The 57,671-nt window shown below is 43.2% G+C and carries 55 protein-coding genes and 1 pseudogene (2 of these 56 cut by a window edge); 25 read left to right on the forward strand and 31 right to left on the reverse strand.

Features of this window, described 5'->3' with window-relative positions:
• The 3 genes from LN995_RS08215 to mazG form a co-directional block, all read right to left on the reverse strand.
• Positions 1 to 398, reverse strand: partial view of an ExbD/TolR family protein gene (locus LN995_RS08215; protein WP_229960220.1) — the 5' portion only. 196 nt of this gene lie to the left of the window's left edge; 398 of the gene's 594 nt are visible here — the first part of the coding sequence; the start codon lies at positions 396 to 398; its stop codon lies off the left edge, out of view.
• A gap of 17 nt (positions 399 to 415) precedes the next feature.
• Positions 416 to 1,300: a MotA/TolQ/ExbB proton channel family protein gene (locus LN995_RS08220; protein ID WP_229960221.1), complete on the reverse strand. Its 885-nt coding sequence runs from the start codon at positions 1,298 to 1,300 to the stop codon at positions 416 to 418.
• 517 nt (positions 1,301 to 1,817) lie between these two features.
• Entirely contained in the window at positions 1,818 to 2,627 is an 810-nt protein-coding gene (gene mazG / locus LN995_RS08225; RefSeq protein WP_229960222.1) for a nucleoside triphosphate pyrophosphohydrolase, read from the reverse strand.
• A 194-nt stretch (positions 2,628 to 2,821) separates the two neighbouring features.
• Between mazG and glmM the strand changes: the two genes are divergently transcribed.
• From glmM to LN995_RS08240, 3 genes are all read left to right on the forward strand, one after another.
• The gene (glmM, locus tag LN995_RS08230; protein WP_229960223.1) at positions 2,822 to 4,213 is read left to right on the forward strand and encodes a phosphoglucosamine mutase; all 1,392 of its coding nucleotides are present in this window, start codon (positions 2,822 to 2,824) and stop codon (positions 4,211 to 4,213) included.
• Positions 4,214 to 4,350: 137 nt separating this feature from the next.
• Entirely contained in the window at positions 4,351 to 5,493 is a 1,143-nt protein-coding gene (locus tag LN995_RS08235; RefSeq protein ID WP_229960224.1) for a cysteine desulfurase family protein, read from the forward strand.
• A gap of 86 nt (positions 5,494 to 5,579) precedes the next feature.
• Positions 5,580 to 6,161: an LOG family protein gene (locus LN995_RS08240; RefSeq protein ID WP_229960225.1), complete on the forward strand. Its 582-nt coding sequence runs from the start codon at positions 5,580 to 5,582 to the stop codon at positions 6,159 to 6,161.
• A 92-nt stretch (positions 6,162 to 6,253) separates the two neighbouring features.
• Here LN995_RS08240 and hemH read toward each other — a convergent pair whose 3' ends face one another.
• On the reverse strand, positions 6,254 to 7,282 hold the full coding sequence (gene hemH, locus LN995_RS08245) for a ferrochelatase (RefSeq protein WP_229960226.1): 1,029 nt from the start codon (positions 7,280 to 7,282) through the stop codon (positions 6,254 to 6,256).
• A gap of 240 nt (positions 7,283 to 7,522) precedes the next feature.
• Here hemH and era point away from each other — a divergent pair, with 240 nt between their 5' ends.
• The 5 genes from era (at position 7,523) to LN995_RS08270 (ending at position 10,782) form a co-directional block, all read left to right on the forward strand.
• The gene (era, locus tag LN995_RS08250) at positions 7,523 to 8,410 is read left to right on the forward strand and encodes a GTPase Era (protein ID WP_229960227.1); all 888 of its coding nucleotides are present in this window, start codon (positions 7,523 to 7,525) and stop codon (positions 8,408 to 8,410) included.
• A gap of 69 nt (positions 8,411 to 8,479) precedes the next feature.
• Positions 8,480 to 9,793 (forward strand): ribosome biogenesis GTPase Der, encoded by a 1,314-nt coding sequence (gene der, locus LN995_RS08255; protein ID WP_229960228.1) that lies wholly within the window; start codon positions 8,480 to 8,482, stop codon positions 9,791 to 9,793.
• A gap of 71 nt (positions 9,794 to 9,864) precedes the next feature.
• Positions 9,865 to 10,062 (forward strand): hypothetical protein, encoded by a 198-nt coding sequence (locus tag LN995_RS08260; RefSeq protein ID WP_229960229.1) that lies wholly within the window; start codon positions 9,865 to 9,867, stop codon positions 10,060 to 10,062.
• A gap of 182 nt (positions 10,063 to 10,244) precedes the next feature.
• Positions 10,245 to 10,430: a hypothetical protein gene (locus tag LN995_RS08265; protein ID WP_229960231.1), complete on the forward strand. Its 186-nt coding sequence runs from the start codon at positions 10,245 to 10,247 to the stop codon at positions 10,428 to 10,430.
• 142 nt (positions 10,431 to 10,572) lie between these two features.
• Entirely contained in the window at positions 10,573 to 10,782 is a 210-nt protein-coding gene (locus LN995_RS08270) for a hypothetical protein (protein ID WP_229960233.1), read from the forward strand.
• Between the two features lie 72 nt (positions 10,783 to 10,854).
• On the opposite strand, the gene LN995_RS08275 is transcribed toward LN995_RS08270, so the two are convergent.
• A complete protein-coding gene (locus LN995_RS08275) occupies positions 10,855 to 11,424 on the reverse strand; it encodes a hypothetical protein (RefSeq protein ID WP_229960234.1) in 570 nt (189 codons plus the stop codon).
• A 259-nt stretch (positions 11,425 to 11,683) separates the two neighbouring features.
• Here LN995_RS08275 and LN995_RS08280 point away from each other — a divergent pair, with 259 nt between their 5' ends.
• Positions 11,684 to 12,739, forward strand: coding sequence for a hypothetical protein (locus LN995_RS08280; RefSeq protein WP_229960236.1), 1,056 nt, complete (start codon positions 11,684 to 11,686; stop codon positions 12,737 to 12,739).
• A 78-nt stretch (positions 12,740 to 12,817) separates the two neighbouring features.
• Here the strand turns inward: LN995_RS08280 and murQ are convergent, their stop codons facing one another.
• From murQ to LN995_RS08300, 4 genes are all read right to left on the reverse strand, one after another.
• Positions 12,818 to 13,624 (reverse strand): N-acetylmuramic acid 6-phosphate etherase, encoded by an 807-nt coding sequence (gene murQ, locus LN995_RS08285; protein WP_317206935.1) that lies wholly within the window; start codon positions 13,622 to 13,624, stop codon positions 12,818 to 12,820.
• 118 nt (positions 13,625 to 13,742) lie between these two features.
• Positions 13,743 to 14,606 carry a hypothetical protein gene (locus LN995_RS08290; protein WP_229960237.1) on the reverse strand — a complete coding sequence of 288 codons (864 nt, stop codon included), beginning with the start codon at positions 14,604 to 14,606 and terminating at the stop codon, positions 13,743 to 13,745.
• A 64-nt stretch (positions 14,607 to 14,670) separates the two neighbouring features.
• The gene (locus LN995_RS08295; protein WP_229960239.1) at positions 14,671 to 14,922 is read right to left on the reverse strand and encodes a cytochrome b5 domain-containing protein; all 252 of its coding nucleotides are present in this window, start codon (positions 14,920 to 14,922) and stop codon (positions 14,671 to 14,673) included.
• 11 nt (positions 14,923 to 14,933) lie between these two features.
• The gene (locus tag LN995_RS08300) at positions 14,934 to 16,097 is read right to left on the reverse strand and encodes a formimidoylglutamase (protein ID WP_229960241.1); all 1,164 of its coding nucleotides are present in this window, start codon (positions 16,095 to 16,097) and stop codon (positions 14,934 to 14,936) included.
• 227 nt (positions 16,098 to 16,324) lie between these two features.
• On the opposite strand from LN995_RS08300, the gene LN995_RS08305 reads away from it, so the two are divergent.
• From LN995_RS08305 to LN995_RS08330, 7 genes are all read left to right on the forward strand, one after another.
• Positions 16,325 to 18,088 (forward strand): AMP-dependent synthetase/ligase, encoded by a 1,764-nt coding sequence (locus tag LN995_RS08305; protein ID WP_229960243.1) that lies wholly within the window; start codon positions 16,325 to 16,327, stop codon positions 18,086 to 18,088.
• 299 nt (positions 18,089 to 18,387) lie between these two features.
• On the forward strand, positions 18,388 to 18,822 hold the full coding sequence (locus LN995_RS08310; RefSeq protein ID WP_229960245.1) for a MarR family winged helix-turn-helix transcriptional regulator: 435 nt from the start codon (positions 18,388 to 18,390) through the stop codon (positions 18,820 to 18,822).
• Positions 18,823 to 18,846: 24 nt separating this feature from the next.
• Positions 18,847 to 21,249: a 3-hydroxyacyl-CoA dehydrogenase/enoyl-CoA hydratase family protein gene (locus LN995_RS08315; RefSeq protein ID WP_229960247.1), complete on the forward strand. Its 2,403-nt coding sequence runs from the start codon at positions 18,847 to 18,849 to the stop codon at positions 21,247 to 21,249.
• 32 nt (positions 21,250 to 21,281) lie between these two features.
• A complete protein-coding gene (locus LN995_RS08320; RefSeq protein ID WP_229960249.1) occupies positions 21,282 to 22,460 on the forward strand; it encodes a thiolase family protein in 1,179 nt (392 codons plus the stop codon).
• A gap of 107 nt (positions 22,461 to 22,567) precedes the next feature.
• On the forward strand, positions 22,568 to 22,729 hold the full coding sequence (locus LN995_RS22155; protein WP_377469406.1) for a four helix bundle protein: 162 nt from the start codon (positions 22,568 to 22,570) through the stop codon (positions 22,727 to 22,729).
• A gap of 157 nt (positions 22,730 to 22,886) precedes the next feature.
• Positions 22,887 to 24,677: an acyl-CoA dehydrogenase family protein gene (locus LN995_RS08325; protein ID WP_229960251.1), complete on the forward strand. Its 1,791-nt coding sequence runs from the start codon at positions 22,887 to 22,889 to the stop codon at positions 24,675 to 24,677.
• A 193-nt stretch (positions 24,678 to 24,870) separates the two neighbouring features.
• Positions 24,871 to 25,572 carry a glycosyltransferase family 2 protein gene (locus tag LN995_RS08330; RefSeq protein WP_229960252.1) on the forward strand — a complete coding sequence of 234 codons (702 nt, stop codon included), beginning with the start codon at positions 24,871 to 24,873 and terminating at the stop codon, positions 25,570 to 25,572.
• 21 nt (positions 25,573 to 25,593) lie between these two features.
• On the opposite strand, the gene LN995_RS08335 is transcribed toward LN995_RS08330, so the two are convergent.
• On the reverse strand, positions 25,594 to 27,060 hold the full coding sequence (locus LN995_RS08335) for a hypothetical protein (RefSeq protein ID WP_229960254.1): 1,467 nt from the start codon (positions 27,058 to 27,060) through the stop codon (positions 25,594 to 25,596).
• Positions 27,061 to 27,388: 328 nt separating this feature from the next.
• Between LN995_RS08335 and LN995_RS08340 the strand changes: the two genes are divergently transcribed.
• Positions 27,389 to 27,586: a hypothetical protein gene (locus LN995_RS08340; protein ID WP_229960256.1), complete on the forward strand. Its 198-nt coding sequence runs from the start codon at positions 27,389 to 27,391 to the stop codon at positions 27,584 to 27,586.
• 121 nt (positions 27,587 to 27,707) lie between these two features.
• Here the strand turns inward: LN995_RS08340 and LN995_RS08345 are convergent, their stop codons facing one another.
• From LN995_RS08345 to mutY, 6 genes are all read right to left on the reverse strand, one after another.
• Positions 27,708 to 28,094 (reverse strand): acyl-CoA thioesterase, encoded by a 387-nt coding sequence (locus LN995_RS08345; RefSeq protein ID WP_229960258.1) that lies wholly within the window; start codon positions 28,092 to 28,094, stop codon positions 27,708 to 27,710.
• 68 nt (positions 28,095 to 28,162) lie between these two features.
• Entirely contained in the window at positions 28,163 to 30,262 is a 2,100-nt protein-coding gene (gene recG, locus LN995_RS08350; protein ID WP_229960260.1) for an ATP-dependent DNA helicase RecG, read from the reverse strand.
• Positions 30,263 to 30,374: 112 nt separating this feature from the next.
• On the reverse strand, positions 30,375 to 30,911 hold the full coding sequence (gldD, locus tag LN995_RS08355; RefSeq protein WP_449581091.1) for a gliding motility lipoprotein GldD: 537 nt from the start codon (positions 30,909 to 30,911) through the stop codon (positions 30,375 to 30,377).
• A 37-nt stretch (positions 30,912 to 30,948) separates the two neighbouring features.
• On the reverse strand, positions 30,949 to 32,322 hold the full coding sequence (gene gldE / locus LN995_RS08360; RefSeq protein ID WP_229960263.1) for a gliding motility-associated protein GldE: 1,374 nt from the start codon (positions 32,320 to 32,322) through the stop codon (positions 30,949 to 30,951).
• 27 nt (positions 32,323 to 32,349) lie between these two features.
• Entirely contained in the window at positions 32,350 to 32,817 is a 468-nt protein-coding gene (locus LN995_RS08365; protein WP_229960265.1) for a single-stranded DNA-binding protein, read from the reverse strand.
• A 118-nt stretch (positions 32,818 to 32,935) separates the two neighbouring features.
• Entirely contained in the window at positions 32,936 to 34,030 is a 1,095-nt protein-coding gene (mutY, locus tag LN995_RS08370) for an A/G-specific adenine glycosylase (RefSeq protein ID WP_229960267.1), read from the reverse strand.
• A 337-nt stretch (positions 34,031 to 34,367) separates the two neighbouring features.
• Between mutY and LN995_RS08375 the strand changes: the two genes are divergently transcribed.
• From LN995_RS08375 to LN995_RS08385, 3 genes are all read left to right on the forward strand, one after another.
• The gene (locus tag LN995_RS08375) at positions 34,368 to 34,673 is read left to right on the forward strand and encodes an HU family DNA-binding protein (RefSeq protein WP_229960268.1); all 306 of its coding nucleotides are present in this window, start codon (positions 34,368 to 34,370) and stop codon (positions 34,671 to 34,673) included.
• 61 nt (positions 34,674 to 34,734) lie between these two features.
• Complete coding sequence (locus LN995_RS08380; RefSeq protein WP_229960270.1) at positions 34,735 to 35,601, forward strand: tetratricopeptide repeat protein; 867 nt, start codon at positions 34,735 to 34,737, stop codon at positions 35,599 to 35,601.
• Between the two features lie 209 nt (positions 35,602 to 35,810).
• The gene (locus tag LN995_RS08385; protein ID WP_229960272.1) at positions 35,811 to 37,409 is read left to right on the forward strand and encodes an Rne/Rng family ribonuclease; all 1,599 of its coding nucleotides are present in this window, start codon (positions 35,811 to 35,813) and stop codon (positions 37,407 to 37,409) included.
• 75 nt (positions 37,410 to 37,484) lie between these two features.
• Here the strand turns inward: LN995_RS08385 and LN995_RS08390 are convergent, their stop codons facing one another.
• The gene (locus LN995_RS08390) at positions 37,485 to 38,153 is read right to left on the reverse strand and encodes a porin family protein (RefSeq protein WP_229960274.1); all 669 of its coding nucleotides are present in this window, start codon (positions 38,151 to 38,153) and stop codon (positions 37,485 to 37,487) included.
• Positions 38,154 to 38,226: 73 nt separating this feature from the next.
• On the opposite strand from LN995_RS08390, the gene gldB reads away from it, so the two are divergent.
• Together gldB and LN995_RS08400 are read left to right on the forward strand one after the other, a co-directional pair.
• On the forward strand, positions 38,227 to 39,219 hold the full coding sequence (gldB, locus tag LN995_RS08395; protein WP_229960276.1) for a gliding motility lipoprotein GldB: 993 nt from the start codon (positions 38,227 to 38,229) through the stop codon (positions 39,217 to 39,219).
• A gap of 35 nt (positions 39,220 to 39,254) precedes the next feature.
• Positions 39,255 to 40,457 carry a glycosyltransferase family 4 protein gene (locus tag LN995_RS08400; RefSeq protein ID WP_229960278.1) on the forward strand — a complete coding sequence of 401 codons (1,203 nt, stop codon included), beginning with the start codon at positions 39,255 to 39,257 and terminating at the stop codon, positions 40,455 to 40,457.
• Between the two features lie 144 nt (positions 40,458 to 40,601).
• On the opposite strand, the gene LN995_RS08405 is transcribed toward LN995_RS08400, so the two are convergent.
• From LN995_RS08405 to LN995_RS08420, 4 genes are all read right to left on the reverse strand, one after another.
• Positions 40,602 to 41,864 carry a right-handed parallel beta-helix repeat-containing protein gene (locus LN995_RS08405; RefSeq protein WP_317206936.1) on the reverse strand — a complete coding sequence of 421 codons (1,263 nt, stop codon included), beginning with the start codon at positions 41,862 to 41,864 and terminating at the stop codon, positions 40,602 to 40,604.
• 53 nt (positions 41,865 to 41,917) lie between these two features.
• Complete coding sequence (locus tag LN995_RS08410) at positions 41,918 to 44,698, reverse strand: TonB-dependent receptor (protein ID WP_229960280.1); 2,781 nt, start codon at positions 44,696 to 44,698, stop codon at positions 41,918 to 41,920.
• A gap of 31 nt (positions 44,699 to 44,729) precedes the next feature.
• Positions 44,730 to 45,869 carry a phytase gene (locus tag LN995_RS08415; RefSeq protein ID WP_229960282.1) on the reverse strand — a complete coding sequence of 380 codons (1,140 nt, stop codon included), beginning with the start codon at positions 45,867 to 45,869 and terminating at the stop codon, positions 44,730 to 44,732.
• Between the two features lie 227 nt (positions 45,870 to 46,096).
• On the reverse strand, positions 46,097 to 47,782 hold the full coding sequence (locus tag LN995_RS08420) for a tetratricopeptide repeat protein (protein ID WP_229960284.1): 1,686 nt from the start codon (positions 47,780 to 47,782) through the stop codon (positions 46,097 to 46,099).
• Between the two features lie 380 nt (positions 47,783 to 48,162).
• Here LN995_RS08420 and LN995_RS08425 point away from each other — a divergent pair, with 380 nt between their 5' ends.
• Together LN995_RS08425 and budA are read left to right on the forward strand one after the other, a co-directional pair.
• Positions 48,163 to 48,645 (forward strand): DUF4890 domain-containing protein, encoded by a 483-nt coding sequence (locus LN995_RS08425; RefSeq protein ID WP_229960286.1) that lies wholly within the window; start codon positions 48,163 to 48,165, stop codon positions 48,643 to 48,645.
• 239 nt (positions 48,646 to 48,884) lie between these two features.
• Entirely contained in the window at positions 48,885 to 49,676 is a 792-nt protein-coding gene (gene budA / locus LN995_RS08430) for an acetolactate decarboxylase (RefSeq protein ID WP_229960288.1), read from the forward strand.
• 25 nt (positions 49,677 to 49,701) lie between these two features.
• Here the strand turns inward: budA and LN995_RS08435 are convergent, their stop codons facing one another.
• The 9 genes from LN995_RS08435 to nth all read right to left on the reverse strand — a co-directional run bounded on the left by LN995_RS08435 (position 49,702) and on the right by nth (position 56,863).
• Positions 49,702 to 49,983 carry a hypothetical protein gene (locus LN995_RS08435; RefSeq protein WP_229960290.1) on the reverse strand — a complete coding sequence of 94 codons (282 nt, stop codon included), beginning with the start codon at positions 49,981 to 49,983 and terminating at the stop codon, positions 49,702 to 49,704.
• Positions 49,984 to 50,118: 135 nt separating this feature from the next.
• Positions 50,119 to 51,588 carry an MBOAT family O-acyltransferase gene (locus tag LN995_RS08440; protein WP_229960292.1) on the reverse strand — a complete coding sequence of 490 codons (1,470 nt, stop codon included), beginning with the start codon at positions 51,586 to 51,588 and terminating at the stop codon, positions 50,119 to 50,121.
• Between the two features lie 94 nt (positions 51,589 to 51,682).
• Positions 51,683 to 52,789 (reverse strand): alginate O-acetyltransferase AlgX-related protein, encoded by a 1,107-nt coding sequence (locus LN995_RS08445; RefSeq protein ID WP_229960294.1) that lies wholly within the window; start codon positions 52,787 to 52,789, stop codon positions 51,683 to 51,685.
• A gap of 129 nt (positions 52,790 to 52,918) precedes the next feature.
• Positions 52,919 to 53,743, reverse strand: a complete 825-nt coding sequence (locus tag LN995_RS08450) for a Cof-type HAD-IIB family hydrolase (RefSeq protein ID WP_229960296.1) — start codon at positions 53,741 to 53,743, stop codon at positions 52,919 to 52,921.
• 145 nt (positions 53,744 to 53,888) lie between these two features.
• The gene (locus tag LN995_RS08455; protein ID WP_229960299.1) at positions 53,889 to 54,173 is read right to left on the reverse strand and encodes a hypothetical protein; all 285 of its coding nucleotides are present in this window, start codon (positions 54,171 to 54,173) and stop codon (positions 53,889 to 53,891) included.
• 65 nt (positions 54,174 to 54,238) lie between these two features.
• The gene (locus LN995_RS08460; RefSeq protein ID WP_229960301.1) at positions 54,239 to 54,646 is read right to left on the reverse strand and encodes a hypothetical protein; all 408 of its coding nucleotides are present in this window, start codon (positions 54,644 to 54,646) and stop codon (positions 54,239 to 54,241) included.
• A gap of 232 nt (positions 54,647 to 54,878) precedes the next feature.
• On the reverse strand, positions 54,879 to 55,475 hold the full coding sequence (locus tag LN995_RS08465) for a hypothetical protein (protein WP_229960303.1): 597 nt from the start codon (positions 55,473 to 55,475) through the stop codon (positions 54,879 to 54,881).
• A 58-nt stretch (positions 55,476 to 55,533) separates the two neighbouring features.
• A complete protein-coding gene (locus LN995_RS08470) occupies positions 55,534 to 55,998 on the reverse strand; it encodes a hypothetical protein (protein WP_229960305.1) in 465 nt (154 codons plus the stop codon).
• 184 nt (positions 55,999 to 56,182) lie between these two features.
• Positions 56,183 to 56,863: an endonuclease III gene (gene nth / locus LN995_RS08475; protein ID WP_229960306.1), complete on the reverse strand. Its 681-nt coding sequence runs from the start codon at positions 56,861 to 56,863 to the stop codon at positions 56,183 to 56,185.
• Between the two features lie 296 nt (positions 56,864 to 57,159).
• Here nth and LN995_RS22160 point away from each other — a divergent pair.
• Positions 57,160 to 57,584, forward strand: a pseudogene (locus LN995_RS22160) (BLUF domain-containing protein).
• Between the two features lie 86 nt (positions 57,585 to 57,670).
• Here the strand turns inward: LN995_RS22160 and LN995_RS08485 are convergent.
• A protein-coding gene (locus LN995_RS08485) for a hypothetical protein (RefSeq protein ID WP_229960310.1) crosses the window boundary here: on the reverse strand, position 57,671 shows a 1-nt sliver of it. 230 nt of this gene lie beyond the right edge of the window; only 1 of the gene's 231 nt is visible here; its start codon lies beyond the right edge, outside the window — the gene reads right to left on this strand; its stop codon straddles the right edge of the window (only 1 of its three bases is visible, at position 57,671).

The raw sequence follows: 57,671 nt of genomic DNA on the forward strand, positions 1-57,671 counted from the left end.
GGCTGTTGCACCTCTTTACGTTGATCCGGCTCCATATCTAAATAAGATTTTAGCTGGCTAACAGGAACACCGAAGTTAGCTAAGAGAGAGAATGTTTTTTTCTCTTCCTCCGTAAAGCCGACACCGTACTTACTTGCCATCTTATCGATTAGCTTTTCTTTTGTCTGTTGCCCGTCTACACCAAAGAATATTCTATCTTCATTATCAACTGTGATAGTTATTACATTCGTATCCGGCAGTTTGATCACTGACTGAGAAGAGGGTGGGTCTACCACTACAGCTTCATCAGGAGCAAACTTTGTTGTCAGCATAAAGAAAGTAACCAATAAGAAGGCCAAGTCCACCATTGGCGTCATGTCCAATGAGGGTTTGGTTCTTTTTACTTTTGCTTTAGGCATATCTTAATCTAAAGTAATTAAACAGTTTGTGTTCTTGTAGTTGCAGTTGCTGGTGCACCTGCGTTGTCATGTTGTGCAGCAAATGTTGAGATAATGCTGAAGCCAGCTTCATCAATGCTGTACGTAAGCTCATCAATCTTGCTAGTGAAGAAGTTGTAAGCAACAATGGCAAGAGCAGAACCTGTAATACCTGTCGCTGTGTTAATCAAGGCCTCTGAGATACCATTTGAAAGGGCAACCGCATCAGCAGCACCTGAAGTTGCAAGAGCGGCGAACGCTTTAATCATACCAAGTACTGTACCGATCAAACCTACCAGTGTAGAGATAGAGGCAATAGTAGAGATAACAACAAGGTTCTTCTCAAGCATTGGCAACTCAAGTGAAGTTGACTCTTCAATTTCTTTCTGAATAGCAGCAACTTTCTCAGCCTTCAATAATTCATGATCAGCTTGCATTTCTTTATACTTAAGCAAACCTGCTTTTACAACGTTTGCTACTGATCCTTTTTGAGCATCGCAAGCAGCAATAGCGCCGTTTATGTCACGCTGGTTAAGTTTTGCAGAGATCGTGCGAACAAATGCTGCAACACTTTTTGTACCTTTTGCTTTGCTGATAGTTAATGCACGCTCAATAGAGAAGATTAATACCATCAGTACAAGAGACATCAGAAGAGGCACAACCCAACCACCTTTGTAAACTACACCAAGGTAGTTGCCTGGTAGTGGATGGTTTTCTGGATCTCCGCCTTCAAAGTTTGCAGGGTTACCTAATACAAACATATAAATCAGCACGCATACAATTAGTGCAACCGGAATAACGATGGCCGCAAACATTGAGCCTACCGGGCTTTTCTTCGCTTCTACATTAGCATTTTTGTTCGCTACCGCAGTCTTTTTTTCCATTTTTTTTAAAGTTTAAAGTTTAGCTGTTTGTGTTGTAATTAAATTGTCTGTGTAATTGTAAATGTTTTTCTTTTGCTTTTAGTTCTTTGTTGAATTTGCAATTTCAGCTTTTTCTTCAACTTTCAAACAATTGTTAAATAAAATTTCAAATTTCTCTTGCTTAAAGCCTTTTTAGCTTCTTGTTTTCAGTCTTTAACCTTACTTCTTAAACAAGAGTCTATAGACCCTCTACAAATCTATATAATTTTAAATAACATCCCAAGTATAAACACTAATCTGTTGCTGCTTTTTTCTTCTCTGTTCCCGTTCCGGATGTTTGCAGAGGCTCTTCCAACTTTGCACGTTTTAAATATTTAGTTGAGAGAAATAAGAGTTTCGCAACTAACGTTGGTGTGTCTATTTTGTTTGGTGATGCCTGAAAAAAAATAAAACTTTTTTAAATTGACTGTAAACCTGTTTAAATATTAAGGAAAACTGCTTTAAATATACTAAAAGAATTTTTACGCATGAGGTTCTATTAATTTTTTTTAGCCTCGTTCCAATAAAAATCCATTTCTTTCAGGGTCATGTCCTGTAATTGCTTTCCGTTCTCTGCCGCTTTGGCTTCTATATACTGAAAGCGCTTAATGAACTTTAAATTTGTTCTCTCCAGTGCCTCTTCGGGGTTTATCTCAATAAAGCGGGCAAAATTTATCAAAGAAAACAATAGGTCTCCGAACTCTGCGCTTGCACTTTCTTTATTTAAAGTAGCAGGGTTCTGTATATTAAACTCCTGTTCGAACTCATTTAGTTCCTCCTGTACCTTTTCCCACACCTGAGATTTATCATCCCAGTCAAAACCCGCTCCTCGTGCTTTCTCCTGTATCCGCATCGCTTTAACAAGGGCTGGCAAAGATTTAGGCACGCCTCCCAATACCGATTTATTACCCTCCTTAAGCTTTAGCTGCTCCCAGTTCCGCTTTACGTCTTCTTCTGTTTCGGCTGTCGTATCTCCGTATATGTGCGGGTGTCGGAAAATGAGCTTCTCGCACTGAGCGTTTAGCACATCAGCTATGTCAAAGGCACTTTGTTCAGAACCTATTTTAGAATAGAAGATCATGTGCAGCAAAATATCGCCCAGTTCTTTCTTTATTTCCTGTTTATCTCCTTTTAATATAGCGTCAGATAGCTCGTAAGTCTCTTCTATAGTTAAGTGGCGCAGGCTCTCCATTGTCTGCTTGCGGTCCCAGGGGCATTTCTCCCGCAAGTCTTCCATTATGTCAAGCAGGCGGTTAAATGCTTTTAACTGTTGGCCGCGCGGGCTATCGTCAAATTCGAGGTTATTCATAGTAACAAAGATAGTAAAAATCCCCTGCACCTTCTTTTATGAGTAAAGACGAACAGTTGTTGTAACTTCAAGTGCTATGGGCATACTCTGAAACAGAGGCTTTAGTTTTAATTTTCTTGCAGTACAATCAGGATGAAAGTTCTTAAAAGTACAACGAAAATGACTACTTTTGCCTTATAAATATTTTGTAAAGAGTGGCTTTAATAAAATCAATTTCAGGAATAAGAGGTACGATAGGAGGACAGGCTGGTGAAGCACTAACCCCTTTGGATGTTGTTAAATTTTCTGCCGCTTTCGGTACATGGGTACTACAGACCACCTCTAACAATACTATTATAGTTGGTCGTGATGCGCGCTTGTCGGGCGACATGGTGAATAAGCTGGTATGCGCTACCTTACAAGGCTTGGGTATTAATGTGATTGACGTAGGGCTTTCGACCACACCTACTGTGGAAATGGCTGTTCCGGATAAGAGAGCAGGTGGAGGTATTATACTTACTGCCAGCCATAACCCTAAACAATGGAATGCTCTGAAGCTGCTGAATCAGCATGGTGAGTTTATTTCAGATGAAGAAGGTAAAGTGGTATTGGAACTGGCCGAAAAAGAAGCCTTTGATTTTGCTCAGGTAAACGACCTGGGTAAATATAGGCAAAGTGAAAATGCTCTTAAAAAGCATATAAAAGCTATTCTAGATCTGCCGCTAATAGATGTGGAAGCTATAAAGGCAAGAAGCTTTCATGTGGCCATTGATTGTGTGAATTCTAGTGGGGGCATAGCGGTACCATTGCTTTTAGAAGCCTTAGGTGTAAACAAAATAGAGAAGCTGTTCTGTGAGCCAGACGGTAATTTTGCTCATAACCCGGAGCCTTTGCCCGAAAATCTGCGCGAAATATCTAAAGTTATAGAGAAAGGCAAGTTCGATTTAGGTATAGTGGTAGACCCGGATGTGGACCGCCTAGCACTGGTAAACGAAGACGGCAGCATGTTTGGGGAAGAGTATACACTGGTAGCAGTAGCCGATTATGTGCTGAAAAATACCATAGGCAACACTGTTTCGAACCTTTCTTCTACCAGGGCACTTCGCGATGTAACTGAGAAAGCTGGTGGTGCATATTTTGCCGCTGCTGTAGGCGAGGTGAATGTTGTGAACATGATGAAAGAGCAGAATGCCATAATAGGCGGTGAAGGTAATGGAGGAATCATTTACCCTGAGTTGCACTATGGTCGTGACGCTTTGGTTGGGATCGCTTTATTCCTGTCGCACCTGGCGAAGTCAGGCTTAAGTATGACGCGTCTGAGAGCTTCTTATCCGAACTACTACATCTCTAAAAATAAGATAGAGTTAACACCGGAAGTAAACGTAGACAGAGTGCTGAGCCAGGTGCAGGAGCGTTATACAAAGCAGCCAATAAATACGATTGATGGAGTTAAGATTGAGTTTGATAAGGAGTGGGTACACCTGCGCAAGTCAAATACAGAGCCAATCATCCGCATTTATGCTGAGTCTGACAGTAATGCTACTGCTGAACACTTAGCCAACAAAATTATTGCTGATATAAAAGAGATTATTTCTGCTAAAGGCTAATGATTTACTGTTGTAGAATACATAACGTACAGCAGGCGTAGCAGTTAGTTGCGCCAAGAGCAAAGGATAGGCATCTTGCTCTTGGCGCAACTTTTTTTTATGGTTTTACAGTTGTAGTAAAAATTAACCTTATAAATATGCGTGTTTACTTAGATAATGCTGCCACTACACCTCTTGATAAAGAAGTGTTTGAGGCCATGGCTCCATATATGCTGGAGCATTTTGGTAATCCTTCTTCTATTCATGGTCATGGGAGAGAAGTGAGGTCAGCGATTGAAAGCGCACGTAAAACAGTTGCCCAATTATTAAATACCTCGCCGGCAGAGGTATTCTTTACCTCTGGTGGTACAGAAGCGGATAATTTTGCCATAGTTTCTACCGTGCGTACACTTGGTATTACGCATGCTGTTACTTCTAAACTGGAGCACCATGCTGTACTACACACCATGGAAATGCTGGAGAAGCACGATGGCATTAAGCTAGACTACCTGCGTTATAACGAGCGTGGGGTTCTTGACCTGGAGCACCTGGAGGAGCTGTTAGCAAATAACCCGCAAACGCTTGTTTCTATTATGCATGCCAACAACGAGATCGGTAATCTGAACGATATCAAAGCTATCGGGGAGATTTGCAGGAAGTACAATGCCATTTTCCACTCTGACACAGTGCAGACCATGGGACATTACAAGCATGATATACAGACGTTGGGTGCGAACTTTATAGTGGGATCTGCACATAAGTTTCACGGGCCCAAAGGTGTCGGCTTCCTATACTGCGATGCAAATGTTAGAATCAATCCGCTGATTCAGGGTGGAGCACAGGAGCGTAACATGCGTGGCGGTACTGAAAACGTATATGGTATAGTTGGTCTGGCCAAAGCTCTGGAAATTGCCTACCGAGATATGGAGGAACATCAGAAGCATATACAAGGGCTTAAAGACAGGTTAATTCATAAATTAAAAGAGCAGGTGGAGGGTGTGAGTTTTAACGGCCTTTCGGCAGAGGCAGATAAAAGTTTGTACACAGTGCTAAATGTAAGCTTACCGCCATCCGACATAAATGAGATGCTACTATTTAGCCTGGATATAAACAAGGTTTCTGTGTCCGGAGGTAGTGCCTGTAGCAGTGGGGCTAATGCTGGTTCACATGTGCTGAATGCTTTAAACACAGATCCTATGCGTGGCTCTGTGCGCTTTTCGTTCAGTAAATACAACACCCCAGATGAGGTAGATTATGTAGCAGAAACGTTAGCGAAATTATTTAGAAAAGTGCCTGCTTAGCAGCAGTAAATATATATCTTTGGGAAAGGCTTCAGCAGAAATGTTGAGGCCTTTCTTTATATATGTCCAAAACTTAATTTTAAAACATGAAAAGTATAGGTGTTTTCTGCGGCGCTAATATGGGGAATAGCAAGGTGTATACTAAAGCTGCTGCCAGATTAGGCGACTTAATGGCGGCACAAAACATTACCTTAGTATATGGAGGAGGTAAGGTTGGTTTGATGGGGGCAATTGCAGATAGCATATTAGCAGGCAACGGCGCTGTTGTGGGTGTAATTCCACAGAGCTTAGTAGACAGGGAAGTGGCACATGCCAGCTTAACAGAACTACATGTCGTACAGACGATGCACGAGCGCAAGGCTTTAATGGCTGCTAAGTCAGACGCTTTTATTGCTATGCCAGGAGGCTTTGGCACATTTGACGAATTTTGCGAGATAATTACCTGGAACCAGTTGGGAATTATCAGAAAGCCGACAGCTCTTTATAATGTAAATGGTTACTACGATAAATTTCTGGACATGATAGATCATTGTGTGGCAGAAGGCTTTGTGAAGGCAGACCAGCGGGCAAACCTTATTGTTGCATCAGAGCCGGAGCCGTTATTAGAGAAAGTGCGAAATTATGCTGATGCTATTTCCGATGATAGGATAGATCTTAATCGAATTTAGTTTGTTTATATTTAAGGTGCTTCATGTGCTAATATGTGGTAGGAGGAAAAACTCTTCTGTTTTTCCTCCTACCACATGAAACCTGATAGTTACTAATGCTGAAGTACTATCTCCTTTACAGCGTCTACCCACATAGGATCTGAGTTCAGGCTTTCTACCAGCTGCCACTTTTCGCCGCCTGCTTCTAAAAACATCTCTTTAAACTCTTCTCCAACTTCTATAGTTGTTTCCAGGCAGTCTGCAACAAAGGCAGGGCTATAAGCCAATACTTTCTTAATGCCTTTGGCCGGAAGCTCTTTCAGAACAAAGTCTGTATAAGGTGTTAGCCAAGGGTCCTTGCCTAGTCTCGACTGAAATGCTACAGTATATTGATCGTTACGCAAGCCCAGCTCTGCCGCCAGTAACCTGGAGGTAGCAAAGCAGGAAGCACGGTAGCAGTATTTATTACGTTTGTTGTAAGAGTTGCAGCAGGCACCCAACTGGCAATAGCCTTTGTCGCTGCCTTTTAGCACGTGCCGTTCCGGCACGCCATGATAGCTGAACACTACAAAATCGTAGTTATCCTTTGCCATGTGCCGCTTGCCTAGTTCTGCAAAAGCTTTGATAAAGCCTGGGTCATCACAGAAAGAAGATATAAAGCTGATGTTCGGGATAACCCACCAATCTTTTACTATCTCCATTATTTTATCTTGTACAGAACCAGTAGAGGCGGAAGCATATTGCGGAAACAGCGGAAGTACAATAAGCCGGTCTACACTCTGCTCACGAAGTTCTTCCAATGCATTTTTGATACTCGGGCTCTGGTAGCGCATGCCAAAGGCCACATAATATCCAGTGCCTAGGGCAGTCTGCAGCTTCTCTTTTAAATCGAGGCCGTGGTACAAAAGGGGAGAACCTCTTTCGGTCCACAGCTCTTTATAAATTTTAGCTGATTTAGGTGCCCGAAAAGGAGCTATTACACCGTTAATCAAGGCGTAACGCGCAATGGCGGGTATGTCTATTACGCGCTTGTCCAGCAGGAACTCGCGCAGGTACTTCCTTACATCTGGAGTGTTGGGGGTGTCTGGTGTACCCAGGTTGACTAGCAAAACGCCTATTTTGCCGTTAGATTTTTTGCTCATTAAAGTATATGCTGCTTTATCAGGTGCAAAGATACAAAGTATGTTGTTAGTTAATGGCTGCTAATAGTACAACAGATATATTAATAGCAACCACTGATATAAAAGCAATAAATTAAAGAATTGTTCAAAGTTTCAGAGGTTACACACTTAAAATTATTCTATCATTCTGTGTGTCAATTATTCAGACATGGCTAAAACTCCGTAAAAAAGAAGTAATTTTGCGACCTCAAATTTTAAACTATGGCTGAAACTCCGCATAAAGCAGGCTTTGTAAGTATTGTAGGTAAGCCCAATGTAGGAAAATCTACTTTAATGAACGCTTTGGTAGGCGAGAAATTATCTATTATCACTTCCAAAGCACAGACCACCAGACACCGTATCATGGGCATTCTGAACGGAGACGATTTTCAGATTGTCTACTCTGATACGCCTGGCATTATAAAGCCGCAGTATGCGCTGCACGAGTCCATGATGAGTTTTGTGCGTACTTCGCTGGAAGATGCCGATGTAATTCTTTTTGTAACCGATATTTATGAAAAGCACGACGAGGACGATGTTATAAAGCGATTACAGCATGCTGAAGTGCCTATTTTGTTGCTGATAAACAAAATTGACCAGGCATCGGAAGAGGAACTTGCAGAGAAGGTGGCATACTGGCAGGAGAAAATGAACCCGACAGAGATACTGCCTATCTCGGCGCTGCATAATTTTGGGTTGGAGCATTTGTTTGGGCGTTTGCTGCATTATTTGCCAGAGCACCCGGCTTTTTACCCCAAAGATGAACTGACTGATAAGCCTGAGCGTTTCTTTGTGTCGGAGATGATCCGGGAGAAGATCTTCCTTAATTATAAAAAAGAAATTCCCTACAGCTGCGAAGTGGTGGTAGAGGAGTTCAAAGAAGAAGAGGAGATTATCCGTATCCGTGCCGAGATAAGCGTAGAGCGCAAAAGCCAGAAAGGCATTATAATTGGACACAAAGGCGAAGCATTAAAAAAAGTAGGCACACAGGCTCGCATAGATATGGAAGAGTTCTTCCAGAAAAAGATATTTCTTGATTTGTATGTGCGCGTGAACGAAAACTGGCGAACAGACCAAAAGCTGCTACGGCGCTTCGGGTATAGCGAGTAAGTAGGCGCATTGCATAAAGCTTCGGAGCAAGGTGCTCCGGGGGCACTTTAACCATTTTATTTTAGAACGATGTCAACCAACATCATTGCTATTGTAGGCCGCCCCAATGTGGGTAAGTCTACACTTTTTAACCGCCTTATTGGTCAGCGTAAAGCCATTATGGACAACGAGAGCGGTGTTACCCGGGACAGGAGCTACGGCCACGGCGACTGGACAGGCAAGTACTTTACTGTAATAGACACGGGTGGCTATGTACACGGCTCTGAAGATATTTTTGAAGGAGAAATTAACAAACAGGTAGAGCTGGCTATAAACGAAGCTGACGTAATTCTATTTATGGTAGATGTGGATGCAGGTGTTACCAGCCTGGATGAAGAATTTGCCAATGTGCTTCGTCGTACTGATAAACCTATTTATATAGTTGCCAATAAAGCAGACACAAATGCACGTGCGCACCAGATGGGTGAGTTTTATGCGTTAGGAGTAGGGGATGAGATATTCCCGGTTTCATCACAGAATGGCTCTGGTACAGGTGATCTGCTGGATGCCGTGGTGAAACACTTCGAAGACGAAGGTGTGGAAGACCCGGATGCAGGTATTCCAAAGCTGGCTGTGCTGGGCCGTCCGAATGTAGGTAAATCATCCTTCGTGAACCTGTTGCTGGGCGAAGAGCGAAACATTGTAACAGACCTTGCCGGCACTACCCGCGATGCTATTCAGTCCCGCTACAATGCTTTCGGAAAAGAATTCATTATTGTAGATACAGCTGGGCTGCGTCGTAAGAGCAAAGTAAACGAAGATATCGAGTTTTACTCAGTAATGCGCTCTGTGCGTGCTTTGGAAGATGCTGACGTTTGTATTGTGATACTGGATGCCACACGTGGTATAGAAGCACAGGATGTAAATATTATAGCACTGGCAGAGAAGAACCGTAAAGGCATTGTGATTCTGGTAAACAAGTGGGATCTTATTGAAAAAGATAACCACTCTACTAAGGAGTTTGAGCAGGAAATTCTGGAGCGTATAGCACCGATCAAATATGTGCCGGTCATCTTTACTTCTGTAGTCACCAAGCAGCGTATACATAAGGCAGTTGAGAAAGCAATGGAGGTGTATGACAATAAGACGCAGAAAATACCTACTTCCAAACTTAACGACCTGCTGCTGCCAGATATTGAGCGTTACCCGCCGCCAGCTATCAAGGGCAAGTTTGTTAAGATTAAGTATGTGACCCAATTGCCGACACACAACCCGACTTTTGCATTCTTCTGTAATCTGCCGCAGTACATCAAAGACCCATATGCGCGTTACCTTGAAAACTGCCTTCGGAAGCATTTTGGACTTGAAGGTGTGCCTATTAAGTTGATTTTCAGAAAGAAATAATGAGGGGAATATAGGGAGTTAGAATATAGTGATATATTTACAACTCTATCTCTCACAAAAACATAAACAACATGAAAAAGGTATTAGGCTTATTGTTTGTTGCTGGCCTTTTCGTATTTGCATCTTGCGGTGGTGAGGCTACTACTGAAACGGAAACTACTGAACCTGCAGTTGAAGAGGCTCCTCCTATGGAAGAAACTACTGTTGACACAGCTAATGCACCAATAGACACAACAGGCGCTGCTGCAGATACAACTGCAACTATGTAATTGTTCCTAAAACCTTCTGGCGATGTCAGAGCTTAAAGGCACTCTATCCGGAGTGCCTTTTGTTTTTCATAACTCAACATGTAGTAGCCTCGTAAGCTTTGCCATGCAAGGTACATTAACTACAGCAGAACATACCAGTGATATAAGATATCTGGCATGGCCAGTAAATAGAAAATAATCAGATGAAAAGAACATTCCTTTTAATGTTGACACTAGCCTTCTGCTCATTTGCTTCCTGTAACTCTTCTACTGAGGAAAGAGGAGGCGAAAGTGAAGAAGAGTTAAGAGACGAAGCAAAGCGTAAAGCTGCTGAAATGGAAGACGCGGCAGAAGAAACAGATACAACTGCCGTAGTAGAAAAACCGTAAATAAGACGAAGTCACAGGTAAAAGAATACTTCCTTGTTAGTAAGTGTCTTTAATGCGGAATAGGTTCTATACATGTAGTACAAGCAAGCTAATTCCTTAGAAAGAAATCACCCTTGAATATTTAAACTAAAACTAAATTCTTATGAAAAAACCAATCTTTATGCTGATGGCTGCTGGGGCACTTACATTTGCCTCATGCGATTCAAATACAGAAAACAGAACAGAAGAAACCGGGGAGCGTTTGGAAGAAGGAACCGATGAAATAGGCGACGATGTAGAAGAAGGGGCCGATGAAGTAGGGGATAATATAGAAGAGGGAGCAGATGAAGTTGAGGAGGAAGTTGACAGATAGTAAATAAATATAATGACTTAACACAAAGGGCCTGCGAAAGCAGGCCCTTTGTGTTAACACTGGTTGCAGATACTAAGGCCCAAGCCGCTTTTGTATCATACTATTAACCAAACCAAACAGCCGCTTTGGTGTGAAAGTCCGCCAATGGATTTCTTCCAGACTACCGCCATAGTTAATGTAATAGTCCAGGTTGTAGTTTTTCATTTCACTCAGCACAAAATCCCTGAATCCTATGGCGGCTACCCAGCCCTCCTCTACATCCTCAAACCATTCCTCATAATAAGAGTCATCGGAGCCGTGGAAGTTAAACACATTCTCGCCTATAAGTATGAAGTGTTTTATGCCTTCCTGCACCATTGGGTCTATAATGTTGCGCTTGAGGCTCATAATGTCGTTATTCAGGGCATCATTCCATTCACCTATAAACTCAATTATTGTAAAGCTGAGTTCATAATTGGTATAAAGTATTTTAAGGAAAAGCGTTTCAGAGTCAATATCGTCCCACTGTGGATGAATATAGTATCCATAAATGTCATGGGTATAATGGGAAAGGCTGTTCTCTGTCCCATACAAAGGAGAGCGTGGGTCCTCAGATGCGGAATATAACTCCAGCCAGTTGTAAAAAGGTTCTATCGTATGCATAATTCAAATGTGACGTTCCTGCCGTTTAGCCAGATCAATTATCTACTGTATCAGCAGGTACAAAGTTGAAGCATTTTTTATGATTAGGGTATAAGGCAAAGCTCATATTCTTTTTTTAAGGAAAGTTCTGCCGGAACAGGTGCTATATAAAGTACATCAGGAACTGTTTCTTTCAAATTTGCGATATGTTTAGTAATTACGTTACTTGAAGTAGCACTGGATTATGTTTGTTTTGTCCTCTTTAACCCTTATGAGCAACATGCGAAGAATATTTTTAAGTTTCCTGCGCAGTATTGCTGTTTTACTTTTTCTTTTAAGTATCTCTGTCAATGCTAGTGCAGCTGATCCCGATTATGTAGAAGTGTATCACCCTGTCATACATCAGGCGGAGGCAAGTATTCTGAATAAAGATTATACAACAGCCTTGGCCTATTATCAGCAAGCCTTTGCTTTAGTGCCTGTGCCTTTTGCCAGGGACTATTATAATGCTGCTGTTTGTGCTGTTTTAGTGAATGATGCCAAGCAAGCCTTTGATTACCTGGAGAAGTTGGTGCTGTCTGGGGTAAGCCTGGCATACCTGGAGCAGCAGGAGGTGTTTGAGCCCTTGCATGAGACGCGCCAATGGAAAAAGTTTAAAAGGAGGTACCCGAAGCGCCGTCGTGAGTTCAGACATGCTGCCAACTTAGATTTACGTGCCGACCTGGACGAACTGTATGCACGTGACCAGTACTTCAGGCAAGCAGAGGGCGGCTTAAAGGTGCATGGCGATACAATACGAAAAATTGAGGCCGCCAATGTACAGAAACTGCTTGGTTGGATTAATCAGTATGGGTATCCTGGTGAGGCATTAATAGGAGTAGCCGATACCTTAGAGGAGGTGCCTCGCTTCAGTATTGTTATTCAACGGCAAACAAAGTTCAGGGGAGGCTATGACTTCTCAGATATACTTACTACTGCTGTGCATGAAGGCAAACTGGCCCCACAAGCTGCTGCTTTTCTAATGGATGTGCAGGCTGGCAGGAATAACTATAAAGCCAAAGCGCTGGTAAAAGTAGATTGTTATAAAACAGAAGACTGTATAGATGCTGATCAGTATTTTCAGGAAAGCCTAAGCCAAAAGGAGCGAGAGCAAATAGATGAACTGCGTTTAAAGTTAGGCTTGGAGCCACTGACAGACTATAAGAGAAAAGTAATGTATAGCTTAGAAGATGACCGCTTTAAAATGAACTACGCCTGGTCTGTTGCCACATACAAAGTACCAAGTAAAGAGGCAGCCGAAGTACTGGTAGAGAAATTAGTAGTTGCAGAACTATAAATGCGGTTGATGCTGAAAGAGCGGCAAGAGTAAGAAGCGAAGCTAAATCCCTTTACTCTTCTCTTGTCGCTTTCTCTTTTATTTGCTGTTGTAGGCGTCAATGGCTGCGCGTACACTGCCATACTTTTTAAGAAGAGCGCCAGCTTCTGCTTGCTTTAGCTGTAACTCATCCATCAGCATGCGGGTACCACGGTCAACCAGCTTATGGTTTGACAGCTGCATGTCTACCATTTTATTGCCCTTAACACGGCCAAGCCTTATCATCGTTGAAGTAGTGAGCATGTTTAGCGCCAGCTTTTGTGCTGTGCCTGCTTTCATACGGGTGCTGCCTGTTACAAACTCAGGGCCTGTTATTATTTCCACCGGATAGTCGGAAGTTTCAGCCACGGCACTATCTGCGTTGCAAACAATACAGCCAGTAACTACACGATTCTGGCGGCAGGCCTTTAATCCCCCGATTACATAAGGTGTACGCCCAGATGCTGCTATACCTACTACAATGTCTTTTTCTGAGATATAATGCTCCTGCAGGTCTTTCCAGGCCTGTTCCAGGTCATCTTCTGCAAACTCCACGGCTTTACGGATAGCTCCGTCGCCACCGGCAATAAGGCCTATAACCATACCGTGAGGCACGCCATAAGTAGGCGGGCATTCTGAGGCATCTACAATACCTAATCGGCCGCTGGTGCCTGCTCCAATATAAAATAAACGTCCTCCCTTGCTTAGCTGGCTGACAGTAGCATTAACCAAAGCTTCAAGCTGTGGAATGGCTTTTTCTATGGCTAGCGGTACAGTCTTGTCCTCACGGTTTATATTCTCTAATAATTCGCGCACAGGCATTTGCTCCAGGCGATCATAGTTAGATGCTGATTCAGTAGTAGACACTTCTGGTAATTTAGAAATTGGAAATCATAAAAGAAGTATAAAAAAAGAAAGACAACAGGAGAGAAGCTTTGGTGTAAACCTTTCCCTTTTGTCTTTCTTCCTGTATTTTAATCAAGGGTTACTTGTTATCAGTAACAGCAAGTAATTCCTGGTGGTACTTAATAAGTCCTTCGCTTGGGCTTTGGATTATATTACCGATATGGGCTCCGTATTTTTTAGCCACTTGATGTAATGTATCAGAGAAGTGGAATGCAACAGAGCCGACAAAATTTACAGGTACTTCGGTAAAGCCTTTGTACTTACACACGTGGCGCTCAAAAAAGTCTGTAAAGTTTTCGTGTATCATGGCGTGTACAACAGGGTCTTTACGCTTCTCGTGCATAAACTTGGCAAAGGTTGCCAGGTACGTACTTGGCATGTCTGTATAATAAACAGCATCCAGAATCCCATCTTTTGTTAAGTTATAGCGGTTCTTTAGTGAAGTTGCCAGTTCTTCCGGCAGTTCACGGTAAAGGTACGCCCTGATCAGCATCTTGCCCAAGTAGGCGCCGCTTCCCTCGTCACCCATCAGAAAGCCAAGAGATGGTACATTGTCGACTACTTTTTTACCATCATAAAGGCAGGAGTTAGAGCCTGTACCCAAAATGCAGGCAACACCAGGCTGATGACCGCACAAAGCACGTGCCGCTGCCAGTAAATCGTGGTCTACATGCGCCTCACTGTTTGGGAAAACCTTCTGTAGTGCCTGCTCTACACGTAGGTTTCGCTCCGGGGAGCTGCAGCCTGCTCCGTAATAGTAAATTACAGTTGGTGTCTTTTCCTTTAGGTTTGGAAGAAGCTCTTGTTCAAATATGGTGTAAATCTGGTTAGAATCCAGGTACTGCGGGTTTATACCTGCTGTAAATACTTGTTCATGAACACCACTGGCATCCATCATGCGCCAGTCTGTCTTGGTTGAGCCGCTGTCAGCTATTAGAATCATACTTGTTCTTTTATTTATGGTTCACTAGAGCATGTGCTTTTTTAGAGGCACCATGCTACACAATTCATTTTAGGTAAACAGAGTTTTTTATAAGACCTATGGCCTCAAATTTATCAAAAACATTGGCATTATGCGGAGCATCTTTCAGTTCTTCTGTCAGATCTTGCCCTGCCCAATGTTCATAATGTGTCCCATTGCGCCACAGCCTGGATTTTTGCACATCATAAATAACACCTTTATAGGCGATCCATATTTCGTCTCTGTCCTGCCCGTTACGTAGGGCGAGCTGCTGCAGTGTATACTCTGGCAAGTTCATTGTTTCTCAGGCTAACCTATTCTTGCCTGTGTTACTATCCATCGGTTCGGTACTTCGCCTTTAGTAGCCTGCAAATAATCTTCATAACTGCATGGTATAATACGGGAGCCTTTGCCATCTGATAATGCCTCTACCTCTAGCCACCACTTTTCAGACTGTTTGCTTTTATAAAACACCATTCGGTCGGGTTCATCATTAAAGGCAACAGCATATTTAGTAAAGTATTTGCTACTGAAGTCTACTTCATTTTTACGGTGATAAAAGCCTTCTATAAAGTACCATATCATGGTGGAAATGGTCATAGCAGTTAAACCACGCTCATCCAACTCCGGGTCATACTCATAAATACCTAATGATGTTAGCGTGTCGTTTATACCGGCATACCAGCAGATCTGGCAGGCTTCTTCACCTGTCAGGCCAAAAGGGTTGGTAGGGGCATAACCCGGTGCATCCTGATAACGAATAGCCGAAATATCAAAAGTGAGTAAGTCAGCAACACGTACAACAGGCTCCATCTCCTGTACGTTACGGTGAACCTCGCCTACACGATAAGCCTCAAAATGCAGTTTTTCTAAAGTAGCCATTACTTCCGGCTCTACCAGGTACGATTGGTAGCCTATCTGGCCTAAGCTAAAGAGGTAGTTGGGTTCGTGCATGAGTATCTGGCGCAGCTGCTTTTTATTAGGCATAGCGTCGGTGTCTTGTGTCATATCAACACTGCTATCTACCGTTACCATATTCACTACGCGCTCCAGGTGTTCATAACCCAGGTACTGCCCATACTCTAAATCGTGTGACCCTCCTATAATAATGGGAATGGTATTATGAGAGATGAGCACTTCTACAATCTCTTTAAGTCGCAGATAGGTGTCTTCCAGGGTAATGCCGGCACGTAAGTTTCCTAAATCTACAATCTTACAGCGGCCACTGCCTTTGTGCAGGGTATAAAGCGTTTTTCGTACAGCACGGGCAGGAGAGGTGGCAACAGTTGCCACAGGCTCTTCTTCATTGCTGCGTCCTCTGGTTTCATTTACACCCAATATGGCTATGTCGGCACCACGCCAGTCAGGGAATTTACTTACAAAGCGCGTAACATAAGCTCCTAGCGTGCGGGGCTTATTTAACTTTGCAAATACATCCTCGTTTAGCGGCTCAAAAAATATTGAAAGATTCATGTAACTTTGTACAGATAAAGTCAAAAATAGCAAATTTACATTTGTGATAATTAAAAAAGTAACCTTTCTCTCTGATTCAGCTTATAAACAGTAGTTGTGAAAAAATCTTTTGCCTTCTTCGCAAATTTTCAAAAAATAAGTTATAATGCACCTAATGATTGTTAGTATTTGTGATATACCTATACTAACACTTTGGAAAAGCACAACAAATTACAAATTGGTTTAATATGAATGTCACGCGCGCCCTTGATCTTTTGCCTCACCAATTGCAAAATTCTCCACAACCTGATTGCCTTGCAGTTAAAGTAGGCAACTCCTGGAAAAAATACAGCACACAGGATGTGCAGGACTATGCGAACAAAATAAGCCTGGGCTTGCTTCAAATGGGAGTGGGTAAAAATGATAAAGTTGCTATTATCTCATTTAACCGACCGGAGTGGGTGCTGGTCGATTACGGCGTTCAGCAGATAGGGGCGATTAGTGTGCCTATGTACCCTACCATTACGGTAGAGGATTACCGCTATATTTTTAGTGATGCTGGGGTTAAGGTGATATTTGTGGCAAACAGCGAACTGTACAACAAAGTAACGGCAGCAACAGCGGGAATAGACAGTGTGCAGGAGATATATACGTTTGATGAGTTGCCGGGAGCTAAACACTGGTCTGAGGTAGTAACGCTTGGCGAAGACAAAGATATACGGCAACTGGAACCTCTTAAGGCAGTTGTAGCCCCTGATGATGTGCTAACTATAATCTATACGTCAGGCACTACGGGCAACCCGAAAGGCGTAATGCTAACGCACCGCAACCTGATTAGTAATGTTCAGGGAGCTATGCCGTATGTGCCGGTAGACCACAGACACCGTGCGCTTAGTTTTTTGCCGTTAAGCCATGTGTTTGAGCGGATGCTGCTGTATTTGTATTTCCATGTGGGGGTGTCTATCTATTATGCGGAGAGCATAGAGAAAGTAGCCGATAACCTGAAAGAAGTGCAGCCGCATGTGTTTGCTACAGTGCCGCGCTTACTTGAAAAAGTGTATGATAAGATTGTGGCCAAAGGCATGGAACTGACTGGTGTAAAACGCAAACTGTTTTTCTGGGCATTGGAACTGGGGCTGAAGTATGATACCCAGGCTAACCAGGGCTGGTGGTATGATAAACAGCTGGAGCTGGCTAACAAACTTATTTTCAGTAAGTGGCGCGAAGCACTTGGTGGTAATGTAAGAGCAATTGTTTCGGGTGGGGCAGCTCTGCAGCCAAGGCTGGCGCGGGTTTTCTGGGCGGCTAATATTCGGGTAATGGAAGGCTATGGCTTAACAGAAACATCACCTGTAATAGCTGTGAACCGTTGGGAGCCTGAAAACAATATGATTGGAACGGTAGGGCCTGCGATAGATGGGGTAGAGATAAAAATAGCCGAAGAAGACGGTGAAATTCTAAGCCGTGGGGCACACATTATGAAAGGCTATTACAACAGACCAGAGTTAACGGCAGAAGTAATCGACAAAGATGGCTGGTTCCACACAGGTGACATCGGGGAGATAGTGGACGGTAAATACCTGAAAATTACAGATCGTAAGAAGGAGATGCTAAAGACTTCCGGTGGTAAGTATATTGCACCTCAGCCTATTGAGAATAAACTGAAAGAGTCGGTAGTGATAGAGCAGGCGATGGTAGTGGGTGAGGGGCACAAATACGCCTCTGCGCTAATAGTGCCATCTTTCCTGGGCTTGCAGGACTGGTGCCAGTTTAAGGGTATAACTTATACTTCCGACGAAGACATGATTAAGAAACCTGAGATTTTAGAAAAGTTCCAGCGGGAGATAGAAAAGGCCAACGAAGACCTGGCGCAATATGAAACTATTAAAAAGTTCAGGCTGCTACCAAGAGTATGGACAATCGAGAGCGGTGAACTAACGGCAAAATTAAGCATAAAACGCAAAGTGATTACTGCCAACTTCAAAGACGAAATAGAAAGTATGTACGAGTAATCAAAGGCTAAATCTCGATGCCAGGTTCTATAGTATCTGGTTCTCACAGATAAAAAGCTGCTCCAGGCAGAGATACGGATTTGTGGAGCCTTTTATATCAGAGGCATTTTAATATTTGAAGCCCTTTCTATTGCGGAAAGGGCTTTTTTTGTAACCATTCCTGCTTTTATGCTTAAGCAGTATTGATGTATGCTGTAACTGTTTTATATAACTAACTGGTTCAGGGAGCGTAAAATCTTGTAAAATAGTATGCAAGCATAACAAATTTTCTTATATTTGGTATACAACATTATAGACAGATGAAGCCTGAAGAAACCGTAGATTATAATGTAAAAGTAGCCTGGCATGCCGTTTCACGCATGTATAATGCGGAGGCTGCGCAGAATGATATGACCACATCTATTGGGTTTGTTCTGCTTAACATAAATCAGCAGGCAGGGACTCCTGCTACTAAAATTGCTCCTTTGCTTGGCTTGGAAGCCCGTAGCCTTACGCGCATTCTTAAAAGCATGGAAGATAAGGATCTTATTTACAGGGTGCCAGATGAGCATGACAAGCGGCTGGTGCGCATTTTCCTGACTGAAAAAGGTTTGGAGAAGAAAGAAGTGGCTAAACGTACGGTGAAGCACTTTAACAGTAAAGTGCGCGAGGCTATTCCGGAGGAGGAGTTGCAGGCCTTTTTTCGCGTGTGTAGCAAGGTAATGAACATGATAGAAAATAAAGAAATCTTCTAAACCATAGACAATCACTCTAATTCTATGAAAAGAATAATCAAAAAGGTAGCCGTGTTAGGTTCCGGGGTTATGGGTTCTCGCATTGCCTGCCATTTTGCTAATATTGGCGTGCAGGTGCTGCTGCTGGACATCGTGCCAAAAGAGCTGACGCCCGAGGAGCAAGCAAAGGGACTGACGCTTGAAAACAAGAATGTGCGTAATCGCATTGTAAATGGCCATTTACAGGCAGCAGTTACCTCAAACCCATCGCCGTTATATCGCAAGTCCGATGCTCGCCTGATACAGACAGGGAATTTTGAGGATAATATGAAAGACATTGCCACTGCTGACTGGACAATTGAAGTGGTAGTTGAAAATCTCAAGATAAAGAAGCTGGTGTACGATCAGGTAGAGCAATTTCGTAAGCCGGGTACTTTAATCTCTTCCAATACATCAGGTATTCCAATTCATTTGATGGCGGAAGGCCGCTCCGACGATTTCAGGAAGCACTTCCTGGGTACGCATTTTTTTAACCCACCGCGTTACCTAAAGCTCATGGAAATTATTCCGACCTCTGAAACAGATAGAGGGGTAGTTGACTTTCTGCTGCATTACGGCGACTTGTATTTAGGTAAAACCACTGTATTGGCTAAAGACACGCCTGCCTTTATTGCCAATCGTGTAGGTATATTCGGCATTATGCAGATACTGAAGTCTATGGAGAAGTTTGGTTTAACCATAGATGAGGTAGACAGAATTACAGGGCCTATTATTGGTCGCCCTAAGTCAGCCACTTTCAGAACGCTGGATGTTGTTGGTCTGGATACTACTGCTAACGTGGCCAATGGACTATACCAGGCAGGAGAACAGGATGAGGCTCATGAGCTTTTTAAACTGCCGGGCTATCTGAATAAAATGCTTGAGAACAAATGGCTGGGCGATAAAACCGGGCAAGGGTTCTACAAGAAAACCAAAGATGCTAAAGGCAAAACAGAAATTCTGACACTGGACCTGAATACGATGGAGTATGGGCCTAAGCAAAAAGTGAAATTCCAAAGCTTGGAAGTACTAAAGCCCATTGACGACCTGCGCAAGCGTATTCAGGCTTTCTCTAAGCAGGAAGATAAAGCGGCACAGTTCTTCAACGAAACGCTGTTTGGGCTGTTCCAGTACGTATCTAACCGCATTCCGGAGATATCAGATGAATTATATCGCATAGACGATGCTTTGCGTGCCGGCTTTGGTTGGGAACTGGGCCCGTTCGAATATTGGGATATGTTGGGCGTACGTGAAACAGTACAACGCATGACAGAGGCAGGCTTTACTCCTGCAGATTGGGTACTGGATATGCTACAACATAACAAGGAGTCTTTCTACATTGTTGAAAATGGCAAGCGTCGCTACTACGATATCCAAAGCAATGAATATAAGGCTATACCAGGTGCTGAGAATTTTATTATTCTGGATAACCTGCGTGGTAGTAGTGTGGTGTGGAAAAACAGCGGTGCCAGCCTGATAGATTTAGGAGATGGTATTCTGAACGTGGAGTTCCACACGAAAATGAATACAATGGGTGGTGATGTAGCTGTTGCCCTGAACAAAGGAATTGAGATAGCAGAGAAAGACTTCCGTGGAATGGTCGTAGGTAGCGATGCTGCAAACTTCTCGGCAGGTGCTAATGTAGTGTTAATCTATATGTATGCCATTGAGCAGGAGTATGATGAAATTAACTTTATGATCAAACAGTTTCAGGATTCCATGATGCGCATGCGCTACTCCGCCATACCTGTTGTAGGAGCACCACATGGTTTAACCTTAGGTGGGGGCTGTGAGCTTAACCTGCACTGCGACCACATACAGGCTGCGGCAGAGACTTACATGGGCTTGGTAGAGTTTGGCGTTGGTTTGATACCTGGCGGTGGCGGTACCAAAGAAATGACTTTGCGTGCTTCTGAAGCTTATGAAGAAGGAGATATAGAGTTAAATACGTTAAAGAACATATATCTCAATATTGGTATGGCTAAAGTGTCTACCTCTGCTGCTGAGGCTGTTGACTTAGGGTACATCCGCCGCAGCGACAGCATTACGGTTAACAACAATCGCCTGATAGCCGATGCCAAAGCGCAGGCTATACTGCTGGCAGAAGCTGGCTATACTAAACCGGTGCAGAAAACAAATGTTAAGGTGCAGGGGCGCAGTGGGCTGGGTATGTTCCTTACAGGGGCAAATGCTATGTACACAGGCCGCTACATGTCAGAGCATGACCTGAAGATATCGCATAAGCTGGCTTATGTAATGTGTGGCGGAGATTTGTCTTCACCAACAGAAGTAAGCGAGCAGTATCTGCTTGATCTGGAGCGTGAAGCCTTTCTGTCCTTAACAGGTGAGCGCAAAACACTGGAGCGTATCCAGAGCATCCTGACAACTGGCAAGCCACTTAGAAATTAAGGTATAGTATCAATCTATAAAAGAGCATCAAAATGAACAATGCATATATAGTAGCCGGATTTCGTAGCGCTGTTGGGAAAGCACCCCGTGGCGTGTTCCGGTTCATGAGACCTGACGATCTCGCGGCAGAAGTCATCAAACATCTTGTAGTTTCTGTGCCGCAACTAGATCCGGAGAGGGTAGACGACCTTATTGTTGGTAATGCAGTGCCAGAGGCTGAGCAGGGCCTGCAAATTGGTCGTATGATCTCGTTATTATCGCTGCCGATGTCTGTATCTGGTATGACAGTAAACCGTTACTGTGGCTCGGGCCTGGAAACAATAGCTATGGCTTGTAATCGTATTCAGGCTGGTATGGCAGACTGTATTATTGCCGGAGGTACAGAATCTATGTCTATGGTGCCAACGGCTGGCTGGAAAACTGTTCCAAATTATAAAATAGCAAAAGAAAACCCGGACTGGTACCTGAGCATGGGTTTAACAGCTGAGGCTGTAGCAAAAGACTACAATGTTTCACGTGAAGACCAGGACGAGTTTGCTTACCAATCGCATCAGAAAGCGCTTACCGCTATCAAGAACGGCTACTTTAATGAGCAGATTGTGCCTGTTACAGTAGAAGAGACTTATATAGATGAAAATGGTAAAAAGAAAACGCGTTCTTATGTAGTTGATACTGACGAAGGACCGCGTGCTGACACATCACTGGAAAAGCTGGCAAAGCTAAAGCCGGTATTTGCTAACGGAGGCACTGTAACAGCAGGTAACTCATCACAAACATCAGACGGCGCTGCCTTTGTGCTTGTAATGAGCGAGCAAATGGTAAAAGAGCTAAGCTTAGAGCCTGTTGCCCGCATGGTAGGTTATGCCACTGGGGGTATTGACCCTCGTATAATGGGTATGGGGCCAATAGCTGCCGTGCCTAAAGTGCTGAAGCAGGTTGGTATGAAACTGGAAGACATTGACCTGATTGAGATGAACGAGGCTTTTGCCGCACAGTCTATCGCTGTAATGCGCCACTTAAACTTTGACCCGGCAAAGCTTAATGTAAGTGGTGGCGCTATTGCATTAGGTCACCCACTGGGCTGCTCTGGCGCAAAATTAAGCGTGCAGCAGTTTAGTGAGTTGCGTCGCCTCGGCAAGAAGTACGGCATTGTGACAGCTTGCGTTGGCGGTGGCCAGGGTGTAGCTGGAGTTTATGAGCTTTTGAAATAGACTTTTGAGATAGACACAGGACACAAGATTTTTAAAATTCATAATTTAAAAGAACTAGTTGTTTGTGGAAAGAGGGGATGGAGCTGGCAAAGGATTTTTACAAAGCTATGTCCTTTTTCCCTGCAAATGAAAGGGTATGGTCTCAGGTTAGCAGGTCAGTAGTGTCTATACCTTCCAACATAGCTAAAGGAACTGGGAGAAATGCAGATAAAGAGTTTATTCGGTTTTTGAACATAGCCTTAGTATCTGCGAGACACCGTTACTACTAACGTAAGCTTTTAGATTTATTGATCAAAGCATATTGAACAAACTCTAGGAGTAGCTTCGCAAGATCCAAAGAGTGATTGATGGATTTAAGAAAAAGTTAAATAACGAGATTAAGAACAAGTCTTAGGTCTTGTGTCCAAAAAGATAAAAGATAAAAAAATGGAGAATGCAACTAAAACAGCAAGCATCAAAGGAGGAGAATTCCTTATAAAGGAAACTAATCCGCAGGATGTATTCATACCTGCAGAGTTTAACGAAGAACAGCAGATGATGGCGCAAACCTGCCGCGATTTTGTGCGGGAGGAGGTATATCCACTGTTGGATCGTCTGGATAACCACGAAGAAGGCCTGATGGAGAACCTGATGAAAAAGGCAGGTGAGTTAGGCTTATTCGCTGTGTCTGTTCCGGAGCAGTACGGTGGTCTTAACATGGACTTTAATACAGCCTTGCTGGTAACGGAGGCAGTAGGTGGCGGTCATTCGTTTCCGGTAGCTTTTGCAGCCCATACAGGTATTGGTACACTGCCAATATTATACTTTGGTACAGAAGAACAGAAAGCAGAATACATTCCGAAGCTGGCAAGCGGAGAACTGATGTCGGCTTACTGTTTAACAGAGCCTGGTTCTGGTTCGGATGCCTTGGCCGCTAAAACAAAAGCTGTGTTGAACGAAGCAGGTACGCACTATGTCCTGAACGGGCAAAAAATGTGGATTACTAACGCAGGCTTTGCCGATGTGTTTGTGGTTTTTGCACAGGTGGATGGCGATAAGTTTACAGGTTTTATTGTGGAACGCAACTTTCCGGGCGTAAGCTTAGGTAACGAAGAGCATAAAATGGGTATCAAAGGTTCTTCTACACGACAAGTGTTTTTTGAAGATTGCCAGGTGCCTGTAGAGAACGTGTTAGGTGAAATTGGTAAAGGTCATCTGATTGCCTTCAACATCCTGAATATTGGTCGTATCAAACTAGGGGCAGCTACATTAGGAGCTTCTAAAAAGGTAGCTGACTTGTCGGTAAAATATGCCAACGAGCGCCAGCAGTTTAAGCTTCCAATTTCTAAGTTTGGAGCTATTCGTTATAAGCTGGCAGAGCAGGCCATCCGTATTTATGCAGTTGAGTCTGCCTTATACCGCGCAGGTATGGATATTTACCGTATGGAGCAGGAGTTAATGGCGCAGGGCAAAGGTGAAAACGAAGCTTTACTAGGAGCAGCCCGTGAGTTTGCCGTAGAGTGTGCCATGCTTAAAGTAGAAGGTTCTGAAGTGTTGGATTATGTTACAGACGAAGGAGTGCAAATCTATGGTGGCTATGGATTCTCTGCTGATTACCCTATGGACCGTGCCTATCGTGACTCCCGTATTAACCGCATTTTCGAAGGTACAAACGAGATCAACCGTATGCTAACGGTGGATATGATCCTGAAAAAAGCCTTAAAAGGTGAGCTTGACCTGATGGGGCCAGCACAGGCCGTGCAGCAGGAGCTAATGGCTATTCCTGATTTCGGTGCCGAAGAAGAAGGTTTGTTTGCAGCAGAACATAAAGCTATAAAAAACCTGAAGAAGGCCATTTTGATGGTAGCTGGCACAGCTGTACAGAAGTTTATGAATTCACTGGCAAAAGAACAGGAAATACTGATGAACATTGCTGATATGGCTATCAAAACGTATGTGGCAGAGTCTACGCTGTTACGTGTGGAGAAGATGGTTAATCTTAAGGGGGAAGAGGCTGTGGCTAACCAAATAGATATGGTGCGTGTAGTGGTAAACGATGCCGTAGATATTGCAGCCAAAGCTGGTAAAGAAGCTATTGCAGCTATGGCTGAGGGTGATGAACAGCGTTTGTTATTCATGGGCTTAAAGCGCTTTACCAAAAAAGACCTCTACAATACTAAAGAAGCACGTCGACGCATAGCAGCAGCTATGATTGAGGCAAACGAATATGTATATTAACTTTGAATTATTAAGTTATATACAAAGCGGCCATCTCTGACAGGAGACGGCCGCTTTGTTTTAGCTCTGTTTACATAAGCTTAACATACTCCAATTTAAATCATTAGAATATTTATCTTTGATTTGTAAATCAACTGCTGTTTGTACGTATTCAAAGGAGACACTACAGCAACGGCAGTTGAAGACTAGAGCTATGAAAGTAACATGTTTAATCCCGTGCTACAATGAACGAGAGCGTATAGCACAAGTGCTAGAGGGAATTCTGCGGGTAAGCTACATAACCCAGGTACTTTGTGTAGATGATGGTTCTACAGACGGTACAGCAGCTTATATTAAGAAATACTGGCCTGCCGTGCAGGTGCTTTCTTTAGAACATAATCAGGGCAAAGCAGCGGCTATAAAATGTGGCTTGCGTGCAGTAAACCATGAGTTGGTGCTATTAATGGATGCAGACCTGCAGGAAATAAAGCAGGAGGAGATAGAGGCAGCCATTGAGGCTTTCGTACAGCACCAGCAATCTCTTGACATGCTTATACTTCGCCGTATTAATTCGCCTTGGTTTGTAAAATACTATCGTAGTGATATTTTGCTTTCAGGGGAGCGCCTTATCCGTAAAAGTGATTTAGAGCAGATATTAGAGCAGCCAGTAAAAGGGTACTTGTTAGAGGTTGCAATCAACCGATACATGATCCGTCACCGTAAAGTGGTACGTTGGATGCCGTGGTCAGCTATAAATACTTATAAAGTTGAAAAGTGGGGCGTGTGGGGAGGCTCTCGCAGAGAGTTTAGAATGTATGCAGATATTGTTTATTATGTCGGCTTTACACACATGATCATGCAGTTAACTTCCTTTACCAGGAAGCTTCAGCCACAAACAGAAAGACAAGGCTTATAAGCCTTGTCTTTCTGTTTGTGGCTATTTAATCAATATGTGACTGAGCTGCAATTCCTTTGCCTCTTTGGCTGTGCGTACCACAGTTATTATATTCTTATCAGTTAGCCAGGCAGTAAATTCTTTTACATAAGCTATGTTTTTATCCTTTACCACATTAAGGTCTAGTGGTTGAGGATCTGTAGCTGCGCCACTAGCAACATTAATGCGGTGTAAGTACAAGTCATTTTTACCTTTAAGCTCTTCCTTTGTCAGTAGGTCAAGGGTATTTCCATTTACAAAAGCATTGTATGATATAGCGTCAAAAGCTTCGCTGGCAGGTGCTTTTTGGTTTTTCATCAACACAGAGCTCCAGGTAGAATTCATGTATTCATCATAACCGAAAAGGTAAAGTTCTTTAGCATAATAGGGCGTGTTTTCTCCGCCTTCTGTATACTTCTTCTCAGCAAGTACAACCAGCTTTTGTTCAGGTGTTAAAAACAGGTCTGACAAGTAAATGTCCTCCAATTGTTCAGGTTTAGGTCCTTTGCTTTTATCGGCGGCATTAATCTTAGCAAGGTATGTTGGTGTGAATTTAAATTCTTCTGCAAACACCATGTCTTCAGTTTCAAAATCAAATCTTACAGCTTTTAAGCTATAATACTGCCCCGTAGCTTCGCTTGCTGTAAAAACAGCTCCATATAGCGTGTTATCTGGCATTAGTGAAAACTTGCTGTCCTGAATGTATACTTTCTGCCCATCAAAAACACCTCCCACTAACACAGACATTACTTTAACTTCTTTGTTAAGGAGGTTGTACTGGCGCACTGTCAGGCGGTTCATATTATCTGAAATCAGGCTGATGTACTGCTCACCTGTATTGTTTACCTGTACATCTGCCGTCAGTATGGCTGGTATGTCTGACAAGTTATAACTGGCTTCTTTTATCGGAGCTAAAGCATCGTCATAAATAACTCCGCTAATATCCTGTATCTGCATATTGGAATTGCTGTGGTACCGGAAAGCAAGCAATTTAGTTCCATCAGGTGAGGCGGCAACACCTGCTCTTCTTGACTTTGCCGGAGCTTCCAACAGCAGAACTTTCTCCTGTACTTTACCATCGTTTAACGTGATGCGGTAAGCATATAACTGCTGTTTTCCTTGCGTGGCTTCGGTGTGTGTTATCACTACAGCGGCATCTTTAGTAGAGATAAAAGCCTCGATGGTTTCAGGTTTGGAAAGCGCTAGCGGGGCTTCCCAAATCTTTTTAAGATTGGTATTATATTTTACTACGGCATATGTGTCAGCAGATTGTCTGCTTAGCAGGATAAACTCACTATTGCTTAGTGGTAATGTTTTATGTTCTACTCGTTTATTATAGCCATCCTCTGACTTGCCAGGCAGATAGCTAAAAGGAACAGAAGCTAGTGTTTTAGATTGAGCCTGTACTAACAAAGGCCCTGCCCACAGCAAGTTTAACAACAGAAGGGGGAGTAAATACAGCTTGTTCACAGGTCGTTGGTTATGTCAGGACATCGTTTAAAAGTGTATTAAACGTAATATGAGCCATGTCATGCTATACAATTACATATAATTTGTGCTATTGTTTCGCGTGGAACTTGTTATGCTCAGAAAGCAGTATTCTTTCATAGCTTAACTAAAGATATGTATGTGTATAGATGAATAATACTGATTTTCAATTACTAGTTATTTTAATATGACCGTTAACTAAAACTGTTTATTTACTAGAAAAGTACTGCAATCTGTAACTACTTTACAAATTAGTAGTACAATTAGATGTAGCCGGGTTTGGCAAAACATCATGCATGCATATTTTACTATGAAGGTTTTACTTAAAGTTTTTGCTTGTGGAGCATTACTGATTATCAGTAGATATGCTAAAGAAAAAGAAGTAGTAGCTGCTGTAATTGAGCCAGATCCCAAAACAGAAGCTCGCTTCCACAGCAGTAGTTACATTGGCGATTTAGATAAGAGAGAAGAGGAAGGAGAGAAGCAAAACAGAAAGACTATTTACTAATCTCCTTTATTGAAAAAGCAGCAATCAGTTTAGCTATTTTTGCCTTTGTTGCACCTTCTAAGTATTAACTAAGTTAACTTTTATAGACCAGGACTAAACCTGCTGGCAACTTTAGCCCTGCTTAGCCCAGAATTGAGGTCGGCTTCTTATGCTCATCAATCGCAACAAAGGTAAATGTTCCATTTACCGCCTTCAACCTCGTTTCAGAATACATCTCTTCAATAAAAATCTCAACCTGCACTTTCATGCTGGTATTTCCTACACTAACTACTCTACCAATTAGTTCTATAATGGTTCCTGCTGGTATAGGCTTAGTGAAATCTATTTTATCAGATGATATGGTAACAACTCTTTTTCGGCAAAAGCGGGTGGCTGTGATAAAAGCTACCTCATCCATCAGTTGCATGGCAGTTCCGCCAAAGAGTGTATCGTAATGGTTGGTTGTGTTAGGGAAAACTGCTTTAAAGATTCGTGTTTCAGATTGATTTATCTTTTCCTGTAGATCCATGATTACGCTTATGTTGTAGAGTATGAATACAGGCAAAGGTAATGCTCTGCCTGTAAGAAACTATAAAATTAACTGATGCGGCTCCAGTTAACTGTATTAACACTTAACGATTGAATGTGTCGGCGGATGTTTTGGTTCTGTGGTTGCTCTAACTGTGGGTCTTCATTTAGTACCTTTTGCGCCGCTGCCCTTGCCTCCTGCAGTATAGGAGCATCTTTTGCTAGGTCAGAAATAAGTAAATCCAGCACGCCACTTTGTTGCGTTCCCATTAAGTCGCCTGGCCCCCGGAGCTTCAAATCTATATCTGCAATCTCAAAGCCGTTGTTGGTGCGTACCATCGTCTCCAGCCTCGTCTTGCTGTCTTTGCTCAGCTTATAGCCAGTCATCAGGATACAATAGCTCTGGTCAGCACCACGGCCTACACGGCCGCGTAGCTGATGCAACTGCGATAAGCCAAATCGTTCAGCACTTTCTATTATCATCACCGAGGCGTTGGGTACATTTACACCTACCTCAATCACGGTAGTAGCCACCATAATCTGCGTCTCGTTCTTTACGAAGCGCTGCATTTCGTAATCCTTATCCTGTGCCTTCATTTTACCGTGCACCATGCTTATTTTAAATTCAGGGAAAGCACGTTGTACGCTCTCATAGCCGTCCATCAGGTCTTTATAATTCTCCATCTGCTCCGACTCTTCAATGAGCGGGTATACAATGTACACCTGGCGGCCCAGTTTTATCTGGTCTCTGACAAACTGAAAGACCCGTAGGCGATGGCTGTCGAAGCGGTGGGTGGTAATAATCTCTTTACGACCCGCAGGCAGCTCATCGATCACCGACACATCAAGGTCACCATAAAGCGTCATAGCCAGCGTACGGGGTATAGGTGTAGCTGTCATAACGAGCACGTGCGGGATGACATGAGGGTTCTTGCGCCACAGCTTAGAACGCTGCTCCACACCAAAACGATGCTGCTCATCTACAATGCAAAGGCCCAGGTTCTGGAACTGTACTACATCCTCTAGCAGTGCATGTGTGCCCACAATCATTTTTATCTCGCCAGACTGCAACTGCTCATGCAATACCCTGCGCTCCTTTGCCTTGGAAGAGCCTGTCAGTTTACCGATGTTTATACCTAAGCTATCGGCAAATTGCTTCAAACCAACATAGTGCTGATCGGCCAGAATTTCGGTAGGTGCCATTAATACTGATTGCGCACCATTGTCGGCGGCAATAAGCATGGTAATAAAGGCAACTATTGTTTTTCCGGAGCCTACATCGCCCTGAAGTAGGCGGTTCATCTGTTTACCAGAAGTTAAATCGCTATAAATTTCCTTTACTACCCGCTTTTGCGCATTAGTAAGGTCGAAGGTGAGGTGATTTTTGTAAAACTCGGTAAGCGTAGGTACCTGCCTGAATATTTGCCCCTTTAGATCTGCTTTACGCACTACTTTCTGGCGAAACAGGCGGAGCTGTATGTAGAATAATTCTTCAAACTTAAGCCTGAACTTTGCTTTGTTATACTTTTCCACTGTTTCAGGGAAATGTATGTTAATAAGCGCATTGCACTTGTCTATCAGGCGGTAATGTTCAATTAGTTCAGGCGACAGTGATTCTTGTATGTTAGGTACTGCTACTTTCAACAGCATCTCCATCATCTTGCTAATAACTTTGCTGTCGATGCGGTGAGCCTTTAGCTTTTCGGTAGTATGGTAGACTGGCTGCAGAAAAGCTGTCGTTTGCTTCTCCTCGCTTAACTCCTCCAACTCCGGGTGAGCCATGTTGAACTTGCCATTGAAAGATGTCGGCTTGCCAAACACTATGTAATCAGTATGGTTTTTCAGCGTTTTCTGCATCCACTTTACGCCCTTAAACCACACCAAGTCCATCTCATCACCATTTTCATCTACCAATGTAGCAGCTAAGCGTTGCTTTCGGCCCTCACCGATCAGCTCTTTCCCGCGTATACGCCCACGCACCTGCACGTAAGGCATGCTTTCATCCAGCTCCCGAATTTTGTAGAACTGTGTGCGATCGAGGTAGCGGAAAGGGTAGTGCTGAATCAGATCGCCGTAGGTGAAGATCTGCAGCTCTTTCTGCAACAGCTCCGCCCGCATCGGCCCTACGCCTTTTAAAAATTCAATCTTCGTATGGAAGAAGTTGTTCAATGTCTTTGGCTAGTATTTATCTATAGTACAAAGATAAAAGAGAAAGGACAAAAGACTTTCATATCTGGTGATAAAGTCTTTTGTCCTTTCTGTTCTGCGTTTCCTGTGAAGATTATTCCTTCCACTCCAGTGTATTCAGGAGGTGTATAATATCTTTCTTTACAAAGTCTATTATAGGTGCCAGGGAGTCGTTTTGTGTGGCTGTTCTAAAGTACAGTGCGCCACGCAGGAAATGCTCAGTAGAATCAGTTACATAGAACTGAAACTGGCTTGGCACTTCACCTGTCAGCTCAAAAACAGAAGCAATATCGCCTTGAGGCGTTTTTACTTCTGTTTCTTCTATAGAGTAAGCCTTTATTTGGTGCTTAGCTGTTAATCTGCGTGCATCTTCTATCAGGTCGTTCAGCATCTTATTGCTATTGTGGATAGACTTGTAGGTTAGCTGCACGTTTGCTCCCAGCGAAGGATAGATAATGTTTATCCAGTGCGGCTGTGCAATAGAAGAAGAGTCAGGCCTTATTTTCGCGTGCTGCGAATACTCAAATGTGTAAGGGTGCTCTTCCTGTAAAGGCTGATATGTTTGTGCCGGCAGGTCTATGCGATTATAGCCTTTGCGCTTTGGCGTATAGTCTTCGCTGCATGCCACCATGGCGGTAACCAGGCCGAGCCCTAAAAAAACTCTGAGGCTAACCAACTTGGTTATAATACTGCTCTTTTTTGCTTGCGACATTAATTTTTACTCGTTTTACACGTTTAGAGTCCGCCGACTCTACCACAAAGTGGAAGCGGTCGTAAGACACATCTTCACCTACACGTGGAATTCTGGAGAAGACAGCAAGCATTAAACCAGCCACTGTCTCATTGTCTCCTTTTATCTCGTTAAAAGAGTCAAAAGGAATTTCTGCAATTTTACAAAGGTCGTGCAGCGACGTTTTACCATCAAAGATAAAGGTATTTTCATCCAGTTGAGAATAGATAATATCATCATCATCGTCAAACTCATCATTTATCTCACCCACAATCTCCTCTATCACGTCCTCAAGCGTCAGAAGTCCGGAGGTGTTTCCATATTCATTTACTACAATGGCCATGTGTACATGCTTTTCCTTAAAGTCCTGGAAAAGGTCCGCAATACGTTTTGTATCTGGTACATACAGCGGCTGATGCACAAGCTTTTGCCAGTTGAAATCAGCACTCTCGCCCAGGTAAGGTAACAAGTCTTTTATATAAAGAATTCCTTCTATTTTATCTATGCTTTCAGCGTAAACCGGCACGCGTGAATAACCCCATTTCACTATCTCCGGAAGCAGCTCAGGTAGTGTGGACTTTGTGCTGAATGCAACAACATCCACACGAGGGCGCATAATTTGTTTTACAGAAATAGAGCCAAAGTTGACCACGCCCCTTAAAATTTTTCGTTCCTCCGGAGAGGTTTCCTCATTCGTAAGGGCCATATCAAGGCTATGATGTAATTCCTCAATGGTATGATGGTAACTTCTTAATGCATAGCGGTTCTCAATAAACTCGCTGATAGACAAAAGCAGCCACGACAACGGACTTACCAGGCGCTGTGTAATATTGATTAAGCCTGACGTTCGCTTTGTGATAAGCAAACGTCTTTCATGAGAATAAACTTTCGGTAATACCTCCCCAAAGAAAACCAGAAAGAACGTAGCCGCAAGCATACAGCAGATGAACACCCCTGCCGGTAAAGTAGTAGTGTTGAAAACCTGCCAGGCAACATAGGCCAGCAATGTAATGATGCTCACATTGATACCGTTGTTTATGATAAGCAGGGTGCTTAAGAGCTTGCGAGGGTTCTGTAAGAGCTGGTAAACACGGTTTTCAGGCTTTTTATTACTTTTCTGAAAACGAACCAGTTCTTCTTCTGAGAGGGAGAAATATGCGGCCTCTGCCCCTGAAGTGAGGGCAGAGAGCAACAAAAGAAGAAAGCAGGCAATTATTGCCGCTAAATATTCAATTCTGAGTAAAGCGGAGGTTCCTTGGTATAGTTGAAGTAAACTATAACTAAAGGGGTCGCCGGAATCAATACTTTCCAAAATAATTCAGTTTAGTGAAACATGCTTTTAGAACGGCAGGTCGTCTGGCTCGTCGTTCTGAAAGGCAGAGGCATTGCCTGAAGATGCTGTTGCAGTTCCGCCAAAGTTGCTGCCGGAGCTGGAAGCATCCTGATAATTGCCGCCTCCATTACTGCCATTGTCGCTACGGCCACCAAGCATGGTCATGTTGTCAGCAACAATCTCAGTGCTGTAACGCTGAATGCCGTCTTTGTCCTGGTAGTTGTTCGTACGGATTCTACCTTCAATAAAAACAGATTGGCCCTTGCGCAGGTACTTTTCTGCTACTTCAGCTAAACCGCGCCAAAGCACAATGTTATGCCACTCTGTTCTTTCCTGTTTCTGGCCGTTTTTATCTTTATACGATTCAGAAGTTGCAATAGGGAAACGGGCTACAGCCACGCCGCCTTCTAAATGACGTACTTCCGGGTCTTTTCCTAAATTTCCAATTAAAATTGCTTTGTTAACACTTGCCATTTATGTGTCCTTATAGTTTTTATTTTGTTACAAATGTACGACAGAGCGTATTAGTATCTTATAATATTATTGCATTGCGCATTAAACTGCATAATGCTTTCGTCTGTCGAATGGTTCACTATATCAAATTTACTAAAATCCTAACATCTTTCAAATAGCTACTGATGAGTACAGGCTTTGGTAAATTTTCTATCTCTTCAACGTTATAAAGGCCTAATCTTGTTTCCTGAACCACTTTTTCTTTTAAACGAGATTTAAGCTTTATAAGATAAAAGCGTGCTGTAATTTTTTGGTGACTTAAAATATGCTTATAATCTTTTGCAGGAGGCTGTTGCAGCAGGTCCTGAACACCCAGCCCTGCATCAGAAAGCTCTTGCAGAAGCTGGTCCGACGGTAGGGTTTTGGTGTCGCTCTCATATAAATAGAAGTCATAAAGCCCCTGCCAGATGTCGCCCTCCAGCCGCTTACGCATATAATATTGCCCCTGGTACTCCAGTACAACATAATGGAAAAAGCGGGGCCGCGCAGCTTTAGCCTTAGACTTTACTGGCAGTTCCTGCACCATGCCATGGGTAAAGGCAAAACAGCTTTGCTGCAGTGGGCAAAAAAGGCAGTCTGGCATAACAGGAGTGCACTGTATAGCACCAAACTCCATGATAGACTGGTTGTAAGTGTCAGGAGAACTGGCTGGCACTAACGTGTCTGCCAACTGCTGGAAAACTTTACGGGATGCCAGAGCCGCAATGTCTTCTGTTATACCGAACATGCGGGAGAGTACACGGAAAACATTGCCATCCAGCACAGCTACTTGTTCCTTGAAAGCAAAAGATGCGATGGCTGCTGCTGTGTAATTGCCTACTCCCTTTAATTTCAGAAGCTCTGTATAAGTGTTGGGGAACTGACCGTTGTATTGCTCTACTATAAGCTTGGCGGTGTGGTGCATGTTGCGGGCCCTTGAATAGTAACCGAGTCCTTGCCACAACCGCAACACTTCGTCTTCTGGAGCAGCTGCCAGGTCTTTAACCTGAGGGTAAGCTTTCATAAATTTAAGGTAGTACGGCAGGCCTTGATTTACACGGGTTTGCTGCAAAATTACCTCCGATAGCCATATATAGTAAGGGTTTGTGGTATCACGCCAGGGTAAAGTACGCCTGTTTTTTTCGTACCAGTTAATAAGTGTGTCTGAAAAATAAGATGGAGCTACAGTTTGCATATTTTCAACAGCGGATTACAAATGGTGAGGTTAAAGGAACAGCCAAAATTAGGGTTTTGTTTGATACCATGGCAGATGAAAAAGTCTATATGGATTACTAAAATATAAGTGGAGATACCACGTTAGGTGTGGGAAAACATGGCACGAGTATTGTGAAATATCACGATATACAGGCTAAAATACTTGATCGAAAAACTGTAATAATTTAGCCCTAAAGCTTTTACTTATCGAAAAGTAGAACTACCTTTGTGCCCCGAAAAATCAGGTGTTGGTGTCCACGCAGGCTTTTTTCTGAGGTAGAAATTAACTTATTATTAATTTATAAAAATCTAAGAAAGTGACTAAAGCAGAAGTAATATCAGAAGTTGCTGATAAAACAGGAATTGATAAGGCTGATGTACAGGCTACAATTGAGGCGTTTTTCAAAGTAGTGAAAGACTCTATGGCCGATGGAAATAACATCTATGTGAGAGGTTTCGGTAGCTTCGTAAACAAGAAGCGTGCTAAGAAGGTAGCTCGTAACATCTCTAAGAATACTTCTATCATCATCGACGAGCACTTCATTCCAAGTTTCAAGCCGTCTAAGACATTCATCCAGAAGATCAAAAACAGCAAAAAGATCAAAGAACTAGCTCATTCTTAATTCTTTTGTATCTTTGCTGTTCTAATTTAATTTTTTAACAATCATTTAGGTAAAAAGAATAATGTCTCGGTCTCAAATACTGATAGTTGTTGTAGCAATCGCTTTGGCAGCGGCCATGTTCTTTTTGCCTAAAGTAGTTGTTAACAAAGAAGATAAGGGCGCAATTGCTGAGAATCAGGAAGCTGCAGCTACGCCAGCAAACCACTCTGAGGATGACGGGCATGACCATGGCGCAACGGAAGGAACGGCCGTTGAGGCTCACATGACAGCCACTCCCGACCAGTTAATGGAACTTGCTACTGTAAGAGCTCAGTACAAGAAAGCTGCTGATGCGCAATCACGTACAAGGTTAGCTACGGAGCTTGCGGCAGCTTATGCTACAGTCAATAAATATGATAGTGCCGGATATTTTTATGAAGTTGCTGCTAAAGCCAGACCAGGCGAGAACAGTTACAAGAAAGCCGGTGATGCATATTATGAGGCATTTACATTTGCTGCAACGCAGGAGAGAGCTAACGAAATGGGTGCCAAAGCGCGTACTATGTATGAGCAGGTACTAAAAAACAACCCTTCGGAGCTAAATGCTAAAACTAATGTGGCGATGACGTATATTGCCACCACAAATCCAATGCAGGGTATTGTACTGCTAAGGGAGGTTTTAACTGCTGATCCTAAAAATGAAAAGGCGCTGTTTAACCTGGGCATCCTTTCTATGCAGTCTAACCAGTACGACAAAGCGGTGGAACGCTTCCAAAACCTGGTTTCGGTTAACCCGCAACACGTAGAGGGAACGTTCTATCTTGCTGTAGCGTTGGCAGAGACAGGGCAGCAAGAAGAGGCCAAAGCTTTGTTTAACAAAGTAAAAGGCATGAGCGATGACCCTGCGCTGGCTACTTCAGCTGATGAGTACCTGGCGAAGCTTAACTAGTAAAAGAAATTATCAAAATAAATAAACAACAAGACTATGCCTTGCGGAAAGAAAAGAAAAAGACATAAAATCGCTACACACAAGAGAAAGAAGCGTCTAAGAAAAAACAGACATAAGAAGAAGTAATTTCTTCTACGTGTTATGAGGCCCACATTGCTTCTGCAATAGTGGGCTTTGGTCTATACATCCAAATAATCTTTTGAGAGAAATTGAGTAACGAATTAATTATCAATTCTACTCAAGATGGAGAGCGCATTGCGCTTTTACAGGATAAAAGACTAGTTGAATATCACTACGAAAAAAAAGACACAAATTATATTGTGGGTGATATTTTTCTGGGTACTGTAAAAAAAGTAATGCCAGGCCTAAATGCTGCTTTCATAGATATTGGTTACCAAAAAGATGCTTTTCTGCATTACCATGATTTAGGTGCCAATATTAGAACGCTTAATAAGTTTGTAAAAGTAGCACAGACACAGAAGAACGCTTCTCCTAAACTCAACCAGTTAAAATTTGAGCCTGAGATAGACAAGCTTGGCAAAGTAGCTGATGTCCTTAAAAAAGGGCAGCAGCTGTTAGTCCAGATTGTAAAAGAACCTATTTCTACAAAAGGCCCGCGCCTTTCCTGCGAACTCTCTTTGGCCGGACGATATCTGGTACTCGTGCCGTTTTCAAACACGGTAAGCGTATCTAAGAAAATCGTCAGCAAAGAAGAACGCACACGCCTGAAGCGTTTGATAACATCTATCAAACCCGAAAACTTCGGCGTGATTATAAGGACTGTGGCTGAAGGGCGTGATGTGGCAGAGCTCGATAGAGACCTGCGCAATATGCTCACTAACTGGGAAGAGGGTTTTAAAACGTTGAAGACAGCTAAACCTAGTGACAAAGTCATAGGTGAGCTGGGTCGTTCTTCTTCCATTTTGAGAGATTTATTGAACGAGAGTTTTGACAACATAGTAGTAGACGATGTCCAACTATATGAAGAGATCAAGACATACATCGGTAGCATTGCTCCGGATAAATTAAGTATTCTGAAGCATTACACCGGCAAAACGAAAACCTTTGAACACTTCCACATTGAGAAGCAATTAAAGGCAGCCTTTGGTAAAACTGTAACCATACCAGGTGGCGGTTACCTGGTAATAGAGCACACAGAGGCGCTGCATGTGGTTGATGTGAACAGTGGAAACAAATCTAATACTGAAACCGATCAGGAGGGCACGGCGCTGCATGTAAATATGATGGCTGCCAAAGAAGTAGCGCGTCAGCTTCGCCTCCGGGATATAGGTGGTATAATTGTAATAGACTTCATTGATATGAAGTCAGTAGAAAACCGCCAGAAAGTATATGAGGTTGTTAAAGAGGAATTGAAAAGAGACCGATCGAAGTCTACAGTTCTTCCAATCTCAAAATTCGGCCTTATGCAGATTACTCGTCAACGTGTAAGACCTGAGCAAAATATTATAACCGGTGAAGTTTGCCCGACATGTAACGGCACCGGAAAAATAACAGCCAGTATTCTGGTAACAGACGAAATTGAAGCAGCGATAGATGATCTGCTGACGAGCCATAACCATAAGAGCTTAACCCTGTATGTGCATCCGTTTGTGTACACCTACTATACAAAAGGTATATATTCTAAACAGATGCAGTGGTTCTTTAAGTATTTTAAGTGGATAAGTCTTGTAAAAGATACTTCGCTGGGCCTGACAGAATTTACTGTGATAGATGCCCGGGGCGAAGAAATTGAATTACGAGCCGCCTTTGCAGAAGGAACAGGCGTACAAAATACAGAAGTTGAATAATATATATTCTAAACGAAAAAGCCGCTGTCATTCATTTGGCAGCGGCTTTTTCGTTTAAGAGGGGAATTATAGGATTTAGAATTTAATACCAAAGTCAAGCGACACACTGCTGTTCTTTAGTCCGATATTACTATCGCCTAAAAGATCTTCATAATAATCATCTATATCTGAGAGGCCCCGGTGGTAAGTCAGGCCAACAAACAGCTTGGTGCTTTGGCCCATTTGAAATTCGGCCCCGCCGCCCAGTATGGCATCAGCCTCAAATATGTTGAAGCGTTTAATGGCCTTTTCGCCGTTAATCACTTTCTGATCATTAACCTGAGCTGCAACTTTAGTATTTAATGAGCCTCCCACCTGGAAATATAAAATAGCTCCGGGAGCTACTTCGTTAGTAAAAAGCTTTAGTGATACAGGTATCTCTAAGTATTGCACCGTTATATCATCCTGCCCTGAAAGTGTTTCTGAGCCTGTACCAGTTGTACGGGTGTAGCTGTAGCTTATGTCTCCGCCTTTGCTTCGATAATGAAGCCCAGTGCTAAAGGCATAGTTCTGAGCAAAGAAGTAATCAGCTATAACGCCTACACCAAGGCGAAGGGTGTTACTCTCATTATCAAAGTTGTACCTGTTTTCTGCTATGAAACGGTTTCCGGTAATGGTAGGCGAAATCTGAAGTCCTATTTCAATCTGTGCCATTGCTGTGAACCCAAAGCCTAAAAAGAGCATTAAAAGTGTAAGTTTCTTCATAAGTAAAATTATTTTGCTTCTTTAGTGTTATCCTAATACGTAACAACCCTTTATTTTTGTATAAAACAAGCGAATGTATTATAGATTACTCATACTAGCAACTCTTCTGCTCCTGATCGGTTGCCAGAACGACAACTGTGACTTGCCTTCCGAAATCTCTAATGTATCTGTAGATGTTAAAATCGAGCGTCTAGAGAAGCCTTTCTTTAAAGCCGATTCCAAAGAAGATATTTCTCATTTTTTAAACAACAATCCTCTTTTTGCTGACAAGTTCCTGCAGTTAGCTCAGTACCCTTCTGATACGGTATTAGTTAATTCTCTGTATGGTTTGGCAACGAATAATGAGTTGCGCAATTTAGCCGGAGAGGCTGAACAAAAGTTTGAGAACATGGACAAAGAGGAGCAGCAGTTGGAGACAGCTTTTAAGGTGGTTAAATACCATTATCCTGATTTTAATGTTCCTGAGGTTAAGACCTTCGTTTCCGGATTGAGCCAGGATTTATTAGTATCAGATAGTCTTTGGGTATTTGGAGTCGATTTCTTTATTGGTAAAGAAGCTAGCTATAGGCCCGACGCTTATGAATATATCCTACGCCGCTACGAAAGGCCGAACATGGTACCAACTGCTATGCTTCTGCTTTCTAACCGTTTTAATAAAACCAATTTCCTAGAGAGAAGTCTGTTGGCTGAAATGGTAAGTGCAGGCAAATCCTATTATTTTGCACAAGCTGTAATGCCCTGTACTCCTGATTCGCTTATTATTGGGTACAGCTCAAAGGAGATAGAGGGCGTTTACTACAACGAAGACAAAATATGGGCACATTTTCTTGAAAAGAGCCTGTTGTATGAAAAAGCTCCTTTCCTGCTGCAGAAGTACATGGGCGAGCGGCCAAACACACCAGAGATAGACGCTACTGCTCCGGGGCGTATTGGAGTGTGGGTAGGCTGGCAAATTGTTAAGGCTTATATGAACCGCCACCCTGAAGTAACGCTACCTCAGCTAATGGCCGAGACAGACTTTCAGAAGATATTTGATCAATCAAAGTACAGACCGCAGAAGCGGTGATTGTCTCCACAGTTATATAGGTATAAGCGCGCTACATGCATATTACTGTTTTTAATCAGCACCACCACAACCCCGACTGCCCTGCCACTTGCAGGCATTATACGTTTCTGGAATATCTGGCGGAGCGGCATGAGGTTAGCCTGATCACAAGCAGTGCCTGGCGGCAGTTGAAGATTTCTGATAACTATAACTGGGCACCTGTAGGTGTGAAGCTGTATGAGCAAAATATACCCTACAAGAATAGTATGGGCACTATGGAGCGTTCCATATCTTTTGCAAGGTACGCCGGGTATGGAATGCTCAAAGGCATGAATATACCACAAACAGACTTAATCTGGGGCATATCCACTCCGCTGTCTACACCATGGGTTGCCGCACAGGTAGCCAAATGGCGCAAAGTGCCTTGGGTATTTGAGGTGCAGGACCTTTGGCCTAGCTTTCCTATAGAAATGGGGGCTGTAAAAAACCGATGGCTCCAACAAAGACTGTACAACCTGGAGCTTAAACTTTATAAGAGTGCTGGTCATATCATTACTTTATCGAAGGACATGACGGACTATGTGGCAGCACAGGGAATCAGCAGAGAAAAGATTTCAACTATTGTAAATGGCACAGATTTAGACCTGGTAAAGGCGGTAAGGGCAGAGGAAGTAGAAGAACTTCGGAATAAACTTAATCTCCAGGGAAAGCATGCAGTACTCTATGCCGGCACGTATGGCCGTGCCAATGATATCCCTTCGCTTATACAAGCTGCTGAGGCACTAGCCGATCATCCATCTATTAGATTTTTATTGACGGGTAGCGGCTATTATGAGCACCAGTTGCAGGAATTGGCGGAGCGTTTACCTAATGTGCTTCTACTTCCCCCGCAGCCAAGGCCAGATGTGTTTAAGCTCTTTCAGTTAGCAGACTTATCTTTAGTTTCTTTTAATAACTTGCCTGTACTGGCGACTAACTCGCCAGGTAAGTTTTATGATAGCCTGGCCTGTGGTACTCCTGTTATAGTCACTAATCTCGGCTGGACAAAAAGCTTTGTGGAAAAGTATAGCTGTGGCTGGTATGTTCCTGCAGAAAAGCCTGCTGTACTGGCTGAGCTCATCAAAAATATTTTTAATAAGCCGGATGAGCTGATCGCTGCCGGAGCAAGAGGTAAAGTACTTGCTTTTAAACAGTTTGACCGGCAGAACTTAGCCAAAGAGGCAGAACAAATAATGCTGAACGTGTATCAACAAAGGTAAGTTTGATGCATCGTACATATTTGGTACCTGAAGTTAATATTGGGAGCTGACATGTGTACTAATCTTGTGCAATCACAAATAAAAAGCCCGATAGCCGGTATAGTATAACCAGCCATCGGGCTTCTGCAGAAGAAGTACTGCTAATTATTTTGTGCCCATAGCACCTATGTAAGTAGCAGGGGCAGGAGATGTATATGTTACGCCGTGGATAACTAGCCCATTGGCAAAGTGCCTTGTGAAGTCGGTTGTACCTTTGTTCAGCGCAGGAGAATCAGCACTTAAGTGGAAGTCCCAGCTGGTGCTGAAAGTGGCGTTGTTGCCAGCGGTGCTCAAAGGGTAGCTTACGAACTTCGGATCGTTGCCGCCTGCTGTGGTAGTCGTAACGTCGTTTGCACCTGCTACAATCTCTGTTGAAGACTGGAACTGGTCTACACCTTCCTGTGTGTAGCCATAGTAGAAAGTGTTGCTGATGGTTGAGCGGCTGTCTTCAGGGTTCTTGGTGTCTCTTTTTATACCGAAGCGGCTGTTGGCAATCAGGTTGTTGTACAGGTCTGTGTGTACAGATTTTTCTATCCAGATAGAGCCGCCTTTGATGTCTGGCCTTCTCCAGCCTGCGTTCACGATGGTGTTGTTATAAGCGATAATGTAAGCCTGAGGTGTGCGGTCGCCTGAGTTGGAAAGCTTTAAGCCATTAGTGTTAGGGCTGTAGATGAGGTTAAAAGCCACGTCGGCCTGCGTACCTGACTTATAGTTGATTGCCTCGCCGTTAGTTAAGCCAGTTGTGTAGAATTTATTGTTAGCAACAATAGATTGACCTCCTTCAATATAAAAGGCATCTTCCTGGAAATTACGCACGATGCTGTTTTGTACAACAAACTTACCGTTTACGTTAGAGAACCACAACGCAGGCAGTCGCTCACCGCTTTCTGCTTTGTAAAGGCCCTGCTTTACAGATGCAGAAGCCTCGGTAGTGGTTGCGCCTCCGTACTCCAGTATCACATTATCCAGTACCAGTTCGTTGCAGGTAGGAGCTGCCAGTATACCTCCCCACAGTGCGCCAAACTTATTTTTTTCTGTTCTGGCACCTTCAGGTACTGTTATCATAATAGGGCTTGCCGCTGTGCCTGTGCAGTAGAGATTACCTAAAACGATGAACTCTGGTTTGGCCGTAGTATCCATTACTACTGTTACACCTTCTTCAATGGTAAGGGATTTGCCTGCAGGTACTACTAAATCGCCCGAAACCATATAAGTTTTACCGCTTGTCCATGTGCCTGACACTTCGCCAGAAAGTGTTTGCATTTCTTCCTCTGGAGTAGGAGTGGCTTCATCGTCTTTGTCGTCTTTACAGCTTGTGAAGGCAGCCAGAAACAAAGCAGCTACCATTAAAGTGTTTTTCAGTTGCATTTTCATGATGTTGTCAATTAAAAAATTAGTTGTTTGATTTTTTATGTAATGAGTTAAAAGTTAATTCTGACGCCGATCAGGTAAGACTGCTTGTAATAGTCTCTTCGGATAAGGGTTTTGCCGCTCTCCACCGACTGATGCGGCACATTGCTGTTTTTGCTGTTGGCGTTTTTGATGTAAACCTCCATCGGCGTGTTCAGCAGGTTGTTTGCCTTCAGGAAGACCGTCAGGTGCTTGAACCGTTTTTCTACTGAGGCATCCAACTGCACAAAGCCTTTTTGCCAGAGGTCGTTGTCCAGAAACTGCGATACGGTATTAATGCGATCTCCAGTATAAGAGGCAGCCACTTGCCCGTTCCAACCCGTTCTGGTGTCTTTATAAAGTAGGGAGAGGTTAGCCACGTGTGCTGACTGCCCGTAAAGCGGACGCGTTTGCTCTATGTTTACAGCTTTCAAATCGCCGTTCTCCTCGTCGCGCACCCGCAGCATTTTGGAAGTGGTTATCTGCGAGTTGGTATAAGTATAGTTAGCTTTTATGCCGACGTTTCGGAAGTACTTTATCCAATCCACCTCCACGCCATAGTTATCGGCATCACCGAAGTTGCCAGGTGCGTAAAAGATGTCTTGCCCGCGTGTCTCGTCCCGCTGCAAAGTATACTCTATCGGGTTCTGGATATGCTTGTAAAAAACACCTACCAACAGTTGGTCTGTGGCATTTGGGAAGAACTCGTAACGCAGGTCTAGGTTATCGGCAATGGCACGTTGCAGATCAGGGTTGCCACGCTCGTTATAGTCTTCGTTCACGATTTTGTAAGGCACAATCTCGAAAAAGCCAGGGCGGTTAATGGAGCGGAAATACGAGGCACGTATGTTCTGATTTTGCCACGGCTTATACTTCAGGTGCAGGCTTGGCAATACATCGGTATATACCTGGTTGCTTTCAGGGCGCAGCTCACCCAACGGAAAGCGCATGCTGTAGCCCTGGTCTGTCGCCTCTACGCGTACACCTCCCGTTACCTGCATTTTTAGCGTCTCTAACTTAAATTGCCCATAGCCCGCCGTAATGTTTTCGGTAGCGTCGTAAGATAAGGCAGAGGCTACACTGCCTCGCGGGTTCTGCAGCTTCCACTGTATGTCGGTATAGCTGTTGTAGTCAGTGCCATACAGGGCATTTACATTTTGCGGACTGAAGAGGTAGTTGTTGTAGAAATTGTCGCGTTTCTTATCGCGGTAAAGGCCGCCAGCCGAGAAGGCAACAGGCACACCTGCCACGGGTACAGTATAGGTAACATCTAAATAGCCTGTCAGATCTCGGTCGGAGTTGTGCTCCCAGCGGCGAGTCATGCCCTCTACCGTAGTAGGCTGTCTGTTAAAGTTCTCTTGGATACCTCGCAACGTGACGGTGGTGTTGTCTGGTTCTTCGCTGGTAGCAGAAGAGTACACACCCGACCATCTCACCTTCAGGTTGTCCAGTAGTTGGTGCTCACCGTGCAAGGTGCTGCTGTAAATCTTCTGCTCCGTTAGGCGTGAACGTACAACATAGGTTAAACCTGCGTTGCCTGCTTCAGCATCATAACCTCCGTAAGATAATTGTGTCGTAACGGCATCGCGGGTTTGGATGTTTGTCAGGTTGAGGTAAGCGTTGTATAGTTGCAGCTTGTGGCGCTGGTTTAGCCTGTAATCCAGCTTTGTGTGCAGGCCATAGCGGTTTTGCTGCTCCGAGTACTGCCGCTCTTGCATATCCGTTACCGTGCTCGATTGGTCTGTATCTACCACCGTAGAGTTAAAGAACAGGCTGTTGCTGCCACGGTAGGTGTTCTGGTAACTTCCTGCCACTATTACACCGAGCTTGTTGTCGAAAAAGCGGTTGCCTACAGAAAATCCGCCTAATAAGTTAGGCATCGGGCGCTTGGCTTTATAGTTGATGGTGCCACTCGGGAAGTCGCTGGCCGTTGCGTTATAGTCGCTGCCATGCTGCTCGTAAGGCGATGTATAGTTGATATCGCTGGCGTTGTAGCTCAGAAAATCCCGATCTAAAAAAAGCTGGCTGTAGCCTGTTGCTATATTGGCGCTTACCTGGAAGTACTCTGGAGCATCCTTCATCTGCATGTTGATGGCACCTCCTATAGCGTCTCCTTCCATGCTTGGCGTCAGAGCTTTGTACACTTCCAACCTTTCCAGCAGTTCAGACGGGAAAATATCCAGCGGAACATAGCGGTACTTGTTGTCAGGGCTTGGTATTTTGATGCCGTTCACCAAGGTATAGTTATAGCGTTTGTCCATGCCCCTAAGGATAGCATACTGCCCGTCGCCGTTGCTGTTCCGCTCGATTGATACCCCCGACACACGCTGCACCACATTGGCTACGGTAAGGTCTGGCGAAATTTGAATGGCACGTGATGAAACAATGTTCAGTACCTGATCCGCGTTCCGTTCCAGCTGCCTGGCTGTGCGATCGCTGCCGCCATCTGCTCTGGCCGTTACCATTATTTCTGATAACTGCTGGTGCTGCGACTCCAGCAGTAGGTCCAGTGTTATGGTTTGGCTGTTAGCGGCAATGGTAACTTCTTTCTCCAATGTTTTGTAACCCATGTAAGAAATCGCCAATGCGTATGTGCCTGCCTGCAAGTCTGAAATCTTATAAGATCCGTCTAAGCCCACAGTAGCAAAAGTGCTGGTGTTTTTCAGAGAAACATAAGCGCCTACCAAAGGCTCTGAAGACACCTTATCCTGCACCTTTCCTTTAATGGTAGCTGCTAAAATGGGGGAGCAGAAGCTCAGGCTCAACAGCAGCAGACACAGGGTGTAAACTATAGTTTGCGGATTTCCTTTCATCTCTTTCTCTGGATAAGCTCGGGTATGTGTGCTATTTTTTATTTGCCTGTAGAGAGGTGACAACCCCGTTGGGAGCCAGTTTCAAGCCTTTGCCAGCAATATCTTCCCACTTATAGTATTGGAAAGTTTTGTCGGTGGACATGGCCACGAACATGCCATTGGGGAACGTGCTGTTGAGGGCGGCGCTGGTAACCTCAGAACCATCGCTTTCGAGGGTAGACACTTTGGTAATTTTTACCAGTTCGTGTTGGTGCGGGTTCTGCGACGTTCCTTCGCGGGTAAAAATGTGGAAGCGCCCCGCCTCCTGGTCCGACACCAGAATATACCCTGTGCCGTCATTGATTTTATAGATGGAAATGCCTTCGTGGTCTTTGCTGAAGTCTTTGGAAGCAAACAGAGCCAGTTCTTCGTTGCCTTTGTCTGGTTCGGCATAATACTTTCGCACGCCTACACCCTCGTCAGAGTAGTATATATAGCCCAACTCATCATCTACGGCAATAGATTCAATTTCCTTTTTGCCGCTGTACTGGCCAAACTTGCGCACCATAGTCGCTTTTACCCCTCCCTGGCTATTGTCCTCCAGCAGGTACTGCCACAGGTAAGTGCCATCGGTAGGGCCGCTTTTACGACCAGCTATGGCGTATACTTTGCCTGTGGCGGGGCTTTTGTAAAGCGCAATGCCCATCAAGTCTCTGTATTCTGTCTCTGTCTCGCCTTCAAAAATCGGAATGCCGCCATTGTCAATGGGCTGCATGTCTGGCAAGGCATAAATGCGGAGGCTGTGTGTCATACGCTCTGTTACCACGGCTATGTCTGTTGGCTGTCCGTTCAGCATAAAGCCATACTCGATGTCTACATTATTCGGGCGTTTCAGGCCGCGTACTACTTTATCTTCAATAACCTTCCCGTTCAAGTCGAAAACATAAAGCGCACCGTCTTCATTTTTATCTGTGCCGATAATGAGGCTTTCTGCTGGGTTCGAAGGGTTTACCCAAATAGCAGGGTCGTCTGTGTCATGCTTTACGGTGTCTGTAATTATAGCAGGCTTTATGGCTACTGTGTTCACAACGGGCTCGGCAGGTACAACGGTTGCCTGGTTAGTGCTCTGGCTACTACAGGCAGCGGCTGTTAAAAGTGTGATAAGGGAAATACTGGTAGTTAAGTTTTTCATTTGCATTAGGTTTTGCTTGTGTGTTGCAGGCTTATCTTCTGGTGCACTGAACACATGGCAAAACTAGGCAGTCAGGAGAGGGAGAATCAATGAAAGAGCGTGAACAATATGGCAACAATCGGTTTTAGGAGCGTTAACAAAACAGCAACAAAAAATCACGATATTAATGCAAATAATTGATTATTAGTAATTTGTAAAATGTTAACAGGTTGTTAAATAATTGCTATTCACAGGTTAAGTAGAAACTTGCTCAGGCTATCGGCAGAATCCAGCGTTAGTTTTTTCTTTAGGCGATAGCGAGCTACACGGAGGCTGTCTTGCGAAATGCCAAGTATAGCAGCCACCTCTTTAGAAGGCAGGTTTAGTTTGATAAGAGAGGCCAGTCGTATTTCAGAAGAAGTGAGATCGGGAGAGTGCATGTTTAGCCTGTCGAAGAAATCCTGGTGTACTTTTTCGAAAGTTCCTCTAAAATCCTCCCAATCCTTATCCTGCACCATGCTGTGGTCTATTTGGTTGATGAGGCTTTTAAACTTGCGCCGCTGCGCCTTCTGGTCGTCCTGCAGGGCCTCCGTAAGCTTGCCTTTAAGTTCATCCAGCGTCTGGTTTTTACCAATAAGGTGCAGCGTATTTGCCGTGAGCGACTTTACCTGTGTCTCCAAGTCGTGCTGCAGTTGCTGTTCCCGAAGGTGCGTATTTTCCAGTTCAGCCTCCATCAGCTTGCGCTGCGCCTCATACATCTGTTCCTGCTGTTCCAGTATCTCCTTGTTCTGGCGTATCTTCAAGCGCTGGCGACTAAAAATCACGAAACCCAACAGCGCCATGAGCACAATACCGCCTACCAGCGTAAGCTTGATAAGCTTATTTAACTGATGCTGTTTTTCGAGTATCTGAATCTCGTTTGCTTTCTGCTCTACATTAAAAAGCGATTGCAGCAAGGCAATCTGGCGGGAAGTTTCCTGGGTATAAATCTCGTCGTGCAGGTGGCGGTTTGTTTCGAGGTGCTCGTATGCGGCCTTGTAGTTGCCCATCAGGCTATATTCCTGGCTTAAGTCTTTGTGGGCGCTGCTGATCTGGTAGCGTTCGCCGAGGCGTATAGCTAATTCCAATGCTTGCTGTGTAGAGGCTACAGCCTGTGCATAGCGGCCAGTTTTGCGGTAAACATCACCGATATTGTTTAGCCCAACAATCATTGCAAGGCTGTCACTTACCTGCTGGCTAAGCTGTAACGATTGGCTGAAATAGCGTAACGCCTCTTCGTACTCCTCCTTATCTTCCAGAATGCTGCCAATATTTTCGAGTATAGTGGCGGTGCCCTGCAGGTCCTGCAGCTGCTCATAAAGCGCAAGTGCTTTTTGCTGGTATTCCAGGGCCTGTTCGTATTGCTGCCGTTTCTCGTAAAGTCGCCCAATGCAGCCATAGGAGTAGGCGATTCCTTTCTGGTCCTGTTGCTTTTGGTAGAGGGCCAGCGCCTCCTGGTGGTGCTGCAGGGCCAGCTCAGGCTGGCGGACAGCATAGTACACGAGGCCCTGGTAGTTCAGGTTTTCGCCCAAAGCTTGCTCCTGCTGTAGCGCCAGGTAAAGTTTCTCAGCTTGTAGTAAGTTGTTCAAAGATTGGTTGTAAACCCCCTGGTGGTACAGCAGCCGCCCGATGAGCTGGTGGCTGTTTGCCTGCCCCAGCTTATACTCCTGCTTATCTGCCAGGTGCAAAGCCTGGTTAGCGAGTACATAGGCAGAGTCTGGGCGACTGTTGATCAAGTGGTTAGCCGATTTAGTTAGTTGGTTTATGTAAATGGTGCTTTCTTTGTTTGGTGGGGAGCCTGGGAGCGCCTCTTGCTGCTGAGTTTCTGCAACAGCCTGTGCAGGAGTGGTAAAAGCCAGTAAAGTATAGATATAAATGAAAATCAGTTTCAACATGCTTTGTTGCTTATTTGCTTCGCCCTGTAAAGTAGCGGCAGCATGTTACTATAGTGTTATGGGTAAGTTAAGTTATAGTTGTGCATGTAATAGTATTTGCCAGAAAATATTACAGAAAAAGACTTGTTGCCCTCATTTATTAGTGATTAAACTTTTACAGCTTCATGTATAGAAGTAAGGTGTTTATCTTCTTTTTTTAAGAATTATAAAATAATGTTAGAATACAAATGGTTGTAGTTTAAGTGCTTGCGAATTTTTTGGATTTAGCTGAAACTCTTTACTGGTTTTTGGCACAGGCTTTGGAATAAGGAAATCAACAAGCAATAAACCGGGCCTGGATATGTGCTAAGATTAATTACTAAAACTTAAAGGAAACGAAGATGAAAAAGGTTATTGTAATGCTTACCTTAGGTGTGATGGTTGCTGGAAGTTCCTTCGCGCAAAATGCACCACAAAAAGATAGAAAGAACCGCACTGAACAGCGCGGCGAAAGAGGCGATAAAGCCAGAAAAAGCCCTGAAGAAATAGCTACTCTAAGAACTGAAAAGCTTAGTAAAAAACTTGATCTTAATAACTCGCAGACTAAGAAGTTACAGGCGCTTAACCTGAAGCAGGCTAATGAAATGCAGGCAATGCGAACTAAGTATAAGGATGCTGACAGACGTAACCCTAAGCAGCGGGAAGAAATGAAAGCGGTACATGCTAAATGGGAGGCTGAGTTAAAAGATATACTTAACAAAAAGCAATATGCCCAATATGAAGCTGATCGTAATGAAATGCGTGCCCGTTGGGAAAAAAGAGGCCAACAGCATAAAGACAAAGACTTTAAAGGCCGTGAGTTCAGACAATCAGAGAGAAGCTAATTTTCTCAAATTATAAACAAGAAAAGGTAGGCGTACGTCTACCTTTTCTTGTTTATACCGACTTTATATACTTTATTAATTAGAGCATGTTTAAATTTCGTTTCTGCAAGCGAAAAAGCGTGAAGACAGGTTCCTTTATGGGCTGTTAGCAGCGTAAATGATGAATTTTAAACAGGCTCTAATAGCAGGATAACATTAAAGCTACAAAAAACGATATACACGCATAAAGCCTAAACCAGATGATGATGCGCTATATTTATCTTTTAGCAGTGGCTGTGTCTGTGCTTACAGCGTGTGAAAGCAGTGATAATAACACTGCAAGCACAGCAGATACTAGTACAGGCGATAGCAAGGACACAAGCGATGCCATATTTTACGCTTCTCTAAATCAAGCGATACACCTGGGGCAGTATGATGGGGCAGTACAGGTACGTGAGCTAAAAGAAAATGGAGATTTTGGTGTAGGAAGTGGCGAAAAGCTAAAAAGTGAGTTGGTGATGCTAGACGGTGTCGCTTATTCTATACCAGCCAGTGGTGAAGCCTCAGTACTGCCCGATACGGCTAAGGTTTCTTTTGCTGCTGTAAAGCACTTCAAGTCTGATCAGGAAGTAAGTATTTCTAAAATGCTTAATCTTAATGAGCTGGAAAGTTACCTGGACTCTGTGCTGACTAAGAATAGTTTTGCAGCTATAAAAGTTACAGGCAAGTTAAACAGCATTACATATCGAAGCTTTTATCCACAGCAAAAGCCGTATGAACCAACTGAAGAAGTGCCTGAAAAAGAACTAAACAGAAGCAACATAGAGGGAACTTTGGTAGGTTTCTTCACACCAGAATCAGCAGAGGTGCTAAACAGCCCGGTGTACCATTTCCATTTTGTAGACAATAACAAAACAACCGGCGGACATGTACTGGATTGTACTATATCAGAAGCAAGAGTAGAAATTGATTATGCAAAGCAGCTACAAGTAGCTTTACCTGACCCGGAACTGGTACAACACATAGATTTAAATAAGCCGGTTAGGGAGTAGTCTAATAAGGCTTATAGACTAATTTTTAAAAGAAAACCTGCAACGCATTGCCCAACTCACCTACTACACGCTTTGTAAAATTTTGGTATAAATCTTCTGTATTTACCAAGGATATTGGTTGCAGTTCTGTGTTTTCCTGCTCTTGCAGGCACACCTGCCCCATGTAAGGTTGATTAAAACTTTTGATTTCTTTTGATACTGTTAGCTTAGCTATTGATTTGTCCAACCCGGTTTCAAAGCCTGCATCCTGTGTTCCTGCTGCTATCAGAACTAACACAGGTGCCAAGGTTAAGAATGTCTTTCTCATAGTTTTACTTTGTATTAATTTGGTAGTGCTTAAAAGATGCGACTCCTATGGAAATGGTTGCTTCCGATTCCAAATAAAATTTAAAAGTATGCCTATGATAGCAAAAGGGACTCTACTGTTTTATGATTCTAAAGATCAAAACTGGAAGTATATGAATTCTTCATGCCCAAAGTTGCCAAACAAGAGTATGGCAATAATAAGTGCATAATAAAGTGACCATCGCAGCCAAACTGCCTGGCGCTGTAACAACTTATTAATAGATATGTTCTCCTGAACCAGGTGAAGCATCTCAAGAAGTAAAATGCCTGCAACAGCAATAACGAAAATAGTTATGTTCTGATCCAGGAACAGGATATGTGAAATAGTGTTTGGGTTAAGCTCAAATACATTGCCCAATCCTGTAACACTGTGTCGGATAATGTATAAAGCATCTGCCAGGTTGTTGGCTCTAAAGAACACCCAAGCCAGGCACACCAGGAAAAATGTAGAAGCTATTTGTAAGCCGTTCAGCAGCTTTGGATACTTGTGTAGCCCTAATGTAGAGTTAAGAGCATTTCGGCTGTCTCGTGTTATCAACCCAACTATCTGATAAAACCCGTGTAGCGCCCCCCAAACTATAAAGGTCCAGGCGGCTCCATGCCATAGCCCGCTCACCAGAAATGTAAGAAAGAGGTTATAGTACCAACGCCACTTTACTACACGGTTACCTCCCAGCGGAACATAGACATAATCACGGAACCAGGTAGAGAGAGAAATGTGCCAGCGAGACCAGAACTCTCTTATATTTTTGGAGAAGTAGGGCCTTCGGAAGTTCTGCATCAGACGGAAGCCCATTACCCGTGCAGCTCCTATGGCAATATCGGAGTAGCCCGAAAAGTCGCAGTATATCTGAAAAGCAAAGAAAACGGTAGCAATGATTAGCGAGATACCTTCATAGCTGGTTGGGTTGTTGTAGACTTGGTTAACTAACGGTGCCAGATTATCGGCTATCACTACTTTTTTAAACATACCCCAACCCATCAGCCTTACACCCAGTACCAAGCCATTATAAGAGAAATCGTACTTTTCCCGAAACTGCCGAAGCAGATCGCCGGCTCTTTCGATAGGGCCTGCCACTAATTGCGGGAAGAAAGTAACGAACAAAGCAAAAATGCCCAGGTGCTTCTCTGGCTTTATTCTGCCATAGTACACATCGATAGAATAGCCCATCGTCTGAAAGGTATAAAAAGAAATACCCATCGGCAGCAGCACATCTACCAGAGCAGGAGAGTAATGGATGTTTAAGCTATTTAGAAGTGTGTGTACAGACTCCGTAAAGAAATTGAAATACTTAAAAAAGAAAAGTATTGAGAGGTTGGATAACAGGCTAAGGTACAGGTAAGGCTTGCGCCGGCGAGGCTCTTCATAGCTCCCCATCATACGTCCGCAAAAGTAATCTATGGCTGTAGAGGCTATTAATAGTAAAGCATACACAGCTTTCCAGTACATGTAAAAGAAATAACTGGCAACCAGTAGTACTACCCATCTAAACCGGTAAGGTGTCAGGAAATACAGGATTACAAATATCGGGAAAAAAAGGAGAAAATCTATTGAGTTGAATAACATCTTTAACTTCTTTCAAAACAGTTGCCTTACACATTAGCTGTTTCTTTTATGATACTTTGGACTTTACTTAAAAGCAGCAGCTTTAGGAGCAAAATCAGTTTTTAGGCACAACTGCTGCTGTGTAAGCTGGCTTTTCAAGGGCTTGTGCCAATAAAGAGGCTGCAATTTTAACGCCATTGGGGTTCCAGTGTGAGTCGTCTTTAAGATAGAGTTGCGTACCTTGCTGATAAGCCTTGTCGAAAGCTGTTTGCAGGTCTATTACTTCTATTCCTTTTTCCTGTAGAGCCGCAATTAGCTGAGATAAGTACGGTGGCTTCTGCTGCCCTGGAAACATCTCGTGCATAATGTTCTCTTTGTTAGGGATAGGCAGGAAAATGAACCGGATGCCTTTTTTCTCCAGTGCCTCTTTGTACTCTTCCAGTACCTGTACTACTTGTGTAATGTCTTCTTCTGATTTTTCTGCAAATGCTTCTTCTCCCTGAAGAAAAACATAGGAGCCTTTTCGGGTAAAAGCAGGTTCCTGACTGTTGCGTTCTATTTTGCCTCTGAAATAGTGGTACATTGGCCACTTCAGCAGCCTGTCTATTGCCACACCCACATGTGCTAAAGTTGGGTTTTTAAGCAAGAACTGACTTGCACTGGCTCTTCGCTCTTCTTTTTGTTTATGATAACCGAGAGGCTTTAGGCTTCCTATGGCGCGTTCTATACTTTCCAGTACTATTACCTTAGGCTGCTTTTTCTGAAAATGCTTGTCGTGCATATACCTGAGCAGGCCTCCATCTGTGGGAGCATAAGAATAGGTTGTTTGCCCTATCTGCTGCTGTAAAACCTCTTTTATTGTTTCATCCTGATCCAGTTTACAGCCCGTAAAGTTAGAGTCTCCTACCAGCATAATCTCAGGTTCTTTGTCTGTCTGGCGGTTACGGAAACCGGACTTGTCTGTTTCCCAGTATGTTTCTCTATTGATAGCATAAGGAGTATAAGGAGCCAGGTCGCCCTGTTCTAGCCGCTGTAATTTCACCTCTGGATAAAAACCGCCGGGTAAAATTTTCATGCTGCTCTGCCGCAATGCCTCCCAGGGGCGAAAGGCAAAATAATCGACTGGCAGCACCAGTACCTCCACTACAAACAGGATAAGCAGTGGTAGCAACAAAAAAGGAACAACACGTTTTACAAGCTTTTTTATATCGTTTTGTTTCATAGTAGCACAATGGCCTTAATGCAGAAGCAAACAAAGTCTTGCTGTTTAAAGTTGCGCATAAAGCATAGCACAGTCACATGCAAAGGTGCCTTGGGGTATCTTTAGAACATGAAAATTTTTTTAAATGCTTTACCCGAAATACTTTTCTATGGAAATAGCCACACCATCATCGTAACTATTTAAGGTTATTTCGTCTGCTACTGCTTTTACTTCTTCTTTGGCGTTGCCTACAGCTATGCCTTTGCCTACGGCTTTAAGCATATCTATGTCGTTATAGTTGTCGCCGAAGGCAATTACCTCTGACATAGGAATGTCGAATTGGTGTTTCAGGATAAGCTCTAGTGCTGTGGCTTTAGATATGGCTCTAGGTGCAATCTCCAGGTAGGTGTTTTTTGATCTGTAGATATGAAGCTGGGTGGAAAAGTTTTTAGTTAATGCTGCTTGCATGGCATCAATTTCATGCTCAGGGCCCATACACATAACTTTGTGTGCGCCTGATTGCGCCGCATGCCATTCGTCCAATACTGTATTTAATGATGTTATGCTGGGAGATACTTTTGTGACACGTGCTTCGCGTTCCGCCCATTGGTCTTGCTGAGGTGCATACCACTGGTCTTCAGCATATAAACTTATATGAAGATTGGTGCCTTTTGCCAGCTCCATTATTGCAAGGGCAACGGAGGCAGGAATATGTACTGTATCAATTACTACAGGAGTAGTGGCTTCGCTTTCAAAAATAATAACATAGCCGCCGTTAAAGCAGATCATAGGGTGGTGCAGAATACCAAGTTCTTCTTGTAAATGGCGCATAGCACTTGGCATTCGGGAGGAGGCCAGAATAACCGGAATATGACTATCAAGGCTCTTGACAGCAGCTATTGTTCTGGTTGATAACTCTCTTTGACTGTTCAGTAAGGTACCGTCGATATCGGTACAAATGGCGCGGAATTTCATCTGTTTTGTTTAACTCAACTATACAAGGCTGTTGCACATGTGGCTCGTTCAGCCATAATTTAATTAAAGGTATGAAATTCTGAGGTCTTACTGCTTATAGAAGCTGCTTAAATAGCTTTAAATGATGTTATGTATGTTAATGCGCTTACAGAAGGGTTGTTACTATTTGCTCCCACTCGTCGTCTAAAGAAATAGCTGGTCTTTTTTTGCTGGCTCTGTTATACCAGTAATCAGCGTTCCAGGTGTCGCCTTCTTTTCTATGAAGGTAGGCATGTATCCAGGCAGCGTTTTTATCCGGGATATCCTGTATCAGCTCGTGCGCTTTATTCCAGTCTGCCTTAGCGTCATGCCATAATGCTTTTAAATACACCGATGCATCTGCCGGAGGATTGTGCGTAGATAAACTTTTCTTAAAGTCTGCTAAATCCATAAGGTAAAATGAAAATGTTAGATAAATAACAGCCTTTAGTTTTTACTGTGGCCGTAGGTTCCTGTTTATGTGTTTGTGGTATATCGTTTATATAAGGTCGTAATTGTGACTGTTTTCCAGCCATCACTGGTGTAAAGTAGCTTAGAAATAATTACTTCAATCTGATCGTTATCTTCTATGGTAACTGCCTGAGGTAAAGGAAAACGATCTAAACTAACAGTGGTATCCTCATTAGGAGTTATAAGAAGAGTATTAACAGTTTGATCAAATTTAAAATATCGCCCTACTGCCTGTAAAGCATAGTCTACAAATAATATGTCTCCTTCGGAAATATACTGCTCTGGCCAAAACTGAGTAAACAGAAAGGAATTCTCCGAATGCTTATTAGTTCTTCCATAAATGCGTAAATCCAACTCAGCATTGGGTAACTCTTCTATCTCCTCTAATAAATTGGTTGAGGCACGACCATCCATATTGATGTCAATAGCTTCGCTGCTGCTGGACCTAACAACCTTGTATTTACCGTGAAACCTTGCATGCAGTGCTGTAACATCTTCTGAAGGGGCAACATCAGCCTCTTTACAGCTTCTAAAGCTACTATGCCAACAAGCTAGAATAATAGTATATGTGTTCTCATAGATTTGTCGTTTGCAGGTGCCGTTACTACTTATTACAGCTATTTTATTTAAATTACAGCTATTTTATTTAAAGCCGCCTGCCTTTAGATAATACATAGCCAAACTGAGCACCTATAGCCGGATAAACCTGCCCGTAATCAAAATCGAAATCAGCAGCATACCCTAAGCCTAAGTGAAAGTTAAACAAAAACTTTTGCCCAAGCGGCCGTTGCATTCCCCAATGTATTTCGTTCAGAAGAGTTCTGTTTAAAGGATCTGCAAAGTTATTCCATTCATTGCTGTTAAATACTCTTCTTGTGGTGTACGTTGCTTGAAAGGCTACATAGTTACCTGCATTATTTATAACTGACTTTGATTTAGAAAGTCGTTTAACCCGATTGTAGGTGTATTTAAACTCTGATCTGAAATAAGCAACAGGTTCGTTTATAATCCAGGAGCTATGGAAACCATCTGAATAAATATAGTAGCCGCCACCAAGTCCGGCACTCAGGTTAGCAGACCATTTATTATTGAAAGGAAGTTCATAACCTAATCCTATTCCTTGAAGTCCTAACTCAAGTTTGGTCATACTTGTTAGTTCTGCAAATTCATCTACTTCAATAGATTGCGCAAATGCATGTAAACCAGATATCAAAAGAGCAATTAAAAGAAGGGTCTTCCTCATTTGTTAATAAAAATTTAGAGACAAGTTTACCTGTAAAGCACAGGTTGCGTGAAAAAAATTACTCCTTTATAATCTGTATTTGCCGCTGGCCTTGGTTTGTGGTCCAGGCAGATTCTCCATTATACCACACCTCTGTGCAAATGGTGTTGTTGCCTTTAGTGTCGAAGAGGCAGTCTACAGTGTCTACTTCTGTATCTGAGAACTCAATCAGAGTTCTGGATTTGCTATTCTCAATGTAGTCGCTTGGAGATAGTCCTAGAATTTCTTTACCGGAGTTGTCTGGATAAATGGAGAACATTTTTGGTTTGTCGAGATTACCCCGATACATTTTCTCCTTTTGCCCATGGTTAAGATAGTAAACTTGAATGTTTTCTTCTGTCAGCTCTTGTTGCTTCAGCCAGTTTTCTCCTTCTGCATTAGTGTAGGCTATAGCGATGCCAGTGTCTACAACAGTGCAGCAATCTGTGGTTTTGTCGCAGGCTGTAATTAGCAGCGGCAGTAATAGGAGGTAAAGTGTTTTCATATCTGATATTTAAGTTTGGTGCAGGTTGAGTAGCCAGCAGGGGTAAAATTATAAGCTGTCATAAAAAGTATTCCTTTCAGGAATAAGATAAGGATAAATTATTAAAGTCTAATATTTTTGTTTATCAAAAAGCCTGCTGCAGAACAATTCTACAGCAGGCTTTTCCTGTTCATGATTGCAGTAACTATCCGCCTAATTTATTTTCTGGGTCATCCGGTATGTTAGGAAAATTCTTCTGGAAAAATTGGCAGAAATGGGTAAGAGGGCACTCTTCGCACTTTGGGCGGCGGGCAACACAAATATAGCGACCATGCAGAATAAGCCAGTGGTGAGCTTTCGAGATTAGGTCTTGCTGTAGGTTTGCTACCAGTTCTTTTTCTACATCAAGTGGAGCTTTGGCTGTTTTAGCTACCAGACCTAATCGCTTGCTTACCCGGAACACATGCGTGTCTACGGCCATAGCCGGTTGGTTCCAGATAACCGACACAATAACATTAGCTGTTTTGCGACCTACGCCTGGTAGTTTTACCAGTTCCTGCACGGTGCTAGGCACTTCTGAGTTAAACTGCTCTACCAACATTTTGCCCAAGCCTGCCAAGTGCTTGGCCTTGTTGTTTGGGTACGATATGCTTTTAATGTATGGCAGAATCTCGTCAGGAGTGGCAGAAGCCAGGTGCTCCGGAGTAGGGTAAGCTTCGAAAAGGGCAGGCGTAACCATATTTACTCGTTTATCGGTACACTGCGCACTTAGCACTACAGCCAGTATCAGCTCGTATGGGTTTGAATAGGCTAGTTCGGTTTCAGGCTCTGGAAAATTATCGGTAAAATATTCTATCAGTAGTTTATAACGTTCTTTCTTGCGCATAAGAGTAGTACAGCCGTGTTAGAACTGTGTTGTTTAAAATGAGCTTTCACTGCCAAATTAGCGGTTTTATGTTAATGTGGTAAGTTATGACGAAAAAACATTTACTAAAGTCCGGAAGCAAAAGCTCATTAGCCTCTACAACCTTAATGTTTAGCTTTTTTATCAAAGCTATTTTATTGTTATAACTTAAACTATTAAATTGAGTAAAACACCCCTGCTATATGCTACTTTGCATAAGCATAGTCATAACCTGTTCCTGTAAAAAGAATATATAAGTTAGAGAGATGTATCATATCATGTATGTTAGCACAGCTACTGTACCAGTTAGTGATGAAGAGCTGAGAGCTATGGTTACCCAATACCGTAACAACAATAAACGGGATGGTATTACAGGCATTTTACTCTATAGTGGCGATCATTTATTCAGGAGATAGAAGGAGAAGAAAGAGCTATAAAATTACTTTTTGAAAAAATAACGAAGGACTTTCATCATATTAACCTTATTAAGCTGGCGGACGGAGAGATACATGAAAGGCTGTTTTCAGATTGGCTAATAGGTTTTAAAGTCATCTCAAAAGAAGAGTTTGCTCATTTTGAAGGATACACCAACCCAACGAGTGAAAGTTTCTTGAACTCGCTTCCAGATAAAGATGAGGACTCCGTAGTAACTATTCTGAAGCAATTTGTAGAGCATAATATAAGGAGCATAAATACTATTTAACACTTGCTGTAAAAGTGTTGATAGCAAAAACAAAAGCCCTAATGTTTTGCATGTACATTAGGGCTTTAGCAGGAGCCTGCAATCTGC

Source organism: Pontibacter silvestris (genome assembly GCF_020907275.1).
Classification (GTDB): Bacteria; Bacteroidota; Bacteroidia; order Cytophagales; family Hymenobacteraceae; genus Pontibacter; species Pontibacter silvestris.

Excerpts from the sequence above, each read along its gene's own strand:
- LN995_RS08310 (WP_229960245.1), top strand. The coding sequence starts at position 18,388 with ATGAAGCCTGAAGAAACCGTAGATTATAATGTAAAAGTAGCCTGGCAT.
- LN995_RS08265 (WP_229960231.1), top strand. The coding sequence starts at position 10,245 with ATGAAAAGAACATTCCTTTTAATGTTGACACTAGCCTTCTGCTCATTT.
- LN995_RS08405 (WP_317206936.1), bottom strand. The coding sequence starts at position 41,864 with ATGCAACTGAAAAACACTTTAATGGTAGCTGCTTTGTTTCTGGCTGCC.
- mutY (WP_229960267.1), bottom strand. The coding sequence starts at position 34,030 with ATGCAAACTGTAGCTCCATCTTATTTTTCAGACACACTTATTAACTGG.
- LN995_RS08470 (WP_229960305.1), bottom strand. The coding sequence starts at position 55,998 with ATGAAAACACTTTACCTCCTATTACTGCCGCTGCTAATTACAGCCTGC.
- LN995_RS08320 (WP_229960249.1), top strand. The coding sequence starts at position 21,282 with ATGAACAATGCATATATAGTAGCCGGATTTCGTAGCGCTGTTGGGAAA.
- LN995_RS22155 (WP_377469406.1), top strand. The coding sequence starts at position 22,568 with ATGTCCTTTTTCCCTGCAAATGAAAGGGTATGGTCTCAGGTTAGCAGG.
- LN995_RS08450 (WP_229960296.1), bottom strand. The coding sequence starts at position 53,743 with ATGAAATTCCGCGCCATTTGTACCGATATCGACGGTACCTTACTGAAC.
- LN995_RS08410 (WP_229960280.1), bottom strand. The coding sequence starts at position 44,698 with ATGAAAGGAAATCCGCAAACTATAGTTTACACCCTGTGTCTGCTGCTG.
- LN995_RS08400 (WP_229960278.1), top strand. The coding sequence starts at position 39,255 with ATGCATATTACTGTTTTTAATCAGCACCACCACAACCCCGACTGCCCT.
- LN995_RS08435 (WP_229960290.1), bottom strand. The coding sequence starts at position 49,983 with ATGAGAAAGACATTCTTAACCTTGGCACCTGTGTTAGTTCTGATAGCA.
- LN995_RS08260 (WP_229960229.1), top strand. The coding sequence starts at position 9,865 with ATGAAAAAGGTATTAGGCTTATTGTTTGTTGCTGGCCTTTTCGTATTT.
- LN995_RS08240 (WP_229960225.1), top strand. The coding sequence starts at position 5,580 with ATGAAAAGTATAGGTGTTTTCTGCGGCGCTAATATGGGGAATAGCAAG.
- hemH (WP_229960226.1), bottom strand. The coding sequence starts at position 7,282 with ATGAGCAAAAAATCTAACGGCAAAATAGGCGTTTTGCTAGTCAACCTG.
- LN995_RS08420 (WP_229960284.1), bottom strand. The coding sequence starts at position 47,782 with ATGTTGAAACTGATTTTCATTTATATCTATACTTTACTGGCTTTTACC.
- LN995_RS08235 (WP_229960224.1), top strand. The coding sequence starts at position 4,351 with ATGCGTGTTTACTTAGATAATGCTGCCACTACACCTCTTGATAAAGAA.
- LN995_RS08460 (WP_229960301.1), bottom strand. The coding sequence starts at position 54,646 with ATGGATGGTCGTGCCTCAACCAATTTATTAGAGGAGATAGAAGAGTTA.
- LN995_RS08440 (WP_229960292.1), bottom strand. The coding sequence starts at position 51,588 with ATGTTATTCAACTCAATAGATTTTCTCCTTTTTTTCCCGATATTTGTA.
- era (WP_229960227.1), top strand. The coding sequence starts at position 7,523 with ATGGCTGAAACTCCGCATAAAGCAGGCTTTGTAAGTATTGTAGGTAAG.
- LN995_RS08330 (WP_229960252.1), top strand. The coding sequence starts at position 24,871 with ATGAAAGTAACATGTTTAATCCCGTGCTACAATGAACGAGAGCGTATA.
- LN995_RS08345 (WP_229960258.1), bottom strand. The coding sequence starts at position 28,094 with ATGGATCTACAGGAAAAGATAAATCAATCTGAAACACGAATCTTTAAA.
- LN995_RS08340 (WP_229960256.1), top strand. The coding sequence starts at position 27,389 with ATGAAGGTTTTACTTAAAGTTTTTGCTTGTGGAGCATTACTGATTATC.
- LN995_RS08270 (WP_229960233.1), top strand. The coding sequence starts at position 10,573 with ATGAAAAAACCAATCTTTATGCTGATGGCTGCTGGGGCACTTACATTT.
- gldB (WP_229960276.1), top strand. The coding sequence starts at position 38,227 with ATGTATTATAGATTACTCATACTAGCAACTCTTCTGCTCCTGATCGGT.
- LN995_RS08280 (WP_229960236.1), top strand. The coding sequence starts at position 11,684 with ATGCGAAGAATATTTTTAAGTTTCCTGCGCAGTATTGCTGTTTTACTT.
- LN995_RS08275 (WP_229960234.1), bottom strand. The coding sequence starts at position 11,424 with ATGCATACGATAGAACCTTTTTACAACTGGCTGGAGTTATATTCCGCA.
- LN995_RS08325 (WP_229960251.1), top strand. The coding sequence starts at position 22,887 with ATGGAGAATGCAACTAAAACAGCAAGCATCAAAGGAGGAGAATTCCTT.
- der (WP_229960228.1), top strand. The coding sequence starts at position 8,480 with ATGTCAACCAACATCATTGCTATTGTAGGCCGCCCCAATGTGGGTAAG.
- LN995_RS08305 (WP_229960243.1), top strand. The coding sequence starts at position 16,325 with ATGAATGTCACGCGCGCCCTTGATCTTTTGCCTCACCAATTGCAAAAT.
- LN995_RS08390 (WP_229960274.1), bottom strand. The coding sequence starts at position 38,153 with ATGAAGAAACTTACACTTTTAATGCTCTTTTTAGGCTTTGGGTTCACA.
- LN995_RS08455 (WP_229960299.1), bottom strand. The coding sequence starts at position 54,173 with ATGGATTTAGCAGACTTTAAGAAAAGTTTATCTACGCACAATCCTCCG.
- nth (WP_229960306.1), bottom strand. The coding sequence starts at position 56,863 with ATGCGCAAGAAAGAACGTTATAAACTACTGATAGAATATTTTACCGAT.
- LN995_RS08380 (WP_229960270.1), top strand. The coding sequence starts at position 34,735 with ATGTCTCGGTCTCAAATACTGATAGTTGTTGTAGCAATCGCTTTGGCA.
- LN995_RS08300 (WP_229960241.1), bottom strand. The coding sequence starts at position 16,097 with ATGAATCTTTCAATATTTTTTGAGCCGCTAAACGAGGATGTATTTGCA.
- LN995_RS08290 (WP_229960237.1), bottom strand. The coding sequence starts at position 14,606 with ATGATTCTAATAGCTGACAGCGGCTCAACCAAGACAGACTGGCGCATG.
- LN995_RS08415 (WP_229960282.1), bottom strand. The coding sequence starts at position 45,869 with ATGAAAAACTTAACTACCAGTATTTCCCTTATCACACTTTTAACAGCC.
- LN995_RS08220 (WP_229960221.1), bottom strand. The coding sequence starts at position 1,300 with ATGGAAAAAAAGACTGCGGTAGCGAACAAAAATGCTAATGTAGAAGCG.
- gldD (WP_449581091.1), bottom strand. The coding sequence starts at position 30,911 with ATGGTGGCATGCAGCGAAGACTATACGCCAAAGCGCAAAGGCTATAAT.
- mazG (WP_229960222.1), bottom strand. The coding sequence starts at position 2,627 with ATGAATAACCTCGAATTTGACGATAGCCCGCGCGGCCAACAGTTAAAA.
- budA (WP_229960288.1), top strand. The coding sequence starts at position 48,885 with ATGATGATGCGCTATATTTATCTTTTAGCAGTGGCTGTGTCTGTGCTT.
- LN995_RS08465 (WP_229960303.1), bottom strand. The coding sequence starts at position 55,475 with ATGAGGAAGACCCTTCTTTTAATTGCTCTTTTGATATCTGGTTTACAT.
- LN995_RS08365 (WP_229960265.1), bottom strand. The coding sequence starts at position 32,817 with ATGGCAAGTGTTAACAAAGCAATTTTAATTGGAAATTTAGGAAAAGAC.
- LN995_RS08425 (WP_229960286.1), top strand. The coding sequence starts at position 48,163 with ATGAAAAAGGTTATTGTAATGCTTACCTTAGGTGTGATGGTTGCTGGA.
- LN995_RS08315 (WP_229960247.1), top strand. The coding sequence starts at position 18,847 with ATGAAAAGAATAATCAAAAAGGTAGCCGTGTTAGGTTCCGGGGTTATG.
- LN995_RS08295 (WP_229960239.1), bottom strand. The coding sequence starts at position 14,922 with ATGAACTTGCCAGAGTATACACTGCAGCAGCTCGCCCTACGTAACGGG.
- LN995_RS08445 (WP_229960294.1), bottom strand. The coding sequence starts at position 52,789 with ATGAAACAAAACGATATAAAAAAGCTTGTAAAACGTGTTGTTCCTTTT.